Origin of the sequence: Pseudomonas sp. P7758 (assembly GCF_013386485.1) — a bacterium.
GTDB lineage: Bacteria > Pseudomonadota > Gammaproteobacteria > Pseudomonadales > Pseudomonadaceae > Aquipseudomonas.
Genome location: NZ_JACARS010000017.1, coordinates 1,279 through 58,949, shown reverse-complemented (window position 1 = coordinate 58,949; position 57,671 = coordinate 1,279). Strand labels below are relative to the sequence as shown.

50 protein-coding genes, 1 other RNA gene, 2 pseudogenes and 1 riboswitch (1 of these 54 running past the window's edge) are annotated in these 57,671 nt (G+C 61.7%); of the genes and pseudogenes, 34 read left to right on the top strand and 19 right to left on the bottom strand.

Annotated elements, in window-relative coordinates:
• The 3 genes from HX873_RS04940 to HX873_RS04930 form a co-directional block, all read right to left on the bottom strand.
• Positions 1-512, bottom strand: partial view of a TMEM165/GDT1 family protein gene (locus HX873_RS04940; protein ID WP_003216166.1) — the 5' portion only. It extends 73 nt beyond the left edge of the window; only the first 512 of its 585 coding nucleotides appear in the window; its start codon is at positions 510-512; its stop codon lies off the left edge, out of view.
• 88 nt (positions 513-600) lie between these two features.
• Positions 601-720: riboswitch (yybP-ykoY riboswitch) on the bottom strand.
• Positions 721-771: 51 nt separating this feature from the next.
• The gene (locus tag HX873_RS04935) at positions 772-1,770 is read right to left on the bottom strand and encodes a class I SAM-dependent methyltransferase (RefSeq protein ID WP_008434258.1); all 999 of its coding nucleotides are present in this window, start codon (positions 1,768-1,770) and stop codon (positions 772-774) included.
• Between the two features lie 30 nt (positions 1,771-1,800).
• Positions 1,801-2,766: a 2-hydroxyacid dehydrogenase gene (locus HX873_RS04930; RefSeq protein ID WP_177122439.1), complete on the bottom strand. Its 966-nt coding sequence runs from the start codon at positions 2,764-2,766 to the stop codon at positions 1,801-1,803.
• 84 nt (positions 2,767-2,850) lie between these two features.
• Between HX873_RS04930 and HX873_RS04925 the strand changes: the two genes are divergently transcribed.
• From HX873_RS04925 to HX873_RS04905, 5 genes are all read left to right on the top strand, one after another.
• On the top strand, positions 2,851-3,483 hold the full coding sequence (locus HX873_RS04925) for a LysE family translocator (protein ID WP_003216169.1): 633 nt from the start codon (positions 2,851-2,853) through the stop codon (positions 3,481-3,483).
• Between the two features lie 131 nt (positions 3,484-3,614).
• Complete coding sequence (locus tag HX873_RS04920; protein ID WP_177122438.1) at positions 3,615-5,297, top strand: fatty acid--CoA ligase; 1,683 nt, start codon at positions 3,615-3,617, stop codon at positions 5,295-5,297.
• 331 nt (positions 5,298-5,628) lie between these two features.
• On the top strand, positions 5,629-7,491 hold the full coding sequence (locus HX873_RS04915; RefSeq protein ID WP_003216171.1) for a DUF1302 domain-containing protein: 1,863 nt from the start codon (positions 5,629-5,631) through the stop codon (positions 7,489-7,491).
• A 43-nt stretch (positions 7,492-7,534) separates the two neighbouring features.
• Entirely contained in the window at positions 7,535-8,899 is a 1,365-nt protein-coding gene (locus HX873_RS04910; protein ID WP_008434250.1) for a DUF1329 domain-containing protein, read from the top strand.
• 309 nt (positions 8,900-9,208) lie between these two features.
• Positions 9,209-11,938 carry a LuxR C-terminal-related transcriptional regulator gene (locus HX873_RS04905; RefSeq protein WP_177040262.1) on the top strand — a complete coding sequence of 910 codons (2,730 nt, stop codon included), beginning with the start codon at positions 9,209-9,211 and terminating at the stop codon, positions 11,936-11,938.
• Between the two features lie 9 nt (positions 11,939-11,947).
• Here the strand turns inward: HX873_RS04905 and HX873_RS04900 are convergent, their stop codons facing one another.
• The 5 genes from HX873_RS04900 to HX873_RS04880 are packed head-to-tail and all read right to left on the bottom strand — an operon-like array spanning position 11,948 to position 15,761.
• Complete coding sequence (locus HX873_RS04900) at positions 11,948-12,292, bottom strand: hypothetical protein (protein ID WP_003216175.1); 345 nt, start codon at positions 12,290-12,292, stop codon at positions 11,948-11,950.
• Positions 12,293-12,315: 23 nt separating this feature from the next.
• Positions 12,316-12,870, bottom strand: a complete 555-nt coding sequence (locus tag HX873_RS04895) for a membrane integrity-associated transporter subunit PqiC (protein WP_008434246.1) — start codon at positions 12,868-12,870, stop codon at positions 12,316-12,318.
• Positions 12,871-12,887: 17 nt separating this feature from the next.
• Complete coding sequence (locus tag HX873_RS04890; RefSeq protein WP_003216179.1) at positions 12,888-14,543, bottom strand: intermembrane transport protein PqiB; 1,656 nt, start codon at positions 14,541-14,543, stop codon at positions 12,888-12,890.
• Positions 14,524-15,168, bottom strand: a complete 645-nt coding sequence (locus tag HX873_RS04885) for a paraquat-inducible protein A (protein WP_003216181.1) — start codon at positions 15,166-15,168, stop codon at positions 14,524-14,526. Before HX873_RS04885 ends, HX873_RS04890 begins: the two co-directional genes overlap by 20 nt.
• On the bottom strand, positions 15,165-15,761 hold the full coding sequence (locus HX873_RS04880) for a paraquat-inducible protein A (RefSeq protein ID WP_003216183.1): 597 nt from the start codon (positions 15,759-15,761) through the stop codon (positions 15,165-15,167). Before HX873_RS04880 ends, HX873_RS04885 begins: the two co-directional genes overlap by 4 nt.
• Positions 15,762-15,940: 179 nt before the next feature.
• Between HX873_RS04880 and HX873_RS04875 the strand changes: the two genes are divergently transcribed.
• Together HX873_RS04875 and HX873_RS04870 are read left to right on the top strand one after the other, a co-directional pair.
• Positions 15,941-16,585 (top strand): MBL fold metallo-hydrolase, encoded by a 645-nt coding sequence (locus HX873_RS04875; RefSeq protein WP_003216184.1) that lies wholly within the window; start codon positions 15,941-15,943, stop codon positions 16,583-16,585.
• A gap of 218 nt (positions 16,586-16,803) precedes the next feature.
• Entirely contained in the window at positions 16,804-17,574 is a 771-nt protein-coding gene (locus HX873_RS04870) for an OmpA family protein (RefSeq protein ID WP_032899265.1), read from the top strand.
• A gap of 67 nt (positions 17,575-17,641) precedes the next feature.
• Here the strand turns inward: HX873_RS04870 and HX873_RS04865 are convergent, their stop codons facing one another.
• From HX873_RS04865 to HX873_RS04850, 4 genes are all read right to left on the bottom strand, one after another.
• Positions 17,642-18,223 (bottom strand): BON domain-containing protein, encoded by a 582-nt coding sequence (locus HX873_RS04865; RefSeq protein WP_003216188.1) that lies wholly within the window; start codon positions 18,221-18,223, stop codon positions 17,642-17,644.
• A complete protein-coding gene (locus tag HX873_RS04860) occupies positions 18,220-18,813 on the bottom strand; it encodes a phosphoheptose isomerase (RefSeq protein ID WP_003216190.1) in 594 nt (197 codons plus the stop codon). The genes HX873_RS04865 and HX873_RS04860 overlap by 4 nt, the downstream gene beginning before the upstream one ends.
• Positions 18,814-18,905: 92 nt before the next feature.
• On the bottom strand, positions 18,906-19,277 hold the full coding sequence (locus tag HX873_RS04855; RefSeq protein WP_177122437.1) for a YraN family protein: 372 nt from the start codon (positions 19,275-19,277) through the stop codon (positions 18,906-18,908).
• Positions 19,277-21,088, bottom strand: coding sequence for a penicillin-binding protein activator (locus HX873_RS04850; RefSeq protein WP_177068796.1), 1,812 nt, complete (start codon positions 21,086-21,088; stop codon positions 19,277-19,279). Before HX873_RS04850 ends, HX873_RS04855 begins: the two co-directional genes overlap by 1 nt.
• Before the next feature lie 176 nt (positions 21,089-21,264).
• On the opposite strand from HX873_RS04850, the gene rsmI reads away from it, so the two are divergent.
• From rsmI to lpxC, 18 genes are all read left to right on the top strand, one after another.
• Positions 21,265-22,170 (top strand): 16S rRNA (cytidine(1402)-2'-O)-methyltransferase, encoded by a 906-nt coding sequence (gene rsmI / locus HX873_RS04845; protein ID WP_161635740.1) that lies wholly within the window; start codon positions 21,265-21,267, stop codon positions 22,168-22,170.
• 95 nt (positions 22,171-22,265) lie between these two features.
• An RNA gene (gene rnpB, locus HX873_RS04840) (RNase P RNA component class A) lies at positions 22,266-22,619 on the top strand.
• A gap of 355 nt (positions 22,620-22,974) precedes the next feature.
• A complete protein-coding gene (gene mraZ, locus HX873_RS04835) occupies positions 22,975-23,430 on the top strand; it encodes a division/cell wall cluster transcriptional repressor MraZ (RefSeq protein WP_003171868.1) in 456 nt (151 codons plus the stop codon).
• Positions 23,427-24,374, top strand: coding sequence for a 16S rRNA (cytosine(1402)-N(4))-methyltransferase RsmH (gene rsmH / locus HX873_RS04830; protein ID WP_003216201.1), 948 nt, complete (start codon positions 23,427-23,429; stop codon positions 24,372-24,374). Before mraZ ends, rsmH begins: the two co-directional genes overlap by 4 nt.
• Positions 24,371-24,664: a cell division protein FtsL gene (gene ftsL / locus HX873_RS04825; RefSeq protein WP_003216203.1), complete on the top strand. Its 294-nt coding sequence runs from the start codon at positions 24,371-24,373 to the stop codon at positions 24,662-24,664. The genes rsmH and ftsL overlap by 4 nt, the downstream gene beginning before the upstream one ends.
• A complete protein-coding gene (locus tag HX873_RS04820) occupies positions 24,664-26,406 on the top strand; it encodes a penicillin-binding protein 2 (protein ID WP_166742205.1) in 1,743 nt (580 codons plus the stop codon). The genes ftsL and HX873_RS04820 overlap by 1 nt, the downstream gene beginning before the upstream one ends.
• Positions 26,406-27,869 carry a UDP-N-acetylmuramoyl-L-alanyl-D-glutamate--2,6-diaminopimelate ligase gene (locus HX873_RS04815; protein WP_003216207.1) on the top strand — a complete coding sequence of 488 codons (1,464 nt, stop codon included), beginning with the start codon at positions 26,406-26,408 and terminating at the stop codon, positions 27,867-27,869. The genes HX873_RS04820 and HX873_RS04815 overlap by 1 nt, the downstream gene beginning before the upstream one ends.
• Entirely contained in the window at positions 27,862-29,232 is a 1,371-nt protein-coding gene (gene murF, locus HX873_RS04810; protein WP_177021828.1) for a UDP-N-acetylmuramoyl-tripeptide--D-alanyl-D-alanine ligase, read from the top strand. The genes HX873_RS04815 and murF overlap by 8 nt, the downstream gene beginning before the upstream one ends.
• Positions 29,232-30,314 (top strand): phospho-N-acetylmuramoyl-pentapeptide-transferase, encoded by a 1,083-nt coding sequence (mraY, locus tag HX873_RS04805; RefSeq protein WP_008434230.1) that lies wholly within the window; start codon positions 29,232-29,234, stop codon positions 30,312-30,314. Before murF ends, mraY begins: the two co-directional genes overlap by 1 nt.
• A 6-nt stretch (positions 30,315-30,320) precedes the next feature.
• Positions 30,321-31,667 carry a UDP-N-acetylmuramoyl-L-alanine--D-glutamate ligase gene (murD, locus tag HX873_RS04800; RefSeq protein ID WP_003216212.1) on the top strand — a complete coding sequence of 449 codons (1,347 nt, stop codon included), beginning with the start codon at positions 30,321-30,323 and terminating at the stop codon, positions 31,665-31,667.
• On the top strand, positions 31,664-32,887 hold the full coding sequence (gene ftsW, locus HX873_RS04795; RefSeq protein ID WP_003216215.1) for a putative lipid II flippase FtsW: 1,224 nt from the start codon (positions 31,664-31,666) through the stop codon (positions 32,885-32,887). The genes murD and ftsW overlap by 4 nt, the downstream gene beginning before the upstream one ends.
• Positions 32,877-33,947, top strand: coding sequence for an undecaprenyldiphospho-muramoylpentapeptide beta-N-acetylglucosaminyltransferase (murG, locus tag HX873_RS04790; protein WP_008434228.1), 1,071 nt, complete (start codon positions 32,877-32,879; stop codon positions 33,945-33,947). The genes ftsW and murG overlap by 11 nt, the downstream gene beginning before the upstream one ends.
• On the top strand, positions 33,940-35,385 hold the full coding sequence (gene murC / locus HX873_RS04785) for a UDP-N-acetylmuramate--L-alanine ligase (protein WP_003216219.1): 1,446 nt from the start codon (positions 33,940-33,942) through the stop codon (positions 35,383-35,385). The genes murG and murC overlap by 8 nt, the downstream gene beginning before the upstream one ends.
• The gene (locus HX873_RS04780) at positions 35,382-36,338 is read left to right on the top strand and encodes a D-alanine--D-alanine ligase (protein WP_003216220.1); all 957 of its coding nucleotides are present in this window, start codon (positions 35,382-35,384) and stop codon (positions 36,336-36,338) included. The genes murC and HX873_RS04780 overlap by 4 nt, the downstream gene beginning before the upstream one ends.
• Before the next feature lie 4 nt (positions 36,339-36,342).
• Entirely contained in the window at positions 36,343-37,209 is an 867-nt protein-coding gene (locus HX873_RS04775; RefSeq protein ID WP_023659197.1) for a cell division protein FtsQ/DivIB, read from the top strand.
• Positions 37,210-37,224: 15 nt separating this feature from the next.
• Positions 37,225-38,487, top strand: a complete 1,263-nt coding sequence (gene ftsA / locus HX873_RS04770; RefSeq protein ID WP_003216224.1) for a cell division protein FtsA — start codon at positions 37,225-37,227, stop codon at positions 38,485-38,487.
• Positions 38,488-38,552: 65 nt separating this feature from the next.
• The gene (gene ftsZ, locus HX873_RS04765) at positions 38,553-39,749 is read left to right on the top strand and encodes a cell division protein FtsZ (RefSeq protein WP_003216225.1); all 1,197 of its coding nucleotides are present in this window, start codon (positions 38,553-38,555) and stop codon (positions 39,747-39,749) included.
• Between the two features lie 112 nt (positions 39,750-39,861).
• A complete protein-coding gene (gene lpxC, locus HX873_RS04760) occupies positions 39,862-40,773 on the top strand; it encodes a UDP-3-O-acyl-N-acetylglucosamine deacetylase (protein WP_003216227.1) in 912 nt (303 codons plus the stop codon).
• 103 nt (positions 40,774-40,876) lie between these two features.
• On the opposite strand, the gene HX873_RS04755 is transcribed toward lpxC, so the two are convergent.
• On the bottom strand, positions 40,877-42,376 hold the full coding sequence (locus tag HX873_RS04755; RefSeq protein ID WP_177122436.1) for a sensor domain-containing diguanylate cyclase: 1,500 nt from the start codon (positions 42,374-42,376) through the stop codon (positions 40,877-40,879).
• Positions 42,377-42,462: 86 nt separating this feature from the next.
• Positions 42,463-43,785 (bottom strand): OprD family porin, encoded by a 1,323-nt coding sequence (locus HX873_RS04750; protein WP_177122435.1) that lies wholly within the window; start codon positions 43,783-43,785, stop codon positions 42,463-42,465.
• A gap of 351 nt (positions 43,786-44,136) precedes the next feature.
• Here HX873_RS04750 and HX873_RS04745 point away from each other — a divergent pair, with 351 nt between their 5' ends.
• The 5 genes and pseudogenes from HX873_RS04745 (at position 44,137) to HX873_RS04730 (ending at position 47,530) form a co-directional block, all read left to right on the top strand.
• Positions 44,137-45,111 (top strand): D-glycerate dehydrogenase, encoded by a 975-nt coding sequence (locus tag HX873_RS04745; protein ID WP_003216236.1) that lies wholly within the window; start codon positions 44,137-44,139, stop codon positions 45,109-45,111.
• A gap of 28 nt (positions 45,112-45,139) precedes the next feature.
• Positions 45,140-45,238, top strand: a pseudogene (locus tag HX873_RS31710) (outer membrane lipoprotein carrier protein LolA); the annotation flags it as partial.
• A gap of 51 nt (positions 45,239-45,289) precedes the next feature.
• A complete protein-coding gene (locus HX873_RS04740) occupies positions 45,290-46,192 on the top strand; it encodes a chemotaxis protein CheV (protein ID WP_102369883.1) in 903 nt (300 codons plus the stop codon).
• A 3-nt stretch (positions 46,193-46,195) separates the two neighbouring features.
• Positions 46,196-46,678: an N-acetyltransferase gene (locus HX873_RS04735; RefSeq protein WP_177122434.1), complete on the top strand. Its 483-nt coding sequence runs from the start codon at positions 46,196-46,198 to the stop codon at positions 46,676-46,678.
• A 108-nt stretch (positions 46,679-46,786) separates the two neighbouring features.
• Positions 46,787-47,530: a YkgJ family cysteine cluster protein gene (locus tag HX873_RS04730; RefSeq protein ID WP_177122433.1), complete on the top strand. Its 744-nt coding sequence runs from the start codon at positions 46,787-46,789 to the stop codon at positions 47,528-47,530.
• Between the two features lie 3 nt (positions 47,531-47,533).
• Here the strand turns inward: HX873_RS04730 and HX873_RS04725 are convergent, their stop codons facing one another.
• The 4 genes and pseudogenes from HX873_RS04725 to HX873_RS04715 all read right to left on the bottom strand — a co-directional run bounded on the left by HX873_RS04725 (position 47,534) and on the right by HX873_RS04715 (position 50,419).
• Positions 47,534-48,580 (bottom strand): methyl-accepting chemotaxis protein, encoded by a 1,047-nt coding sequence (locus HX873_RS04725; protein ID WP_371132889.1) that lies wholly within the window; start codon positions 48,578-48,580, stop codon positions 47,534-47,536.
• A gap of 246 nt (positions 48,581-48,826) precedes the next feature.
• Positions 48,827-49,108: pseudogene (locus HX873_RS32005) on the bottom strand (PAS domain-containing protein); the annotation flags it as partial.
• A 107-nt stretch (positions 49,109-49,215) separates the two neighbouring features.
• Positions 49,216-50,007 carry a transporter substrate-binding domain-containing protein gene (locus tag HX873_RS04720; protein ID WP_177122431.1) on the bottom strand — a complete coding sequence of 264 codons (792 nt, stop codon included), beginning with the start codon at positions 50,005-50,007 and terminating at the stop codon, positions 49,216-49,218.
• A 169-nt stretch (positions 50,008-50,176) separates the two neighbouring features.
• Positions 50,177-50,419 carry a hypothetical protein gene (locus HX873_RS04715; protein ID WP_003216247.1) on the bottom strand — a complete coding sequence of 81 codons (243 nt, stop codon included), beginning with the start codon at positions 50,417-50,419 and terminating at the stop codon, positions 50,177-50,179.
• 214 nt (positions 50,420-50,633) lie between these two features.
• Here HX873_RS04715 and HX873_RS04710 point away from each other — a divergent pair, with 214 nt between their 5' ends.
• The 4 genes from HX873_RS04710 to HX873_RS04695 are packed head-to-tail and all read left to right on the top strand — an operon-like array spanning position 50,634 to position 56,955.
• Positions 50,634-51,800, top strand: a complete 1,167-nt coding sequence (locus tag HX873_RS04710) for an efflux RND transporter periplasmic adaptor subunit (RefSeq protein WP_177122430.1) — start codon at positions 50,634-50,636, stop codon at positions 51,798-51,800.
• Positions 51,797-54,892: a multidrug efflux RND transporter permease subunit gene (locus HX873_RS04705; RefSeq protein ID WP_008434191.1), complete on the top strand. Its 3,096-nt coding sequence runs from the start codon at positions 51,797-51,799 to the stop codon at positions 54,890-54,892. Before HX873_RS04710 ends, HX873_RS04705 begins: the two co-directional genes overlap by 4 nt.
• Positions 54,893-54,923: 31 nt before the next feature.
• Complete coding sequence (locus HX873_RS04700) at positions 54,924-55,601, top strand: heavy metal response regulator transcription factor (RefSeq protein WP_003216255.1); 678 nt, start codon at positions 54,924-54,926, stop codon at positions 55,599-55,601.
• A complete protein-coding gene (locus tag HX873_RS04695; protein ID WP_003216256.1) occupies positions 55,591-56,955 on the top strand; it encodes a heavy metal sensor histidine kinase in 1,365 nt (454 codons plus the stop codon). The genes HX873_RS04700 and HX873_RS04695 overlap by 11 nt, the downstream gene beginning before the upstream one ends.
• A gap of 12 nt (positions 56,956-56,967) precedes the next feature.
• Here HX873_RS04695 and HX873_RS04690 read toward each other — a convergent pair.
• A partial coding sequence (locus HX873_RS04690) for a substrate binding domain-containing protein (RefSeq protein ID WP_256349578.1) occupies positions 56,968-57,671 on the bottom strand: 704 nt, incomplete at its 5' end.

The window sequence follows — 57,671 nt, the reverse complement described above, 5'->3', positions numbered from 1 at the left end:
AGTCGACGAATCAGCGTCAGCGGCAATTTGTCCGCGGCAAAATTACCCGCCAGCACCACCGGCACGTTGGCAATCAACATGCCCAGGGTCGTGCCGATAATTACCAGCCACAGTTCCGGGTATTGCGCCGCGAGCATCACGGTAGCGATCTGGGTCTTGTCGCCGATTTCCGCGAGGAAGAATGCGATCAGCGTGGTCAGGAAGGGCCCGAACTTGCGGGAAGTGCTGGCTTCGTCATCGTCGAGCTTGTCGGGCACCAGGGTCCACAGCGCCGTGGCGCAGAAGCTCGCCGCGAGTATCCAGTGCAGCACCGCATCCGAGAAGAAACTCCCGAACCAGGCCCCCACGGCACCGGCGGCCGCATGGTTGGCCAGGGTCGCGGCAACGATGCCGGCGATGATCGGCCAGGGTTTGCGAAAGCGTGCAGCGAGAATGAGTGCGAGCAGTTGCGTCTTGTCGCCAATTTCGGCCAAGGCAACGATTGCAGTAGGGACGAGCAGAGAATCCAGCATCAGGTAAGTTCCAGGGGCGGGTCGACACGGCTATGACACGTACAGCCTTCCCGCCCCGGGTAAGGTGTTCGTGTCATAGGTCTTGTCAAACCCCGGTCCGTCTGTGCGGACTCCTGGGTCGCATACGCCATGGCCTGTTGACCAAGTATGTTGACGTATGCCGGACGAGCGTGGCGCTCGTGGGAGACTACTCCCCTAGGACGGAGCGGATTCTGCCTAGGCAAAATCCATTCGGCAAGCCTTCTTTTGGAAAAAGATCTCAGCCGCGCTTGGCACGGTAAATGCGAAAACCCTGACCTTCTGCCTTGATTGCGCACACCCCAAGATGCTCTTCAATCAGCGGCTGATACTTCAGGAAGCTGTTGGCTACCAAGCGAAGTTCGCCGCCTTTTGCCAGATGTTTGGCCGCTTTTCGTAGCAGGTTCTCGGTGGCGAAATAATCGGTGTGCACCCCGACGTGGAACGGCGGGTTGCTCAGAATAGCGTTCAGATTCATCGGAGCAGCGTCGATGCCATCACCGGTCAACACCTCGGCTTCCAGGCCATTGGCCGCCAGTGTCAGGCGACTGCTGGCAGCGGCAAAGGCATCCACGTCGAGCATTGTCACCGTGTTATGCGGGTAGCGACGCTTGACCGCTGCCCCGAGCACACCCGCGCCACAACCGAAATCCAGCAAGTGACCGCTCGGCAACTTGTCCAGATGCTCCAGCAGCAATGCGGTACCGCGATCCAGCCGACCGTGGCTGAACACGCCCGGCAGGCTCACCACCTTGAGCGGGCCCTCAGCCAGCGGCACCTCGAACACCTGCGCCAGGCTCTCCAGTTCTACCGGCTCGGGGGCGTTGGCCACCGTCACCAGCCACAACTGGCAGTGCCGCGCATTGTCGAGCTTGCGCGGTTTGCCGAACGGGTTCAGTTGCTTGGCCGCGCTTTCGATGCCGCCTTTCTTCTCCCCCACCAGGTACAACTCCTTGCCGGGCAAACGCGCCGCCACGGCATTGAGCAGGTAATCGGTGAGGTCCTTGGACTTGGGCAGGAATACCACCGCGGTCTCGAACGAACGCTCGGGCACGTTCACACCAAACTGGCTGCGCTCGGCAAAACGTGCGTCCAGCGCGGCCTGGTCGCCGGCGTGCCAGCTCCAGCCATGGGCATTGGGCAGGCGGCCCAGCAGGTCATCGGCGGGCAAGCCCACCAGCAGCACGTCGCCTTGAAAAAGTTCGGCCTGGCGAAGCAGTACTTCACTGCGCGGATCCATGGTCTGCTCCTTGAAAAGGGGCGCAGTTTATCAACTGGCGACACGCAGCGGGGCGCCGCTGAAAAAGCCCTGAGTGTTTTCGATCAATTGGCCGACGATCCGCTGCCGGGCTTCGCGGCTGCCCCAGGCGTTGTGCGGGGTGACGATCAAGCGCGGGATGTCGCCGGCCAGCAGCGGGTTGCCGTTGACTGGGGGTTCGACACTCAACACATCGGTCGCCGCGCCGCCCAGATGACCGCTGCGCAGGGCATCGGCCAAGGCTTGTTCATTGATCAGACCACCGCGGGCGGTGTTGACGATGAAGGCGCCAGGCTTGAGCAAGGCGAGTTCACGGGCACCGATAAAGTCGCGGGTGTGTTCGTTGAGCGGGCAGTGCAGGGTCAGTGCGTCAACCTGCGCCAGCAACTCGTCCAGCGATACGCGATCGGCACGGGCCGGACGGCCTGGAATGGCGCCCAGGATCACGCGCATGCCAAAGGCTTCAGCCAGGCGCGCAACGGCACCGCCCAATTCACCATGGCCCAGCAGCCCGAGGGTTTTGCCTTCCAGTTCGACGATCGGGTAGTCCAGCAGGCAGAACTGCTTGGCTTGTTGCCAGTGCCCCGCCTGCACATCCCGTTGATAGTCGTTCAGGCGCGTCGCCAGGTTCAGCAGCAGCATGATCGTATGCTGCGCCACCGATGGCGTGCCGTAACCCTGGCAATTGCTCACGGTAACGCCGTGGGCGCGGGCGGCGGCGAGGTCGACGTTGTTGGTGCCGGTGGCGGTCACCAGGATCAGCTTCAGCTCGGGGCAGGCCGCCAGGGTCTCGGCATTCAGCGCGATTTTGTTGCTGATCGCCACCTGCGCGCCTTGCAGGCGTTCGATAATGTTTTCGGGTGTGGTCTGCTGGTGCAGGCTCAGTTCGCTGAAGAGTGCCTGCAACCCGCTGAGGTCCAGGTCCCCGAGGTCCAGGGAAGGGTGATCAAGGAAGACGGCGCGGCGATTGTTCGTCATCAACTGTACCTTTTGCGGCGGGATTCGAAGGCGTAATCTGCCGAGCCTATCAGATGAAATAATCAGTTACTTCCTGGAGTGTGCATGTACCTCACCGAGTTCTTGACCGTGGCACTGATTCACCTGTTGGCGGTGGCCAGCCCTGGCCCGGATTTCGCCGTGGTGGTACGTGAAAGCGTGACCCATGGCCGACGGGCCGGCACCTGGACGGCGTTGGGCGTCGGTTCGGCGATTTTCCTGCACGTGGGGTATTCGCTGCTGGGCATCGGCTTGATCGTGTCCCAGTCCATCGTGCTGTTCAATGCGCTGAAATGGGCGGCGGCGGCCTACCTGCTGTACATCGGCTTCAAGGCCCTGCGCGCCCAGCCGGCCAAGCCTGCCAGTGAAGAAGACCTGCACCTGGAAGCGGGCGAGCGCACTGCCCGTGGTGCGTTTACCTCAGGGTTTGTCACCAACGGCTTGAACCCCAAGGCCACGCTGTTCTTCCTGTCGCTGTTCACCGTGGTGATCAATCCCCACACGCCGTTGGCGGTCCAGGCCGGTTACGGCGTGTACCTGGCCGTGGCGACCGCGATCTGGTTTTGCCTGGTGGCCATGCTGTTCAGCCAGCAACGCGTACGCGCCGGTTTTGCACGCATGGGCCACTGGTTCGACCGCACCATGGGCGCGGTGCTGATTGCCATCGGTGTGAAGCTGGCCTTTACCAGCATGAAATAAGCCGGATGCTGGCTCAAAGCTAGCATTCATTGGGTTCTGCAAATCATTCCTTTGGCTGATTTGGCTGAAACATAAGCGCTCTAAAGTGCAGATGTTTCAGCCAAGACCGTGCAGTCAGATAAGGGATTCGTATGTTGCAGACTCGTGTTATCCCGCCCGCCGAAGGCGCCTACCAATACCCGCTGTTGATCAAACGCCTGTTGATGTCCGGGACACGCTACGAGAAGACCCGGGAAATCGTCTACCGCGACCAGTTGCGCTACACCTATCCGACCCTGATCGAGCGCGTCGCCCGCCTGGCCAGTGTGCTGACCGAGGCCGGGGTCAAGGCCGGTGATACCGTGGCCGTGATGGACTGGGACAGCCATCGCTACCTGGAATGCATGTTTGCCATTCCGATGATTGGTGCGGTAATCCACACCATCAACGTGCGCCTGTCCCCGGAACAGATTCTGTACACCATGAACCACGCCGAGGACCGCTTTGTGCTGGTCAACAGCGAGTTCGTGGGGCTCTACCAGGCCATCGCCAGCCACCTCACCACCGTCGACAAAACCCTGCTGCTCACCGACGGCGCGGACAAAACCGCCGAGCTGCCCAACCTCGTGGGTGAGTACGAAACGTTGCTGGCGGCGGCGAGCCCCCGCTACGACTTCGAGGATTTCGACGAAAACTCCGTCGCCACCACCTTCTACACCACCGGCACCACGGGCAATCCCAAGGGCGTGTACTTCACCCACCGCCAACTGGTGCTGCACACCATGGGCGTGGCGACCATCATGGGCAGCGTCGACAGCGTGCGTCTGTTGGGCACCAACGACGTCTACATGCCGATCACTCCGATGTTCCACGTCCACGCCTGGGGCCTGCCGTATGTGGCGACCATGCTCGGCCTGAAGCAGGTTTATCCAGGCCGCTACGACCCCGAATACCTGGTGGAGCTGTGGCGCAAGGAGAAGGTCACCTTCTCCCATTGTGTGCCGACCATCCTGCAAATGGTGCTCAACGCCAAGGCCGGGCAGGGCGTGGATTTCGGCGGCTGGAAAATCGTCATCGGTGGCAGCGCCCTCAATCGTTCGCTGTATGAAGCCTCCAAGGCCCGCGGGATTCAGCTGACGGCGGCGTACGGCATGTCCGAGACCGGGCCGCTGGTGTCCTGTGCCCACCTCAATGAAGAACTGATGGCCGGCACCGAAGACGAGCGCACCACCTACCGCATCAAGGCTGGCGTGCCCGGGCCATTGGTGGAAGCGGCGATCATCGACGGCGAGGGCAACTTCCTGCCCGCCGACGGTGAATCCCAGGGCGAGCTGGTGCTGCGCGCGCCATGGCTCAGCGAAGGCTATTTCAACGAGCCGCAGAAGGGCGCCGAGTTGTGGGCCGGCGGCTGGATGCACACCGGCGATGTGGCCACCCTCGATGCCTTCGGCGTGATCGATATTCGCGACCGCATCAAGGACGTGATCAAGACCGGCGGCGAGTGGATCTCCTCGCTGGCCCTTGAGGACCTGGTCAGCCGCCACCCGGCGGTACGCGAAGTAGCGGTGGTGGGGATTGCCGACCCGCAGTGGGGTGAGCGCCCGTTTGCGTTGCTGGTGGTGCGTGATGGCCATGTGATAGGGGCCAAGGAGCTCAAGGAACATCTCAAGCCATTCGTGGAATTGGGCCACCTGAGCAAGTGGGCGATTCCAAGCCAGATCGCCGTTGTTACGGAAATTCCCAAGACCAGTGTCGGCAAGCTCGACAAAAAACGTATCCGTATCGACATCATTGAATGGCAGGCCAACAACAGCACCTTCCTCTCCACCCTCTGACGCTGCTTGCCGTGCCCTCGCGGGCACGGCAGCGCTCTAGTCCAAGCCTTCACTTGTGATTTGCCAATTTTCAGCCATCCTTCCGTCGCTGACCTTCGTCAGCATGGCGAAAAGGACTGTGGCAGACGGGTTGGTGATGCAAATCACACTTTAGAGGGATCAAGCGGTACCCCCTGCTGGCTATAGTTCATCCCAGAGTTTTTCAAGGTGCGGTGCTGTGAACCTGGCGGGTTCATCTGTTCGCCCGGCATTGGAATCGTTGTATTCCGGCCGTTACAAGCCCTTAGAAACGACTCACTGCCATAACAATAATGCACATGGAGTAGCGTCGATGATCTCAGCACACCAGTTCTGGCGCCGGGCAAAACTGCCTTTGGCCGTCAGCCTCGCCTCTACGCTCGCCGGGCCTGCATTCGGCGTCAGTTTCAACATCGGTGAAATCGAAGGCAGCTTTGACTCGTCCCTGTCGGTCGGGGCCAGTTGGTCGACGGCGGGTCGCAATAAAGACCTGATCGGTGCCAACAACGGTGGCAGGGGGTTGTCGCAAACCTCGGATGACGGTCACCTGAACTTCGACAAAGGTGATTCCTTCTCGAAGATCTTCAAAGGCATTCATGACCTTGAGTTGAAATACGGCGACACCGGCGTGTTTGTCCGGGGCAAGTACTGGTATGACTTCAAGCTTAAAGACGACGACCTCGATTTCAAGAACATCAGCGACAACAACCGCCCAACAGGCGCCCGATCTTCCGGCGGGCAGATTCTCGACGCCTTCGTCTACCACAACTACTCGATTGGTGATGAACCGGGTTCCGTACGGTTGGGCAAGCAGGTAGTGAGCTGGGGTGAGAGCACGTTCATTGGTGGCGGTATCAACGCCATCAACCCGATCGACGTGGCTGCATTCCGTCGTCCGGGGGCCGAGATCAAGGAGGGCCTGATTCCGGTCAACATGTTCTACGTGTCGCAAACGCTGACCGACAACCTGTCGGCTGAAGGCTTCTATCAGATCGGTTGGGACAAGACCGTGACCGATAACTGCGGCACGTTTTTCTCGCAGCCCGACATCATTACCACCGGCTGTAACGATAATTTGCGGGTGTTGAACAAGCGTTCCACGATCAACCCGGCCGCTTTGCCGAGCTTGGCCGCCTTGGGCGTCGACGTTAATGACGAGGGCGTCCTGGTGCGCCGCGGTCCGAACCGTAACGCACGTGACGGCGGCCAATACGGCGTCGCAATGCACTACAACTTTGAGCCGCTGGACACCGAGTTCGGCGCCTACTACATGAACTACCACAGCCGTGCGCCGATTTTCAGTGCAACTGGCGCGCCTCAGTCGGTCTACGACAGAGCCAGGCCTTTGGGTCAGGCAGCTGCACTGGTGGTGGCGGGCAACTCGCAATACTTCGTTGAGTATCCGGAAGACATCCACCTCTTTGGCTTGAGTTTCTCCACCACGTTGCCTACCGGCACGGCATGGAGCGGCGAGTTGAGCTACCGGCCCAACGCGCCTGTGCAGTTGAACTCCACCGACATCCTGTTTGCCGGCGTTCGCCCTCTGGGCTTCCCGGTGCTCAAGGATGCTTCGTTGTTAAGCGGTGTACCAGGCCAGGATTTGCATGGTTATCGCCGTAAGGAAATCACTCAACTCCAAACCACGTTCACCCACTTCTTTGACCAGGTCATGGGCGCCAGCCGCCTGACGCTGGTGGGCGAAGTCGGTATGACCTATGTCGGCGGGTTGGAGAGCAAGTCCAAGGTTCGCTATGGCCGTGATCCGGTGTTTGGCCCGGGTACCCTGCCTAACGGCGCGTGTGCGGCGTTGAACAACTCTACCGCCCAAGGTGCTGGCCTTCCCAATGCCAACGGCCTGAACACCAGTTGCAACAACGACGGCTTCACTACTGCAACTTCGTGGGGCTACCGTGGCCGTGCGATCTGGGAATACCCGGATGTGTTTGCCGGCGTCAACCTCAAACCCAACGTGGCCTGGTCCCATGACGTTAAGGGTTACTCGCCTGGCCCTGGCGGTAACTTCGAGGAAGGCCGCAAGGCGATCAGCCTCGGGCTGGACGCCGAGTACCAGAACACTTACACCGCGAGCCTGGCCTACACCAACTTCTTTGGTGGCGACTACAGCACCGTGGACGACCGCGACTTTGTCGCCTTGAGCGTTGGCGTGAACTTCTAAGCACACTCTGTTTAAGCAGTATGTTTTAAGGAAGAACCAGAACATGAAAATAACTAAAAATCTGTTGCAGGTGGGTGTGCTGGGGCTGTCGATCATGGCGGGTAGCGTCATGGCGGCGGTCTCGGCGGATGAAGCCGCCAAGCTCGGCACGACCCTGACCCCGATGGGCGCCGAAATGGCCGGTAACGCGGCCGGCACCATCCCTAAATGGTCGCCGCTGCCCACCAACGCCGGCGCCGTGGATGCCCGTGGCTTCCTGGCCAACCCGTACGCCAGCGAACAGCCGCAATTCACCATCACCGCGCAGAACGTCGAGCAGTACAAGGACAAGCTGGCGCCGGGGCAGTACGCGATGTTCAAGCGCTACCCCGACACCTTCAAGATGCCGGTCTACCCGACCCATCGCGGCGCCACGGTGCCGGCTGATGTGTTCGCCGCCATCAAGAAAAACGCCACCAGCACCAACCTGGTGTCCGGCGGCAACGGCCTGGAAAACTTTGAAACCGCCGTACCGTTCCCGATTCCGAAAAGCGGCGTTGAAGTGATCTGGAACCACATCACCCGCTATCGCGGCGGCAGCGTGACCCGCCTGGTGACCCAGGCCACGCCGCAAACCAACGGCTCCTTCAGCCTGGTGTATTTCCGTGATCAGTTCGTGTTCCGCGACAAGATGAAGGACTACGACCCGAAAAACCCGGGCAACATCCTGTTCTACTTCAAGCAGCAAGTGACTGCGCCGGCACGTCTGGCCGGTGGTGTGCTGCTGGTGCACGAAACCCTCGACCAGGTGAAAGAGCCGCGTTCGGCGTGGGTCTACAACGCCGGCCAGCGTCGTGTGCGCCGGGCACCGCAAGTGTCGTATGACGGCCCGGGTACCGCCGCCGACGGCCTGCGTACCTCCGACAACCTCGACATGTTCAACGGTGCACCGGACCGCTACGACTGGAAACTGGAAGGCAAGAAGGAACTGTACATCGCCGAAAACAGCTACAAACTCGACGATCCGAAGCTCAAGTATGTCGACATCATCAAGGCCGGCCACATCAACCAGGACCTGGCGCGCTACGAGCTGCGCCGCGTGTGGCATGTGGTTGCAACCCTGAAGGAAGGCCAGCGCCATATCTACGCCAAGCGTGACTTCTTCATTGACGAAGACACTTGGCAAGCCGCGGTCATCGACCACTACGACGGTCGTGGCCAGCTGTGGCGCGTGGCGGAAGCCCATGCCGAGAACTACTACGACAAGCAAGTGCCGTGGTACGCCCTCGAAACCCTCTACGACCTGCAGTCCGGCCGCTACCTGGCACTGGGCATGAAGAACGAAGAGAAACAGGCCTATGACTTCGGTTTCACCGCCACCACCAGCGACTTCACCCCGGCGGCCCTGCGCCAGGATGGTGTTCGCTAACTTGCTGTAAACGAGGCCGCATCCTCGAAGAAGCCCCGACTGGTTCGGGGCTTTTTTTTGCGCGACCACTGTGGCGAGGGAGCTTGCTCCCGCAGGGATGCGTAGCAGCCCCAAAAACGGGAGCGCTGCGCACTCCAGCGGGAGCAAGCTCCCTCGCCACAGAGTGTCGGTCGTTACAGAAGAAGTCCGGATATTTTTTGTTGTAGTCTTTTTCAGACAAATGTTGCAAAGATCTACAAAGCTGCCGCTTTTACCGCTAGTCTGCGGACATCTGCAATGCCGACAACAGCCTTCTACAAGAGCCCGGCGATGACTGATCTGTCCCGAATTCAAGGGCCTGCCAGCGCGGTGATTCCGACCCTGGAAGGGCGCTTCTATCGACCCCCACTGCCTGACGGCTATGTGTTGCGACCGCGCCTGTGCGAACGGCTGAGCGAAGGGTTGGCCGGGCGTCTGTTGCTGGTCAGCGCCCCGGCCGGGTTCGGCAAGAGTTCGCTGGCGGTGGAGTTCTGCCAGAGCCTGCCGGCCCACTGGCAAAGCTTGTGGTTGGGGCTAAGTCCCCGGGACAACGACCCGGGACGTTTTCTTGAACGCCTGCTCGATGGCTTGCAGCAATACTTCCCGCAGTTGGGCGCCCAATCCCTGGGCCTGCTGAAAATGCGCCAGCGTCACCAACCCTTCGCCTTTGAAGAATGGCTCGACGGCCTGCTGGATGAACTGACGGTGCACCTGTCGACCCAGGCGCCGCTGTTGCTGGTGCTGGATGACTACCATCTGGCCCAGGGCCCGGTACTCGACCGCTGCCTGCAATTTTTCCTCAATCACCTGCCCGACGGCCTGCTGGTGCTGGTCACCAGCCGCCAGCGTCCCGACTGGCACCTGGCCCGACTGCGCCTGTCCCGGCATTTGCTGGAACTGCACGAGCAGGACCTGCGCCTGACTCACGGCGAATCCCTGGCGCTGCTGGATCGCCACAGCAGTTCATTGCGTGGTGAAGCCCTGGATAACCTGATCCGGCGCAGCGAAGGCTGGGTGGCCGGCCTGCGTTTCTGGCTGCTGGCGGCTTCCGAGGCCGGCAGCGAAGGTACGCTGCCCCAGGGTTTGCACGGCGGGGAAGGGCTGATCCGCGATTACCTGCTCGAAGAGGTCATCGACTGCCTGCCCTCGGAAGTCCAGGCGTTCCTCTACGACACCGCGTCCCAGGAGCGCTTTTGCAGCGAGCTGTGCGACGCCGTGCGCGAGGCCCACGACAGCACGGAAATCCTGCGCTACCTGCAAGCCCACCAGGTATTCCTGGTGCCGCTGGACGAGCAGGGCCATTGGTACCGTTATCACCATCTGTTTTCCGACCTGCTGCGCACCCGGCGCGCGAGCAATGCCGTGTTGCCGGCAGCCAGCCTGCACCTGCGGGCCTGCCGCTGGTTCAATGCCCAGGGCTTGATCGACGAGGCAGTGGAGCAGGCGCTGCGTGCGGGCCACCTGGATGTGGCGGCAAACCTGGTGCAGAACCTGTCCGAAGAGCAACTGCTGGCGGAGCAGAATGTCGGCATGCTGCTGCGCTGGAAAATGGACTTGCCCGACAGTTTGCTGATGAGTACGCCACGCCTGATCGTGCTCTACAGCTGGGCGTTGGGCCTGGCCTGCCAGCTGGATGCGGCGCAGGAACTGGCCAGCCACCTCAGCCGTTTTTTACCGGCCCCGTCGGCCACCGCGCAAAAGTCGATGCTGGCGCAATGGCTGGCCCTCAGCGGGATTATTGCCAGGGGCCGTGGTGATCGTGAGCTGACCCAGTCGTATTGCAGCGAGGCCTTGGAAAGCCTGCCGCACAAACGCTATGGCCAGCGGTTGATGTGCCTGTCGACCCTGTCCAACCTGGCCATTGTCGACGCCGACCTGTGGCGCGCCCGCGGCCTGAACCGCGAATCCCTGGAGTTGGCGCAGCGGGTCGGCAATCCATTGTTTGAAGCGCTGGCCCATTACGACCGAGCGCGTGTACTGCAGGCCCGTGGCGAGATCCTGCGGTCGCTGGATGAAGTGCGCCAGGGCCTGCAACGTTTGCAAGGCCTGGCGCCGCAACGCCTGTACGCAGTGCGCGCGCGCCTGGCGTTGTACGAAGGCTATTTGCTGCTGATGCGCTGCCAGCCTGAAGCCGGGCTCGCTCGGCTGCGTGCCGGATTGACGGAGGCGCGAGCCTGTCGGGATATCAGCGTGTTGATCGGCCACTGTGTGATCGCCAGCTTCGAAGGTCGCCGTGGCGACTTCTCCGTGGCCTTTGCCGAATTGGCCGAGGCCGAGCGCTTGATGCATATCTGGGACGTGCCGCCGATTTTCTATCTGGCGATGATCACCCTGGTCAAATGCGAGCTATGGCTGGCTCAGGGGCGCACCGACCTGGCCGATGCCTGGCTGACGCGGCTGGGGCAAACCTACAACGGTGAACAGGCCGCTGCCGCACCGGAGTTCCACCCGCACCTGCCGCAACATATCGAGTTGCAACAGGCGGCACTCGACGCCATCCGTCATCAGCCGGCGGCTTCACTGCAACGGCTCGACGAACTGGCACGCCAGGCCCATAACAGCGGCCGGCAGATGATCAGCCTGATGGCGCTGACCCAGCAGGCACTGTTACTGCTGGACGGTGGCCAGGAAGCCCAGGCCCGCCCGGTGTTTGCCCGCGCGCTTGAAGCGGCTGCCGGTGGCGCGATGCAACCTTTCCAGCGCCTGTTGGAACGCTATCCCGAGTGGACGCGGGAGCAGCTGTCTCGGGATCCCCATGGACTGTTGAACCAGGGCCTGCTGGCACTCTTGCCGGATGTTGCAGTAGTTGAAACCCCACACACACTGGAGACCCTGAGCACCCGTGAACTGGCGGTGCTGCACCTGATCGCACAGGGTTGTTCAAACCAGGAGATCAGCAATCAGCTGTTTATCTCCCTGCACACCGTGAAAACCCACGCCAGCCATATCAACAGCAAGCTCGGGGTGGAGCGGCGCACACAGGCGGTGGCGCGGGCGCAGGAGATGGGATTGCTGGGGTAGAAACCTGGATCAATGGGATCGAAAGCCCCAGACGATTTCCACCACGCGCGCTGCCACCAGTACATAGATCAGGATAAGCAGCAGCTGAAGGACCAGGTGATAACGCAGTTTGGCGAGCCGGCGGATGCCATCGCTCACATTCAGCACCATCAGCAAGCTTGAGACCACGATCAAGCCCCACCCGGCCACGCTTGACGCCAGGATGCCGAGGAACAGCTCATGTTTCCCGGCCAGTGCGTTGGTGCCCGCAGCAAACAACAGCGCGCATACCAGCAGGTTCTTCACATTGTCGAAGACCTGGGTGCTGAAGTCATTCTCCAGCAGTTGCTGATACCACTTCCAGAATGTGCGCATGGCTCGATCCCCCGGATCAATGTTTACCGCACGGCGGGGCACTCACTCGATGACTTGTCGGCGGCCTGGCTGAGCAGCGCGGCAAACCGCTTGACGTTGTTTTGCTGCGCGATCACCAGGTCATCAATGGTCGGGCCGGATGGCGACTGCACCACCGTGCGACACGTCAGCGGCGTGCGTTCGTCCGTGCCCGTCTGGCGAAGCCGCCATTTGACGTCGAGCAGGGCGTACTGCCCGGGGATCGAGTCAAAGCGCTGGACCTCAATGCGCACCGCCAGGTTTTTCCGGCTGCTGGCGAGTTGATCCACCAGCGCGCTGCGCAACTCATCCACCAGGCTGGCAGCCCACCATTGCGTCTCGAGAATGGCCACGCCGCTGTCACCCTGGCGGATGACAATCTGTGGCCGGTCGACCTGTGGCGGGACCGTGATGCTTTCAATCCGGATCTCGCCCCCCGCGGCCAATGACGCATTGCTGCGCTGCACCGGCGTCAGGGTATGAAATTGAATGGGCTCACTGCGGCACGCCGTCAGCAGCAGCAACCCGGTGAGCAGCGTGATCTTCAGCGGCAAAGCCATGGTGGTTGCTCCTGTGGTCATTTGCGCGGTGGCCCTTGCAGGTCGGAGGGCGCGGCGTTGTCGGGGCGACCGCGAATCAGCGATTCGGGATGGCGTGCCAGGTAGTCCGACAGCTCTCGCAGGGAGCGCGACATGCGGCTCAGTTCGTCCAGGGTCTGGGTCAACTGTTCCCGTTGCGGCGAATCCTCGGCCAGGGTCGAACTGGCGGATTGCAGGGTTTTACTCACGTCGGCCAGCGTGTTTTGCACCCCCGGCAGTGTCTTGGCGTTGAACTGGCCGAGACCCTTGCGCAGTTCCACCAGGCTGCCGTCGAGGTTGCCGGCAATTCGCTCGATTGGCAGTTGGTTGATCTTGTTGACGATGCCTTCGAGTTTTTCCTGCAGTTGTTCCAGGTTGCCGGGGATGGTCGGAATACTGACGGGGCGCAGGTTCGGGTCAAACACGACTTTGTCGGCCTTGGGGAAGAAGTCCAGGGCGATATAGAGCTGGCCAGTGAGCAGGTTGCCGCTGCGGGCCTGGGCGCGCAGGCCGTGTTCGATGAAGCTGCCTATCAGGCGCACACCGCCGGCTTCGTCGTTGGGGTCATGCTTCAAGACCGTGAGCATTTTGGTGTTGGCTTCGCCGAGGCGCTGCGGGTAGATCACGATGCCGACGTTGACCGGGAAGCTGCGTTTTTTCTCGTCGAAATCCAGGTTGATCGACACCACTTTGCCGAATTCGATACCCAGGAACTCCACTGGCGCACCCACCGTAAGCCCGCGCAAGGCCTGGTCGAACCGCAGGTTCAGGTATTGCGCCTTGCCATTGGGCGGGGCCAGCGCGGTTTGCTGGTCGGCGAACAGTTCATAGGAGTGTTCTTCGTCGGCCGGCTTGTCGTTGGGGCTGTAGGGCGGGGCGAGGAAGGCGATGCCGCCCACCAGCATGGACGACAAGGATTCGGTTTTCAGCGCAAACCCGTTGGCGCCGACACTCACATCAATCCCGCTGGCGTTCCAGAACCGGGTGTTCTCGGTGACGTAGGCGTCATTGGGTGCATGCACGAACACGTCGATGTTCACGCCCTTGCCGTCAGCGTCCAGGGCATAGGCCACCACCTGGCCAACGGGAATCTTGCGGTAGTACACGGGGGAGCCGATATCCAGCGAACCCAGATCCTGGGTGTGCAGCGTGAAGCGCTTGCCCGGTTCGCCATAGGTAATGGGCGGCGGGTTTTCCAGGCCGGTGAACCGGTTGGCGCGGGTATCGGACTGGCCGATATCGGCGCCGATATAATCCCCTGAGAGCAGCGTGTCGATACCGGAAACGCCGCCGGCGCCGATACGTGGGCGCACCACCCAGAACTGCGAGTCTTCACGGGTGAAGCTTTCAGCCTGCTTGGACAGTTTGATCGTGGCGTTGACGCTTTTCTGATCGTCGCTCAACTCCACATCAGTCACCTGGCCGATCACCACGTTGCGGTATTTCACGTCGGTCTTGTTGGCGGTCAGGCCGCTGCCGGTCTTGAAGGTAATGGTAATGCTCGGCCCTTGCTGAAGGATGCTGTGCACCACCAGCGAAATGCCCACCAGCACCGCGACAATCGGCACGATCCACACCAGCGAGACGCTGAAGCGCCGCGTCTTGATCGCAGGCGAGCCCGCAGGCTGCGGTTTGTCAGTGGTTTGCGACGCCATCCGGCATCTCCTCGTTGTGTGGGTTTTCCCAGATCAGGCGCGGGTCGAAACTCATTGCCGAGAGCATGGTGAAAACCACCACCAGGCCAAAGAACAGAATGCCCAGGCGCGGCTCGATGGTGCCCAGGGCCTGGAACCGCACCAGGGCGGCCACCAAGGCCACCACGATCACATCCAGCATCGACCAGTAGCCAATCACTTCGACGAAGCGAAACAGCTTCGAGCGCTCCTTGCGCGCCCACTGGTTATTGCGCTGCACGGTGACCAGCAGCAACGTCAATGCGACGAACTTGATACCCGGCACCGCGATGCTGGCGATGAAAATGATCAGGGCGATGTCCCAGGCGCCGTGCTGCCAGAACTCCAGCACGCCGCTCATGATGGTGCTGTCGGCGCCCGAGCCGAGCATCGAGGTGTTCATCACCGGCAGTAAGTTGGCGGGCACGTAAAACGCCAGCGCCGTCAGCATATAGGCCCAGGTACGGGTCAGCGAATGGACCTTGCGCCGGTGCAGCGGCGCGCCGCAACGCTCGCATTCGTCGGGCGCGGTGCTGACGTCGCAAGCCTGGCCGCAGCTGTGGCACAGGCACAGGTTCAGCTCGCTGGCGGTCGGTGGACGGCTCATAAAATGTCCCACAGGTCGCGAATATCACGCCCGGCAATGCGGATCAGCAACAGGCTGAGGGCGGCCAGGGCAAACAGGCCGGTGCCGGGCAATACATCCAGCATGCCGGCGAGTTTGAACACCGCCACCATGGCGCCCAGCAGGCAGACTTCGAGCATACTCCAGGGCCGAAGCGCTTCGAGCCAGCGCATGCACAGCTTGAACGCCGGCGAGCGTTGGCCCTTCATCGCAAAGCCCAGCACCCAGATCAACAGCAGCAACTGGAACACCGGCGCGATGATGATGGAAATCGCCGCCACCAGCGCGATGAAGGTGATCGGGCCCTGGGCCAGTGCGACCACCGAATCCCATAACGTGGCGCTGCTTTTCAGGCCTTGCAGGCTGATGCTCATCACCGGGTAGAAGTTGGCGAAAATCCACAGCACGGTGGCGGTCAGGGTCAGGGCCAGGCGTTGTTCCACCGACAGCCCGTTATAGCGCTGGAGTACGCCTGCGCAGCGGGTGCAAAGGGTCTTCTGATGTTTGGCGAGCGTGACTTTTTCGTACACGCAATCGCAGTGTTCGCAGATGATCAATGGGCTGAGGGTCGCCATAAGTCCCACTCCATGCGCTATACGTTGCGCGTTGTATGACTGGCGCCAGAGTAGCTTAGCAGTTGCCGGGTTTGACAGCCGTGCGCTCGCGAGCGCTTTCGGATCGGGTGCAGGGTCGAACATACTGTGCGCCGGAATGCAGTACAAAAGAGTGTGCCTTTGAATTTGCAGGAATACCCATGAATATTCAGTCTCCCGCGCTGATCCGCGAAACGTTCCCGGTAGGCCCGTTGCAGTGCAACTGCACGATCATCGGCGACCCCGTCACCAAAAAAGCCATCGTCGTCGACCCGGGCGGCAACCATGAGCTGATCCTGGCGCGCCTCGATGCGCTGGGCCTGAAAGTGGTCAGCATTATTCACACCCACGCCCATCTCGATCACTTCCTGGCCTCCGGGCAGTTGAAGGAAAAAACCGGCGCTACCCTGCACCTGCACAAGGAAGACCAGTTTCTGTGGGACAACCTGGAAATGCAGTGCCAGATGTTCCGCGTGCCTTACACGCCAGTGCCGTCGCCGGATCGTTGGCTGGAGGATGAAGAAGAGCTGGCCTGTGGTTGCGGGGTTGCCTTGCATACACCTGGACACACACCCGGCTCGATGAGTTTCTGGTTCGCCGATGCGAAGTTGCTGATTGCCGGCGATACCCTGTTTCGGCGCGGCGTGGGCCGTACGGATTTGTGGGGCGGTGACCAGGCGACCATCGTGCGCTCGATCAAGCAACGGCTCTACACCCTGGATGAGGCGGCGGTGGTGGTGACAGGGCACGGTCCGGATACGCGTCTGGGAGATGAAATGCGTGAGAATCCGTTTGTCCGCGCGTGAAGCAAAATGTGGGTAGTTTTTCGGATACCAAGTGGCAACTATCAGACGAAACATATAGAGAAAATGACAATCACCGTTCAGGAAGTCTCTGCTAGGGTTTGAGTGTGGCCGGGCTTGTGTGGAGATGGAATTTTTACCGTTTGTCGTGTTCCAAGCTCGGCACAGGTCCAATGCCAATGTCCTCTGCATCACCGAATGCAAAAGTAGGAGCTTCCTTCATGTTCACTTCTCGTCGTCTGCTTGTTGTTGCTACTGCCGTAGCCCTGTTGTCGGGCTGCGCTTCACCTAATCCTTATGACGGCAGCCAGGCACAGGGTGGTGGCTCTTCCGGTGTGAGCAATACCGCCAAGTATGGTGGCCTGGGCGCTCTGGCTGGTGCGTTGGCGGGTGCAGCCATCGACCACAACAACCGCGGCAAGGGTGCGCTGATCGGCGCTGCCGTCGCCGGTATCGGTGGTGCGGGCTACGGCTACTACGCCGACCAGCAGGAAAAGAAACTGCGCGCCAGCATGGCCAACACCGGTGTCGAAGTGCAGCGCCAGGGCGACCAGATCAAGCTGATCATGCCGGGTAACATCACCTTCGCCACCAACTCGGATGCGATCTCCAGCAGCTTCTACACGCCGCTGAACAACCTGGCGAACTCGCTGAAGCAGTTCAACCAGAACACCATCCAGATCGTTGGCTACACCGACAGCACCGGCAGCCGTCAGCTCAACATGGACCTGTCCCAGCGTCGTGCGCAGAGCGTGGCCAATTACCTGACCTCCCAAGGTGTCAGCCCGACCAACCTGAGTGCCCGCGGTGCCGGCCCGGATAACCCGATCGCCAGCAACGCCGATGTCAATGGCCGTGCCCAGAACCGTCGTGTGGAGGTCAACCTGGGCCCGATCCCTGGCCAGCAGTACGGTCAGCCGGCCGCCCAGCAGCAACAGGCGCCGCAGCAGAACAACCAGTTCCAGGGCAACCCGTACCAGCAGTACCAGTAATCTGTAGTCAATAAAAAGGGCGCCGTGCAATCCATGCACGGCGCCCTTTTTTGTGGCTGACGATAAATCAGTCGATGTATTCGAACAGCTTCACGATCTTCTGTACGCCGGACACACTTTGTACCAGGTTGGCGGCGCGGGTGGCTTCTGCCTGGGTCAGCAGGCCCATCATGTAGACGATGCCGTTGTCGGTGACGATCTTGATCCGAGAGCCGGGAATGGCGCTGTCGGTCAGCATCTGGGTCTTGATCTTGGTGGTCAGCAGGGCGTCGTTGCTGATTGCCAGCAGGGTGATCGGGTCCATCACCTGCAGTTCGTTGTGAACTTTCTTGACCCGCTGCACAGTGGCGGCAGCTTGTTCAGCCTGGGCCTTCAAGTCGGCGCGCGGGGTTTGGCCGGTGAGCAGCACCACGCCGTTGAAGCTGACGACCACGATGCGCGATGCGCCGTTGCCCAGGTCTGGAGCGGCCTTGGACACGTTGACGGAAACCTTGGTCTCGATCAGTGAGTCATCGATTTTGCTGCCGAAAGTGCGGGTGCCTTTATCGTCCTGGATGGGCGTGTCGCGGCTCGCTTCGATTACCGAGCTGCAGCCGCTGATGCCTAGGCACAGCGTGATTGCCAATAGGCTAAGGCGTTTAACGGTCATTCTTCACTCCCGAACAGTTGGCTGTCGATCAGATCGCACAGGCAGTGGATCGCCAGCAGGTGGACTTCCTGGATACGTGCGGTGACATTGGCCGGGACGCGGATTTCCACGTCTTCGGGCAACAGCAGCGAGGCCATGCCGCCGCCGTCGCGTCCGGTCAATGCTACGACAATCATTTCACGATCATGTGCGGCCTGGATCGCTTGAATAATATTCGCCGAGTTACCGCTGGTGGAGATCGCCAGCAGTACGTCCCCCGGCTGGCCAAGGGCGCGGATCTGTTTGGAGAAGATTTCGTTGTAGCTGTAGTCGTTGGCGATCGAGGTGATCGTCGAGGTGTCGGTGGTCAGGGCGATGGCCGGCAGGCTCGGGCGCTCACGCTCGAAGCGGTTGAGCAGCTCGGAGGAGAAATGCTGGGCATCGCCGGCCGAACCGCCGTTGCCGCACGAAAGCATTTTGCCTTCGTTGAGCAAGGCGTTGACCATGACCTGACTGGCTTGCTCGATGTGCGGTGCAAGTACGTCCATCGCCTGTTGCTTGGTATCGATACTGGCCTGGAAAAGCTGGCGAATTCGGGATTGCATGTCCATCTGTGTGACCTTAAGTAGCGCGGCTGTTTGGCACAGGAATGTGCAGCCCGCAAAGCAAAGAGCAAAAGTGTGCGGTGTAGATGTCCGGCGAATCAGCTGTCAAAGGCATCTTGCAGCCAGTTCAGATCGGCTGTTCCCCGGGGAGTGCTTTCTATGGCAACCACATCGAAACGGCAGGGATGATCGGCCCAGCGACGCTCCTTGAGCAGGAAAAACTGCGCGGCGAGTATCAACTTCTGGCGCTTGCGCCCGTCGATACTGGCGAGCGCGCCACCCCATTGTGCGTGTTTTCTGTAGCGGACTTCGACAAATACTACTGTATCGCCGTCAAGCATGACCAGATCAAGCTCGCCGCGTTTGCATAACCAGTTCTGCGCCAGGAGGCGCAGACCTTGTCGTTGCAGGTACTCGAGAGCTTGAAGTTCGGCGTCCTTGCCGCTTTGTGCGCGTGACCGCTCGGGCATCAGCGCGGGGTATCAGGCAGGCGCTGGATCTCGCCACCGACGAACTTCGCCCATGGCATCTGGCGGTCGACACGCTGGCTGGCGCTGACGCCCAGGTTGCCCGACAGGCCGTCGACACGAGTGTCCGGCAGTGCCTTGAGCTGCCCCAGGCGCGGCGCCAGGCGGTAGGCATCCACACCCATCGCGTACAGGCGGCCAAGGCTGCCGTTGGCTTGTGGCCATTGGGCGGCGACCTGGTTGCGCAGCGGGTCGGTGGTGTTCAGCAGCCAAGGGGTTTCGCAGAACATCACGTTGGTCATGTCCAGGTACTGGTTCTTGTCGCCACTGGCGCTGAACACGTGGGACGTCGCATACACCGGCACGTCGCCAGCGTATTGGAAGTTCAGGGTCGGCTTGATCTGCTGGGCCAGTTGCGGAGTCACGGCCAGGAAGATGAACTCGATGTCCTGGCGGCGCGATGGCTGGGCGGAAACATCCGAACCTACCGTGCTTTGCAGGCTCTTGGCGCGGCCTTCGCTCTTGCGCAACTGGAACAGGTCGGCAATCTGCTGGGCCAGGGCTACCGGCTGGTCAACGTACTCGACGCCCACCACGGTGCCGCCATTGGCTTCCCAATCCTGACGGAATGCCTTGTAGACGCGCTCGCCCCATTCGCCTTTCGGCACCATGGCGGCGGCGCGGTGCAGGCCATCGGCGCGAGCACGACGGGACACTTCACGTGCTTCGTCTTCAGCGGCCAGGCCAAACTGGAACAGTTGCGCCGGGTTCTGGTCGGCTTCGCTGTAGTTCAGGGCCAGGGTGGTGATCGGCAATTGCGGGCGTGCGCTGAGTTGCTTGACCAGCGGTTTCTCCAGCGGGCCGACCACCAGTTGCACGCCGGAGGCCTGGGCCTTGGCGTAGAAGTCGTCGATGGAGGTCAGGCGCGAGCTGTCGTAGAACTCGATCACCGGCGGCTTCTGCCCGGCTTGTTCAGCCTGGTAGTGCGCGGCCATGAAGCCTTCGCGCAGCGCCTTGGCAACGCCGGCCAGCGGACCTTCCTGCGGCAGCAGCAGGGCGATCTTGTTCAGCGGCTGGCTGGCCAGCTCCTTGAGCTTGGTCAGCGGCTGCGGCAATTGCGAGGCTGCCGGGTGGCCAGGGTTCTGGGCGCGCCAGGTGTCGATGGCCGCCTGCTGTTGCTCCAGAGTGCCGGCGCCCTTGACTGCCTGGGCCAGGCTGATCCAGCCGTCCAGCGTCGGGTTGCCGCTGGCTTGCAGCTGATCGGCAGGCAAGGCGGCAATCAGTGCCCAGATGGCCTCGTGGTTGCTGTTGTAGGCATCGCCCGTCAGCAGCGGGGCCATGGCGACGCGCTCGCGGGCGGCGGCCAGTGTCTGGCCGTCGGCCTCATAGGCGCGGGCATGTACGGTGCCCGTGCGGATCTGCTGTTCAGGCGGCAGTTCCTTGAGGCTTTGCAGGCTCGGGTGATTCAAGGCCGTCAACGCTGCCTTGGGCTGGTTGCGCGCCATCGCCAGTTCAGCCGACAGGGTGCTGGCAAATACCTGCGCCGCCGGTTTCAGGACGTCCAGTGGCACCTGGGCAAGAATCTGCGCCGAGCGTCCCGGATTGTTTTGGTGGAACGCCAGGTCAGCCGCACTCAAGCGCAACAGCGCGGCTTTTTCCGGAGTCTTGGCCGAAGTCGCCTGTTCGAGCAGTTGCTCGATGCTGGCATCCGGAGTCCGGGGGAGGTCGCCAAGGCTGGACGAGGGCGAGCTGGCGCAAGCCGCCAACAGGGCAGCGAGGCAGAGGGCAGAGAACAGCCGCAGGCAAGCGATCATGTAAGTGTTCCTGATACCGATCAAATTAGCGTGGAATTGTACCCAAGCACTGGCCGGGGCGCGATGTTACTGGCGTGAAACCGTCTATTTAGGTCGTGTAAATGTTGCAGGACCCAATAGGCGGCTGAAATCGAACCCGCCCCGAGGGCATATATTCAAGGCGTCTACGCGCTACAATGTGGCTTTTGCCAACCATCGAGGTGTGCGTTTTGACTGCTCCAGGTCCTTTGAATTCCACTGCAGGCTCGCTTTTTGTCGTGGCGACGCCCATTGGCAACCTGGACGACATCAGTGCCCGTGCGCTGAAAGTGTTGCGCGACGTAAAACTGATCGCGGCTGAAGACACTCGGCACTCCCAGCGGTTGATGCAGCATTTCGGTATTCCGACCCCCTTGGCCGCCTGTCACGAACACAACGAACGTGAAGAAGGCAGTCGCTTTATCACTCGTTTGCTGGCGGGTGATGACGTGGCGTTGATCTCGGATGCGGGTACGCCGCTGATTTCCGACCCTGGCTATCATCTGGTTCGCCAGGCGCGGGCGGCTGGTATCAATGTAGTGCCTGTTCCGGGAGCGTGCGCGCTGATTGCTGCATTGTCTGCTGCCGGCTTGCCGTCGGACCGGTTTATCTTCGAAGGCTTCCTGCCTGCCAAGGCCGTCGGGCGCCGGGCGCGCCTGGAGCTGGTAAAGGAAGAGCCACGCACGCTGATCTTCTACGAAGCCCCGCACCGCATCCTTGAGTGCCTGCAGGATATGGAGCTGGTGTTCGGCGGCGATCGCCTGGCACTGCTGGCGCGGGAAATCACCAAGACCTTCGAAACCCTCAAGGGCTTGCCGCTGCAGGAACTGCGCGAATTTGTCGAGGGCGACAGCAATCAGCAGCGCGGCGAGTGCGTAGTGCTGGTAGCCGGCTGGTCGGCGCCGGAAAGCGAAGATGCCGTGGGCAGCGAGGCAATGCGCATTCTTGACCTGCTGCTCAAGGAGATGCCATTGAAGCGCGCCGCTGCATTGGCCGCGGAAATAACCGGCGTACGCAAGAACGTCCTGTATCAAGTGGCGCTGGATAAACAAAAGGGCGAATAGTTCCGGGTTCTAACCTGCACTCCGTCTGAACATGATGGCATTAGTGTCTTTTAATACTTGTTCTAACGCCGCCGTGCCGTTAACCTGCGCGGCGGAGAGTCGATTGGACAGTCGCTGCCTTCTATGAAAATTAGAGGGGGGAGGAAAGTCCGGGCTCCATAGGGCGAAGTGCCAGGTAATGCCTGGGAGGCGTGAGCCTACGGAAAGTGCCACAGAAAATAACCGCCTAAGTACTTCGGTACCGGTAAGGGTGAAAAGGTGCGGTAAGAGCGCACCGCACGACTGGCAACAGTTCGTGGCTAGGTAAACCCCACTTGGAGCAAGACCAAATAGGGTCCCAAGGCGTGGCCCGCGCTGGGACCGGGTAGGTTGCTAAAGATGTCCAGTGATGGCCATCGTAGACGAATGACTGTTCAAGACAGAACCCGGCTTACAGATCGACTCTCCACCTTTTTTCCTTCTGTCCGAATCTCGGGCAGGAACCTGGTAGTAACGCGAGAATCCCTCCCTGCTGAATCGTCAGCAGATGCGTCTTCGTAATACCGAAAAAATCTTACTCTTAATAAATTACTTTAACTTTAAGCCTTAGCTCTTTGAGCTATTTGGTGTTGTTGAGTCAAAATCGCCGTCAAACTCTCGTTTCTCCTCCCTTTACCTTCCTAAATCTCCGTTCTGTAAGGCTTTTCCTTGAATCCGCGCCTTGACGGTGTGGTGGGCGCATTCCTATAGTGTGCGCAAGTGGCGGAAAGTGGCACAAAGTGGGTTTTTTGAACGTAAAACGCTAAAATTTGGAGAAACGCATCTGTGTTTCGCGGAGCTAACGCTATCAGTCTCGATGCAAAAGGCCGTCTCGCCATGCCGAGCCGGTATCGTGACGAGCTCATTTCGCGAAGTTCCGGGCAATTAATCATCACCATCGATGCCGTTGATCCCTGTTTATGTGTGTACCCGCTCGATGAGTGGGAGCTGATTGAAACCAAGTTGCGTGCACTGCCTTCACTGCGTGAAGAGAACCGCCGCCTGCAACGCTTGCTGATTGGTAATGCCGTCGACCTCGAACTCGATGGCAGTGGTCGTTTCCTGGTTCCACCGCGTCTGCGCGAATACGCCAAATTGGACAAGCGCGCGATGCTGGTAGGCCAACTGAACAAGTTCCAATTGTGGGACGAAGATGCCTGGGATGCTGTTTCTGCAGCTGACCTGGCTGCTATTCAACAACCGGGCGCCATGCCTGATGAACTGCGTGATTTGATCCTGTGACTATTGATAGCGGCTTTAACCACATCACCGTACTGCTTGACGAAGCCGTTGAGGCTCTCGCCGTACGCGCGGATGGCTGCTATTTGGATGGCACCTTCGGCAGGGGCGGGCACAGTCGGCTGATCCTCAGCCAGTTGGGTCCGGACGGTAAGCTCCTCGGGTTCGACAAAGACCCTCAAGCGATTGCCACCGGGCAAGCGCTAGCGGCCGAAGACGGCCGCTTTGTCGTTGTGCAGCGCAGCTTTGCCGAACTCGGTGCAGAAGTCGCCGAACGTGGCATGGCGGGCAAGGTGGCCGGGGTTCTGCTGGACCTGGGCGTGTCTTCCCCGCAGCTGGACGACCCTGAGCGCGGCTTCAGTTTCATGAACGACGGCCCGCTGGACATGCGCATGGACCCAAGCCGTGGCATCAGCGCCGCGCAGTTCATCGCTACCGCTCCCCACGAAGAAATCACCCGCGTGTTCAAGGAATACGGCGAAGAGCGCTTCGCCGGCCGCATGGCGCGTGCCGTGGTCGAACGCCGGGAAATCCAGCCGTTCGAGCGCACGGCCGACCTGGCTGAAGTGCTGAAAGTCGCCAACCCTGCATGGGAAAAGGGCAAGAACCCGGCAACCCGTGCGTTTCAGGGCCTGCGTATTCACGTCAACAACGAATTGGGCGACCTGGAAGCCGGCCTCGAAGCCGCCCTGGAAGCCCTGGAAGTGGGCGGTCGCCTGGTGGTGATCAGCTTCCACTCCCTGGAAGACCGCATCGTCAAATTGTTCATGCGTCGCCTGGTCAAGGGCGAGTCCGACAACCTGCCGCGCAACCTGCCGGTGCGTTACGAAGCTTTTGTGCCGAAAATCAAAATCCATGGCAAAGCGCAGTTCGCTTCCGAAGCCGAACTCAAGGCCAACCCACGTGCCCGTAGCGCTGTCATGCGCGTTGCGGAGAAGTTGCGGTGAGCAAGCTTTTCGCCAAGCCCCTCCCGGGCGGCAGCTTCTTTATGTTGCTGCTATTTGTTGGCGTGCTGGTGTCCGCGATTGCGGTGTCCTACAGCGCCCACTACAACCGCCAACTACTCAATACCCTGTACGGGGAATTGAGCGTGCGCGACAAGGCGCAGGCGGAGTGGGGCCGGTTGATCCTCGAGCAAAGTACCTGGACGGCCCACAGCCGCATCGAAGTGCTGGCCACTGAACAACTGAAGATGCACATCCCGGGCGCTGCAGAAGTTCGCATGGTGGCGCCATGATGAAACTCGAGGGCGCACTCTACCCGTGGCGTTTCCGCGTAGTGCTGGGGTTGCTGGCACTGATGGTGGGCGCGATTGCCTGGCGGATTATCGACCTGCAAGTGGTGGACCGTGACTTCCTGATCGGCCAGGGCGATGCCCGTAGCCTGCGGCATATCCCGATTCCTGCACACCGCGGCCTGATCACCGACCGTAACGGCGAGCCCCTGGCCGTCAGTACCCCGGTGACCACCCTGTGGGCCAACGCCAAGGAAATGCAGACCGCCAAGGACAAATGGCCGGAACTGGCTGCCGCCCTGGGCCAGGACCCGAAAGCCCTGAGCGAACGCCTCGAAGCCCAGGCCAATAAAGAATTCATCTACCTGGTTCGCGGGCTCACCCCCGAACAAGGCCAGCAAGTACTCGACCTTAAAGTCCCCGGTGTCTACGGCATCGAGGAATTTCGGCGTTTCTACCCGGCCGGCGAAACCACCGCCCATATGGTGGGTTTCACCGACATTGATGATCACGGTCGCGAAGGCGTGGAACTCGCCTACGACGAATGGCTGGCCGGGGTTCCCGGCAAACGACAGGTCATCAAGGATCGGCGCGGCAGACTGATCAAGGATGTCCAGGTCACCAAAAACGCCAAGGCCGGTAAGCCCTTGGCGTTGTCGATTGACCTGCGCCTGCAATACCTGGCCAACCGTGAGCTGCGTAACGCGATCATCGAGAACGGTGCGAAAGCCGGCAGCCTGGTGATCATGGACGTGAAGACCGGCGAGATTCTCGCCATGGTCAACCAGCCGACCTACAACCCCAACAACCGTCGCAACCTGCAACCGGCGATGATGCGCAACCGCGCCATGATCGACGTGTTCGAGCCGGGTTCGACCATGAAAGCCATTTCCATGAGTGCCGCCCTGGAAACCGGGCGCTGGAAACCGGCCGACAAGGTCGAGGTTTACCCGGGCACATTGCAGCTGGGCAAATACACCATTCGTGACGTGTCGCGCACCGAAGGTCCGGTGCTGGATTTGACAGGTATCCTGATCAACTCCAGTAACGTGGGCATGAGTAAAGTCGCCTTCGATATCGGCGGCGAAGCCATCTACCACCTCGCGCAGAAAGTCGGCCTGGGGCAACCCACCGGCCTGGACTTCCCGGGCGAACGTGTGGGCAACCTGCCGAACTACCGTGACTGGAAAAAGGCCGAAACCGCCACGCTTTCCTATGGTTATGGCCTGTCGGTGACAGCCATCCAGCTGGCCCACGCCTTCTCGGTGCTGGCCAACAACGGCCGCATGGTGCCGCTGAGCCTGATCCACCTGGACGAGGCGCCGCCTGCGACCCAGGTGATCCCGGAAAACGTCGCGAAGACCATGCAAGGCATGCTGCAACAAGTGATCGAAGCACCGCGTGGCGTGTTCCGTGCCCAGGTGCCGGCGTATCACGTGGCAGGCAAGTCCGGTACCGCGCGTAAAACCGCCGTGGGTACCAAGGGCTACGCCGAAAACTCCTACCGCTCGCTGTTCGCAGGCTTCGGCCCGATGAGCGATCCGCGCTACGCCATCGTCGTGGTGATCGATGAGCCGAGCAAAGCCGGTTACTTCGGTGGCCTGGTATCGGCGCCGGTGTTCAGCAAGGTGATGTCCGGGACGTTGCGCCTGATGAACATCACGCCGGACAACCTGCCGGCTACCCAACAAGCGAACGCCGGCCCGCCGGCCGCTGCTGTAAAAGCCAATGGAGGGCGCGGCTGATGTCTCTGAGCCTGAACAAGATTTTTGCCCACGCCGGCCGCGATCTGCTGATTCGCGAGTTGACCCTGGACAGCCGTAATGTGCGTGCCGGCGACCTGTTCCTGGCAGTGCCGGGTGGCAAGTTCGACGGCCGTGACCATATCGCCGACGCGCTGCAACGCGGCGCTGCGGCAGTAGCCTATGAAGTGGAAGGCGCCACCGTGCTGCCGATCACCGACGTGCCTTTGATTCCGGTCAAGGGCCTGGCTGCGCAATTGTCGGACATCGCCGGGCGCTTTTATGGCGACCCGAGCCGCACCCTGAACCTGGTGGGCGTGACCGGTACCAACGGCAAGACCAGCGTGACCCAACTGGTCGCCCAGGCGCTTGACCTGCTGGGTCAGCATTGCGGCATCGTGGGCACCCTGGGCACCGGTTTCTACGGAGCGCTGCAAAGCGGGCTGCACACCACGCCTAACCCGATTGCCGTGCAAGCGACCCTGGCCGACCTGAAAAAGGCCGGTGCCAAGGCGGTTGCCATGGAAGTCTCGTCCCACGGTCTGGACCAGGGGCGCGTGACTGCCCTGGCGTTCGACGTGGCGGTGATGACCAACCTGTCCCGCGATCACCTGGATTACCACGGGACCATGGAGGCCTACGCCGCCACCAAGGCCCGGCTGTTTGCCTGGAATGACCTGAAGTGCCGGGTGGTCAACCTGGACGACGAATTCGGTCGCCAACTGGCCGCCGCCCAAGGCGACGGTCGCCTGATCAGCTACAGCCTGGAAGACTCCAGCGCCTACCTGTATTGCCGTGAAGCCACCTTTGATGACGAAGGCGTGCGCGCCACGCTGGTTACGCCACAGGGCGAGCACCATTTGCGCAGCACCTTGCTCGGGCGTTTCAACCTGAGCAACGTATTGGCCGCCGTCGGTGCCTTGCTTGGCCTGGATTACGCCCTCGACGAAATCCTGCGGGTGTTGCCGAAGCTGGAAGGCCCGGCCGGTCGCATGCAACGCCTCGGCGGCGGCACCCAGCCGCTGGTGGTGGTCGATTACGCCCACACGCCGGACGCCCTGGAAAAAATCCTGCAGGCCCTGCGCCCCCACGCCAAGGGTAAATTGCTGTGCCTGTTCGGCTGTGGCGGTGACCGCGATCGCGGCAAGCGCCCGCTGATGGCGGAAATCGTCGAGCGCCTGGCCGACGGTGTGCTAGTCACTGACGACAACCCGCGCAGCGAAGACCCAAGCCAGATTTTCGATGACATTCGTGTCGGCTTTAAAGATGCGTCCAAGGCGACGTTCGTCGCCGGTCGCGGTGCAGCCATCGCCCAATTGATCGCCGGCGCAAGTGCTGACGACGTGGTGGTGCTGGCCGGTAAAGGTCACGAGGACTATCAGGAAATCAACGGCGAACGCCACGCCTTCTCCGATCTGGTCGAGGCTGATCATGCCCTGACCGCGTGGGAGGTGGCTCATGCTTAAGCCGCTTAAATTCAGCGAACTGACCCAGGCCTTGTCGGCCCGTGTGCTGTCGGCTGATTGCAGCTTTGATGGCGTCAGCATCGACAGCCGGACGATCAAGCCCGGGCAACTGTTTGTCGCCTTGGCCGGCCCGAGTTTCGATGGCCATGACTACCTGAATGACGTCGCTGCCAAAGGCGCTGTCGGCGCTCTGGTGCAGCGCGAAGTCGCTGACTCGACGCTGCCACAATTGCTGGTCGCCGACACCCGCCTGGCCCTCGGCCAACTGGGGGCGCTGAACCGTGCCGCCTTCACCAAGCCTGTTGCGGCGATCACCGGTTCCAGCGGCAAGACCACGGTCAAGGAACTGCTGGCCGGCATCCTGCGCACGCGCGGCCCGGTCCTGGCGACCCGTGGCAACCTGAACAATGACTTCGGCGCTCCGCTGACCCTGCTCGAACTGGCCCCGGAACACACGGCGGCCGTTATCGAGCTGGGTGCTTCGCGCATCGGCGAAATCGCCTACACCGTGGCCATGACCAAGCCTCATGTCGCGGTGATCAGCAACGCCGGTACTGCCCACGTCGGCGAGTTTGGCGGCCCTGAAAAGATCGTCGAAGCCAAGGGCGAAATCATCGAAGGCCTCGACGCATCCGGCACTGCCGTGCTGAACCTCGATGACAAAGCCTTCGAAACCTGGCGTGTACGTGCCGCCGGTCGCAAGGTGTTGAGCTTCGCGGTGCACAACGCCGCTGCCGATTTCCATGCCTCGAATATCAAGGCCGACGCCCGTGGCTGCCCGTCCTTCACCCTGCATACCCCGCAAGGTGACGAGCACGTACAACTGAACCTGCTGGGCAACCACAACGTCGCCAATGCTCTGGCTGCCGCCGCCGCCGCCCACGTGCTGGGCGTGTCGTTGTTTGGCATTGCCACCGGCCTTGGCGCCGTGCAACCGGTCAAGGGGCGCACCGTCGCGCAACTGGCCAGCAACGGCATGCGCGTGATTGATGACACCTACAACGCCAACCAGTCCTCGATCTGTGCCGCCATCGACCTGCTGACCGGTTTCGCCGGTCGCAAGGTGCTGGTGCTGGGGGATATCGCCGAGCTGGGCGAGTGGGCCGAACAGTCTCACCGTGAAGTCGGCGCGTACGCAACTGGCAAGGTCGATGCCCTGTACGCCGTTGGCCCGAACATGCTGCACGCCGTGGACACCTTCGGGCCGGGCGCCAGGCATTTCGCCAGCCAGGCCGAACTGATCCAGGCACTGAGTGCGGCTGAACAAGACAAACACACCACTATTTTGATCAAGGGATCGCGCAGCGCGGTGATGGAAAACGTCGTCGCGGCCTTGTGTGGCTCAAGTACGGAGAAACATTAATGCTGCTGCTGCTGGCTGAGTATCTGCAACAGTTCCACAAAGGCTTCGCGGTCTTTCAGTACCTGACCCTGCGCGGGATCCTGGGTGTGCTGACCGCGCTGTCGTTGTCGCTGTTCCTCGGGCCATGGATGATCCGTACCCTGCAAAACCTGCAGATTGGCCAGTCGGTACGCAACGACGGCCCGCAGTCGCACCTGTCCAAATCCGGCACCCCGACCATGGGTGGCGCGTTGATCCTGTCGTCCATCGGCATCAGTACGCTGCTGTGGGCTGACCTGCATAACCGTTATGTCTGGACCGTGCTGCTGGTGACCCTGTTGTTCGGCGCCATCGGTTGGGTAGATGACTACCGCAAGGTGATCGAGAAGAACTCCAAGGGGCTGCCAAGCCGCTGGAAGTATTTCTGGCAGTCGGTGTTCGGCCTCGGCGCGGCGATCTTCCTGTTCATGACTGCGCCAAGCGCGGTGGAAACCACCCTGATCATCCCGATGCTCAAGGACGCCAGCATTCCACTGGGCGTCGGCTTCGTGGTGCTGACCTACTTCGTGATCGTCGGCTCCAGCAACGCGGTCAACCTGACGGACGGCCTCGACGGCCTGGCGATCATGCCGACGGTGATGGTGGGCGGTGCCCTCGGCATCTTCTGCTACCTGTCGGGTAACGTGAAATTCGCTGAATACCTGCTGATCCCTTATGTACCGGGCGCGGGCGAACTGATTGTGTTCTGCGGTGCGTTGATCGGTGCGGGCCTGGGCTTCCTGTGGTTCAACACCTACCCCGCACAAGTCTTCATGGGCGACGTCGGCGCACTGGCGCTGGGCGCGGCCCTGGGCACCATCGCGGTGATCGTCCGTCAGGAAATCGTCCTGTTCATCATGGGCGGTGTGTTCGTGATGGAAACCCTGTCGGTGGTGATCCAGGTTGCCTCCTTCAAATTGACCGGGCGCCGCGTATTCCGCATGGCGCCGATTCACCACCACTTTGAACTCAAGGGCTGGCCTGAGCCGCGGGTGATTGTCCGTTTCTGGATTATCACCGTGATTCTGGTTCTGTTCGGCCTTGCCACCCTGAAACTGAGGTAGAAACGAGTGTCCCTGATCGCTTCAGACCACTTCCGCATCGTTGTCGGCCTCGGCAAGAGCGGCATGTCCCTGGTTCGCTTCCTGGCGAACCGGGGCACGTCGTTTGCCGTGGCCGATACGCGGGAAAATCCACCGGAGCTGGTCACGCTGCGCCGTGACTACCCGCACGTGGAAGTGCGTTGTGGCGAGCTGGATGTCGAGTTTCTGTGCCGTGCCGATGAGCTCTACGTGAGCCCCGGCCTGGCCCTGGCGACCCCGGCCCTGCAAGCGGCGGCGGCCCGTGGCGTGAAGTTGTCCGGCGACATCGAGCTGTTCGCGCGTAACGCGAAGGCGCCGATCGTGGCCATCAGCGGTTCCAATGCCAAAAGCACCGTGACCACCCTGGTGGGCGAGATGGCGGCTGCGGCCGGCAAGCGCGTGGCCGTGGGCGGCAACCTCGGCACGCCGGCGCTGGACCTGCTCAACGACGACGTCGAGCTGTACGTGATGGAGCTGTCGAGCTTCCAGCTGGAAACCACTGACCAGCTCAACGCCGAAGTGGCCACCGTGCTCAACGTCAGCGAAGACCACATGGACCGCTACAGCGGCCTGCCGGCGTATCACCTGGCCAAGCACCGGATCTTCCGTGGCGCGCGGCAAGTGGTGGTGAACCGTCAGGATGCCCTGAGCCGTCCGCTGATCGGCGAAGGTCTGCCGTGCTGGACCTTCGGCCTGAACAAGCCTGACTTCAAGGCCTTCGGCCTTCGGGAAGAGAACGGCGAGAAATACCTGGCCTTCGAATTCCAGAACCTGATGCCGGTGCGCGAACTGAAAATCCGTGGTGCCCACAACCAGGCCAACGCCCTGGCGGCGCTGGCGCTCGGTCACGCAGTTGGCTTGCCGTTCGACGCCATGCTCTCGGCCCTGCGCAGCTTTGCCGGCCTTGAGCATCGCTGCCAGTGGGTTCGCGAGCTGGCTGGTGTTGGCTATTACAACGATTCCAAGGCCACCAACGTCGGTGCGGCACTCGCTGCCATCGAAGGCTTGGGTGCCGACATTCAGGGCAAGGTCGTGCTGATCGCCGGTGGCGACGGCAAGGGTGCCGACTTCAAGGACCTTAAAGGCCCGGTCGCCGCCAACTGCCGCGCCGTGGTGTTGATGGGCCGTGATTCCGGCCTGATCGCCGATGCCCTGGGCGACGCCGTACCGCAGGTGCGCGCGCAGTCCCTGGACGATGCCATCGCCCAATCCAAAGCCTTGGCTCAGCCGGGCGACGTGGTGCTGCTGTCGCCTGCCTGCGCCAGTTTCGACATGTTCAAGAACTACGAAGAGCGCGGCCAGCTGTTCGCCCGCGCCGTGGAGGCCTTGGCATGAGTATCAATTTCCGTAACATCATCAAGCCGTACCCGTCGCCGATCATTACCGGGCGCGGTATCGACCTGGACTTCCCGATGCTCGCCGGTTGCCTCGCGCTGCTGGGCCTGGGCCTGGTGATGATCACCTCGGCCTCCTCGGAAGTGGCTGCGGTGCAATCGGGCAACACCCTGTACATGATGATCCGTCACCTGGTGTACCTGGTGATTGGCCTTGGCGCATGCATCGTCACCATGATGATCCCGATCGCCACCTGGCAGCGCCTGGGTTGGCTGATGCTGGTGGGCGCCTTCGGCCTGTTGGTGATGGTGATCCTGCCCGGCATCGGGCGTGAGGTGAACGGCTCGATGCGCTGGATCGGCTTCGGTGCGTTCAACGTGCAGCCCTCGGAAATCGCCAAGGTGTTCGTGGTGATCTACCTCGCCGGCTACCTGGTGCGGCGCCAGAAAGAAGTACGCGAAAGCTGGATGGGCTTCTTCAAGCCGTTCATCGTGCTGCTGCCCATGGCCGGCCTGTTGCTGATGGAGCCGGACTTCGGTGCCACCGTTGTAATGATGGGCGCGGCGGCGGCGATGCTGTTCCTCGGCGGCGTCGGCCTGTTCCGCTTCACCTTGATGGTGGTGCTGGCGGTGGCCGCCGTGACCATTCTGGTGCAGGCGCAACCCTACCGGATGGCCCGTCTGATTACCTTTACCGACCCGTGGTCCGATCAGTTCGGTTCCGGCTACCAGTTGACCCAGGCGTTGATCGCCTTCGGTCGCGGCGAGTGGCTGGGCGTGGGCCTGGGCAACAGCGTGCAGAAGCAGTTCTACCTGCCGGAAGCCCACACCGACTTCGTGTTCTCGGTACTCGCCGAAGAGCTGGGTGTGGTCGGTTCGCTGTGCACCGTCGCGCTGTTCGTGTTCGTGTGTGTTCGCGGCATGTACATCGGCTTGTGGGCCGAAAAGGCCAAGCAATATTTCGCCGCCTACGTGGCGTACGGCTTGTCGTTCCTGTGGATCGGCCAGTTCCTGATCAACATCGGGGTGAACGTCGGCCTGCTGCCGACCAAGGGCCTGACCTTGCCGTTCCTCAGTTACGGCGGCAGCTCGTTGGTGATTTGCTGCGCCTGTCTCGGGTTGTTGCTGCGTATCGAGTGGGAGAGTCGGACCCACCTGGGCAGCGAAGAGATGGAGTTCAGCGAAAGCGACTTCGCCGAGGAGCCGAACCATGGGCGCTAACGTGCTGATCATGGCAGGCGGCACCGGTGGCCACGTGTTCCCGGCGCTGGCCTGTGCCCGCGAATTCCAGAACCGCGGCTACACCGTGCATTGGCTCGGTACGCCGCGGGGCATCGAAAATGATCTGGTACCGAATGCCGGCTTGCCGCTGCATTTGATCAACGTCACCGGCTTGCGTGGCAAGGGCAAATTGTCCCTGCTGAAGGCGCCGTTCGTGTTGCTCAAGGCCGTGTGGCAAGCGCGCAAGGTGATCCGCGAAGTGAAGCCGGTATGCGTGCTGGGCTTTGGTGGCTACGTGACCGGCCCGGGCGGTGTTGCGGCAAGACTCGCCGGCGTGCCAGTGATCGTCCACGAGCAGAATGCCGTGGCCGGCACTGCCAACCGCCTGCTGGTGCCCTTGGCTGCACGGGTATGCGAGGCGTTTCCGAAGACCTTTGGTGCCGCGGACAAGCTGCGTACCACCGGCAACCCGGTGCGTACCGAACTGTTCATGGACATCGCCCGCCAGCCATTGGCCGGTCGCAAGGCGCACCTGTTGATCCTGGGCGGAAGCCTGGGCGCCGAACCGTTGAACAAATTGCTGCCTGAAGCGGTGTCGCAACTCCCCGTGGAGCTGCGCCCCGAGATCTTCCATCAGGCCGGCAAGAACCACGATGAAGTGACCGCCACGCGCTACCGCGAAGCGGGTGTGGAGGCGAATGTGCAGCCCTTCATCAAAGACATGGCCCAAGCCTATGGCTGGGCCGACCTGGTGGTCTGTCGCGCAGGTGCGTTGACCGTCAGTGAACTGGCTGCCGCCGGTCTGCCGTCCTTGCTGGTGCCTTTGCCCCACGCGATCGACGATCACCAGACCCGCAACGCCGAATATTTGGCCGGGGAGGGCGCTGCCTTCCTGCTGCCGCAAAGAACGACTGGCGCCGCCGATTTGGCCGCACGCCTGACCGAGGTTTTGATGCAACCGGAACGACTGAACAGCATGGCGAGCACCGCAAGCCGCCTGGCCAAACCTGACGCAACCCGCACCGTGGTCGATATCTGCCTGGAGGTGGCCCATGGTTGAGAATCAGAAAGCCATGCCGCAACCGGAAATGCGCCGCATCCGTCGCATCCACTTCGTCGGTATCGGCGGCGTGGGCATGTGCGGGATCGCCGAAGTGTTGCTGAACCTGGGTTACCAGGTTTCCGGGTCCGACCTGAAAATGTCGCCGGTCACCGAGCGCCTGGAATCGTTTGGCGCAAAAATCTTTATCGGCCACCGCGCCGAGAACGCTGCCGAAGCCGACGTGCTGGTGGTCTCCAGCGCTGTGAACACCTCCAACCCGGAAGTGGCCACCGCCCTTGAACGCCGCATTCCCGTAGTGCCGCGTGCCGAAATGCTGGCTGAGCTGATGCGCTACCGCCACGGCATCGCCGTCGCCGGTACCCACGGCAAGACCACCACCACCAGCCTGATCGCCTCGGTGTTCGCCGCCGGTGGCCTGGACCCGACTTTCGTCATCGGTGGCCGCCTGAATGCAGCCGGCACCAATGCACAACTGGGGACCAGCCGTTACCTGATCGCCGAAGCCGATGAAAGCGACGCCAGCTTCCTGCACCTGCAACCGCTGGTGGCCGTGGTGACCAACATCGACGCCGACCACATGGCGACCTACGACGGTGACTTCAACAAACTGAAGAAAACCTTCGTCGAGTTCCTGCACAACCTGCCGTTCTACGGTCTGGCCGTGGTGTGCCTGGACGATCCGGTGGTGCGCGAAATCCTGCCGCTGGTGAAGCGTCCGACCGTGACCTACGGCTTCAGCGAAGACTGTGACGTGCGCGCGATCAATGTGCGCCAGCAAGGCATGCAGACTTTCTTCACCGTGCTGCGTCCTGACCGCGAGCCGCTGGATGTCTCGGTAAACATGCCGGGCAACCACAACGTACTCAACTCCCTGGCGACCATCTGCATCGCCTCCGACGAAGGGGTCAGCGATGAAGCCATTGTCGAAGGCCTGTCGGGTTTTGCCGGTGTGGGTCGTCGCTTCCAGGTCTACGGCGAACTGCCGGTGGACGGCGGCAACGTGATGCTGGTGGACGACTACGGTCACCACCCGACCGAAGTGGCAGCGGTGATCAAGGCCGTACGCGGTGGTTGGCCGGAACGCCGCCTGGTGATGGTGTACCAGCCGCACCGCTACAGCCGTACCCGCGACCTGTACGACGATTTCGTCAATGTGCTGGCGGATGCCAACGTGTTGCTGCTGATGGAAGTCTACCCGGCCGGTGAAGAACCGATCCCGGGTGCCGACAGCCGCAAGCTGTGCAACAGCATCCGTCAACGCGGCCAGTTGGACCCGATCTACATCGAGCGTGGTGTGGACCTGGCGCCGATCGTCAAGCCGCTGCTGCGTGCCGGCGACATCCTGCTGTGCCAGGGTGCCGGTGACATCGGTGGCCTCGCCCCTAAATTGCTGGCAAGCCCGCTGTTTGCCGCCGCACAGGGGAAGTCGAAATGACCACTGACTACGGCTCCCTGTTCTCGACCATTCAACCTGCCGACTTCGGCCGGGTTGCGGTGCTGTTCGGTGGCAAGAGCGCTGAGCGTGAAGTGTCGCTGAAGTCCGGCAATGCCGTGCTGGAAGCGCTGCAAAGTGCCGGTGTGAATGCGTTCGGCATCGACGTGGGTGATGACTTCCTGTCGCGCCTGCAGGCCGAGAAGATCGACCGCGCCTTCATCATTCTTCACGGCCGTGGCGGTGAAGACGGCAGCATGCAGGGCCTGCTGGAGTGCCTGGGCATTCCGTATACCGGCAGCGGCATCCTCGCTTCGGCCCTGGCCATGGACAAGTTGCGGACCAAGCAGGTGTGGCACAGCCTGGGTATTCCGACCCCGCGTCACAGCGTGCTGTGCAGCGAAGACGATTGTATTTCTGCAGCCAAGGAACTGGGCCTGCCTTTGATCGTCAAACCAGCCCATGAAGGCTCCAGTATCGGCATGGCTAAAGTGAACTCAGCCGCCGAATTGATTGACGCATGGAAAGCGGCCAGTACCTACGATTCGCAAGTGTTGGTGGAACAGTGGATTCAAGGTCCCGAGTTCACCATCGCTACTCTGCGTGGCCAGGTATTGCCGCCCATCGCATTGGGCACGCCCCACACCTTTTACGACTACGACGCCAAGTATGTGGCCTCCGATACCCAGTACCGGATCCCGTGCGGCCTCGACGCAGCCAAGGAACAGGAATTGATGGACCTCACGGCGAAAGCCTGTGAGGCGCTGGGTATCGCCGGTTGGGCGCGGGCAGACGTGATGCAGGATGACCAGGGGAACTTCTGGTTCCTGGAAGTCAACACTGCACCCGGGATGACCGACCACAGCCTGGTACCCATGGCCGCTCGTGCCGCCGGCCTGGATTTCCAGCAGTTGGTGCTGGCGATCCTGGCAGCAAGCATAGAGCCACGAGGCTAAGACCATGAACGGCGCATCGCTTCGTCATCAGCAACCCGCTCCCGGCCGCAAGCCGGTGCCGCGTGGTGCCAGCCGAATGGTGGCTAAAGAGCCGATGTCGGCGCGCATGCCGAAAGCCAACTTTGGTTTTCTCAAGGCGCTGTTCTGGCCGGTGATCCTGGTGGCCCTGGGGTTCGGTACGTATGAAGGCGCCCAGCGCCTGCTGCCGTATGCCGACCGGCCGATCACCAAGATCAGCGTGCAGGGTGACTTGAGCTACATCAGCCAGCAAGCCGTGCAGCAGCGAATCGCCCCGTTTGTGGCGTCGAGCTTCTTCACCATCGACCTGGCAGGCATGCGCTCCGAGCTGGAACAGATGCCATGGATTGCCCACGCCGAAGTACGTCGCGTGTGGCCGGATCAAGTGACGATCCGCCTGGAAGAACAACTGCCCGTGGCCCGTTGGGGTGATGGTGCGCTGTTGAACAACCAGGGCCAGGCGTTTGCACCTCGCGAAGTGGCGAATTACGAGCACCTGCCGCAGTTGTTCGGGCCGCAGCGGGCGCAGCAGCAAGTGATGCAGCAGTACCAGGCGTTGAGCCAGATGCTGCGGCCGTTGGGCTTCTCGATTGCGCGACTGGAATTGCGCGAGCGGGGCAGCTGGTTTTTGACCACGGGTGCAGGCAGTTCCGGCCCGGGCATCGAGTTGTTGCTGGGACGCGGCAACCTGGTGGAAAAGATGCGCCGTTTTATTGCCATCTATGAAAAGACCTTGAAAGAACAGATTACGAACATTGCGAGCATCGACCTGCGTTACGCCAACGGCCTCGCCGTCGGCTGGCGGGCCCCTGCGGCGCCCACGGCAGCGCAACCTGCTGTCGCGAAGAATTAAGAAGAGGCAGGACCCATGGCAAACGTGCAAAGCGGCAAAATGATCGTCGGTCTGGATATCGGCACCTCCAAGGTGGTGGCGCTGGTAGGCGAGGTCGCGGACGACGGCACGCTGGAAATCGTCGGAATCGGCACGCATCCGTCCCGGGGCCTGAAGAAGGGCGTGGTGGTGAATATTGAATCCACCGTGCAATCGATCCAGCGCGCCATCGAAGAAGCGCAGCTGATGGCCGGTTGCCGGATTCACTCGGCATTTGTCGGCGTTGCCGGCAACCACATCCGCAGCCTGAATTCCCACGGCATCGTCGCGATTCGCGACCGCGAAGTCAGCTCGGCCGACCTGGAGCGGGTACTCGACGCAGCGCAAGCCGTGGCGATCCCGGCTGACCAGCGCGTGCTGCACACCCTGCCGCAGGACTACGTGATCGATAACCAGGAAGGCGTTCGCGAGCCCCTGGGCATGTCGGGCGTACGTCTGGAAGCCAAGGTTCACGTAGTGACCTGCGCCGTCAACGCTGCACAGAACATTGAAAAATGCGTGCGCCGCTGCGGCCTGGAAATCGACGACATCATTCTCGAGCAGTTGGCTTCGGCTTACTCGGTACTGACCGACGACGAAAAAGAACTGGGCGTGTGCCTGGTGGACATCGGCGGCGGCACCACGGACATCGCGATCTTCACCGAGGGTGCGATTCGTCACACCGCGGTGATCCCGATTGCCGGTGACCAGGTGACCAACGACATCGCCATGGCGTTGCGCACACCGACCCAGTACGCCGAAGAAATCAAGATCCGTTACGCCTGCGCCCTGGCCAAGCTGGCCGGTGCTGGTGAAACCATCAAGGTGCCAAGCGTGGGCGACCGTCCACCGCGCGAACTGTCGCGCCAGGCATTGGCCGAAGTGGTCGAGCCGCGCTACGACGAACTGTTCACCCTGATCCAGGCTGAACTGCGTCGCAGCGGCTACGAAGATTTGATTCCGGCCGGCATCGTGCTGACCGGTGGCACCTCGAAGATGGAAGGCGCGGTCGAACTGGCCGAGGAAATCTTCCACATGCCGGTCCGCCTGGGCGTGCCCCATGGCGTGAAAGGCCTGGGCGACGTAGTGCGCAACCCGATTTATTCCACCGGTGTGGGCTTGCTGTTGTACGGGCTGCAAAAGCAGACCGACGGCATTTCCCTGTCGGGCCCGAGCAACCGCGACAGCTACAGAAGCGACGACGAAGCGAAAGCGCCGTTGTTCGAGCGGTTGCAGGCTTGGGTGAAAGGCAATTTCTAAAGATTTACCGCAACACCGTTTCAAGTAGTAGGCGAAAAAACTAGAGAAATGAAAGGAGAGGGAAAATGTTCGAACTCGTAGACAACATCCCCGCAAGCCCGGTCATCAAAGTGATCGGCGTCGGCGGTGGCGGCGGCAACGCTGTCAACCACATGGTCAAGAGCAACATTGAAGGCGTTGAATTCATCTGCGCCAACACTGACGCCCAGGCCCTCAAAAGCATCGGTGCACGCACCATCCTGCAATTGGGCACAGCCGTGACCAAGGGCCTGGGTGCCGGCGCGAATCCGGAAGTCGGCCGTCAAGCCGCCCTGGAAGACCGCGAGCGCATCGCTGAAGTGCTGCAAGGCACCAACATGGTGTTCATCACCACGGGCATGGGCGGTGGTACCGGTACCGGTGCTGCGCCGATCATTGCCGAAGTGGCCAAGGAAATGGGGATCCTGACGGTTGCCGTCGTGACCCGTCCATTCCCGTTCGAAGGTCGCAAGCGCATGCAGATCGCCGATGAAGGCATCCGTCTGCTGTCCGAAAGCGTCGACTCGTTGATCACCATTCCCAACGAGAAGCTGCTGACCATCCTCGGCAAGGACGCAAGCCTGCTGTCCGCGTTTGCCAAGGCTGACGATGTACTGGCCGGTGCCGTTCGCGGTATCTCCGACATCATCAAGCGTCCGGGCATGATCAACGTCGACTTTGCCGACGTACGTACCGTGATGAGCGAAATGGGCATGGCGATGATGGGCACTGGCTGCGCCAGCGGTCCGAACCGTGCACGTGAAGCTACCGAAGCGGCCATCCGCAACCCGTTGCTGGAAGACGTGAACCTGCAAGGCGCACGCGGCATCCTGGTGAACATCACCGCCGGTCCTGACCTGTCCCTGGGTGAGTACTCCGACGTGGGTAGCATCATCGAAGCCTTCGCTTCCGAGCACGCCATGGTCAAGGTCGGTACCGTTATCGATCCGGACATGCGCGACGAACTGCACGTGACCGTTGTTGCGACCGGCCTGGGTGCGAAAATCGAGAAGCCTGTAAAGGTCATCGACAACACCGTCCATACCAGCCACGCCAGCCAGCAAGCTGCCGCTCCAGCGCCTTCGCGCCAGGAACTGCCGTCTGTGAACTATCGTGACCTGGATCGTCCGACCGTGATGCGCAACCAGGCTCAGGCCGGTGCTGCTGCATCCCGCAGCCCGAATCCGCAAGATGACCTGGACTACCTGGACATCCCGGCTTTCCTGCGTCGTCAGGCCGATTAATGGAATGTATCAGGGCTATGAAGGTGATTGGTGTTCAGCAAAGGTCTGGTCTGCTATTATCGCCAGCCTTTGTTGATACCAGTTCGCAATTTGCGCTGAAGCGGTCCAAGCCATGATTAAACAACGCACCCTGAAGAATATTATCCGTGCCACAGGTGTAGGTCTGCACTCCGGGGAGAAGGTATACCTGACCCTCAAGCCCGCACCTGTCGACACCGGCATCGTGTTTGTTCGTGCCGACCTGGACCCTGTGGTGCAGATACCTGCTCGCGCGGAAAATGTTGGCGAAACCACGATGTCGACCACGTTGGTCAACGGTGACGTCAAAGTGGACACGGTGGAGCACTTGCTCTCGGCCATGGCCGGTCTGGGCATCGATAACGCCTACGTCGAGCTCTCCGCGTCCGAAGTCCCGATCATGGATGGCAGCGCCGGACCCTTCGTATTCTTGATTCAATCTGCCGGCCTGGAAGAACAGGACGCAGCCAAGAAGTTCATTCGCATTCTGCGGGAAGTGACAGTAGAAGACGGCGACAAGCGCGCCACCTTCGTCCCGTTCGAAGGCTTTAAAGTGAGCTTTGAGATCGATTTCGATCACCCGGTATTCCGTGACCGCACCCAAAGTGCAAGCGTGGATTTTTCCAGCACTTCGTTCGTAAAAGAAGTCAGCCGCGCCCGTACCTTTGGTTTCATGAGTGACATCGAGTACCTGCGCAAGCACAACCTCGCACTCGGCGGCAGCGTTGAAAACGCCATTGTGGTCGACGCGGATGGTGTACTGAACGAAGACGGCCTTCGCTATGAAGACGAATTCGTGAAGCACAAGATCCTCGATGCAATCGGTGACCTCTACCTGCTGGGCAATAGCCTGATAGGCGAGTTCAAAGGCTTCAAGTCTGGCCACGCCCTGAACAACCAACTGCTGCGCAAGCTGATTGCACAGACAGATGCCTGGGAAGTCGTGACCTTCGAAGATGCCAGCACCGCACCGATCTCTTACATGCGTCCCGTCGCGGCGGTGTAAGTAACAACTCTCTTTCCTTTTGTTTTTAAAGGCTGCCTTCGGGTGGCCTTTTTTTTGATCGTTCCCACGCTCTGCGTGGTAACGCCTCCTGTGACGCTTCGCGTCACGGCTTTAAAGCGCCGGCATCAACAACGCGATTACGCCCGGTATGCTTGGCCTCATACAGCGCCTGGTCGGCGTTGAGCAGTAATTCCTCCAGCGTGGTGCGGCTGTTTTTGGTCCAGGTACTGAGGCCGATGCTGACGGTAATCGGCACCGTATCCCCGCCCACTCGCGGCAGGTGTTCGACACTGCTGCGGATATGTTCAGCAATCACGCGCGCACCCTGGCTGTCGGTATGCGGCAGCACCACTGCAAATTCTTCCCCACCATAGCGAGCCGCGAGGTCGGCCGGGCGGCGGATATTGCCCTCGATCACCTGCGCCACCGTGCGCAGTGCCTCGTCGCCACCTTGATGGCCATGTCGGTCGTTGAACGCCTTGAAGTGGTCCACGTCAATCATCAGCACCGTCAACGGCTCGGCCGAACGCTGGGCGCGGTCCCATTCCAGGCGCAGGCGCTGGTCCAGGGTGCGGCGGTTGGCCAGGCCGGTGAGGCCGTCGGTGGCCGCCAGTTCCGACAACACCTTCTCGGCGCGATAGCGGCGGCGCAGTTCCAGGCGCAGCATCCAGGTCAGCCACAACAGCCCCACACACAGCACGCCGGTGGCGCCACTGATCAGCAGGGCGGCGCGCTTCCAGGCGGCAAACACGTCATCGCTCGACAACGCTACCACCACAATCAGCGGCAGCGCGCCGACGCTGGTGAAGGTGTACAGCCGTTGCGCGCCACTGATGGCGGAGATGGCGCTGAAACTGCCGCTGCCTTCGCGCAGCATTCGCTTGAAGTTGGGCCGCGCGCTCAGGTCCTTGTTGATCATGTCTCTTTCGAGCAGCGGCTGCTGGGCCAGCAGGATGCCGTCGTTGTTCAGCAGGTTGATGCTGCTGCCGCTGCCGATGGTCAGGCTATTGAACAGCTGGTCGAAATACGCCAGGCGCATGGTTGCCACCGCCACACCGGCAAACTCGCCATTGGGTCCGGGCACCCGGCGGCTGAAGGCGATGCGCCAGACTTGATCGCAGTCGCAACGAATCCTGAAGGGCCGACTGATGAACAGCCCGGCATCGGGGTTCTGCTGGTGGATCTGGAAATAGTCGCGATTGGCGAAGTTGCGGGGCGTGGGCGCCAGCGTGGAAGAGTCGGCGGTGACCGCGCCGGTTTTGTCCAGCAGCAGGACTTCGCCTTTGAAAGGGGCGGCCGTGGACTGGTCGAACTGCACCATATGCAGGACTTCGGCGGAAACCTGGGGCAGGTCATCGCGAGTGGTTGCGGTGATCAGGCCGTTCAGCGCCAGGTCGTAGAGCTCGACGTTGCGCAGCACATCGGCATTGATCAGTTGGGTGATATTGCTGGTGGAGCGCTTGGCTGCCTGCAAGGCGCTGGCGTGTTCGCGGATCAGCAATACGGCAACGATGACCACAATCAGCACGACAGTAAGGCCACTGCCCAGAATCAGCAAAAGCTCCGGGCGTGCAGGCAGGGTGAAGGCGCGGCGTTGACTCATGGGACTGGCTTCGGCACTCAAGATGCTGGCAGTTTAGTTCCATGCTGTGAAAAATAAGTCGTCGCCGCTAAAAGAAAGCCTGAAGGTTAAAAAACGTCAATCGGATAGTCGACGATTACGCGGTACTCATCCACGTCCCGGTCCACTGCCGCGTAGCCATTGCCGCCGCGATTGGTCGCCCATTGCAGGCGCACGGCCAGGTCCTTGGCCTTGCCGCCTTGCACCACGTACTTGAGGTCGATGTCCCGTTCCCAGTGCTTGGCGTTCTTGCCGTCGGCACTGTACCAGGATGAGTAACCACGGCTGTCCGGATCGACCGTGGTCAGGTCGGTCTTGCCGCTGATGTAAGACACTGCCGAGGTCAGGCCCGGCAGGCCCAGCCCGACGAAGTCATAGGCGTACTTGAGCTTCCACGAGCGCTCGTTGGGGCCGTTGAAGTCGGAGTATTGCTGGGAGTTGTCCAGGTAGATGCTGTCGCCCTGGCTGATGTAGTCGAACGGCGTGTTGCCGTTGACCCGCTGGTAGGCGGCGGTAACGCTGTGATTGCCCACGCCCACGGTGAAATGCAGGCTGTAGGTGTTGTTGTCGATGTTGCCCAGCAAGGCTTTGCCGGTCTCCTGGGTGTGGTAGTAGTGCAGGCCCGGGTTGAGGCTGACCAGTTCGTTCAACTGCCAGGTGTAGTCCAGGTCGTAGTAGTACTGGTTCCAGATGTCCTTGAGTTCGGACGCGTACAGGTTGCTGGTCAGCCCCGGCACGCCGCTGAAGGACACGCCGGCCCAGTCCAGGTGGCGGCTGTCTTCGCTATTGGGCAATGCGCCGTAGCTGGTGCCGATGCGGCGACGGCCGCTCTGGTTGTAGAGCTTGGTGAAGCTGGCCTGGCCGCCCTCGAACATCCAGCCGTCCAGGCTGTGGTTAGTCAGGCTCACGCCGCGGAAGGTCTGCGGCAGCATGCGGGTCATGCCGCCGGCAATTACCGGGTTGTTGAGGAACAGGTCGCCGGCTTTCAGTTCGGTGTCGAAGGCGCGCATTTTCAGGGTGGCGCCGGCGGTGGAGAACGAGCCGGGCGCTTTGCCGTTGCCGGAGCTTACCGGCAGGATGCTCGAGCCGTCGGTGCCGCCACCGCCGTCGAGCTTGAGGCCGAGCATGGCGTTGGCGTCCAGGCCGAAGCCGACGATGCCGGGGGTGTAGCCGGATTCGAAGATGCCGATGAAGCCCTGGCCCCATTCCTTGCTGTCATCGGTGTGAATGTCGCGACGGTCGCGGTTCATGTAGTAGTTGCGGGTGCTGATCTTGAAGCTGGAACCTTCGACGAAGCCGTCGGTGGCCGGGGTGTCTGCCGCGTGGGCAAGGGGAACGATCGTTGCAGCAATCGCGAGGAATAACGGGGTGAACGTCAGCGAGGTTTTCACCGGTGGAGCTCCTTTGGGTCAATCGAAACCGGCCAGTGTTGTTGGGGTTCCTGGCCTTTTTTCAGCGCAAAAAAAAGCCGCTGAACTCAGCGGCTTTAAGACAGATTCCCAGTGTAGAGCCCTGGAAATAAGTCGAGGGAAATCGGGGGAGAGCGGGTCGGTCTTAACCGCTGCGCTCATCGATGCGACAAATTAGCGCAGGTGAGCGGTGCGATACAGAGTGTAACAAGATAATGACTGTTGCCCAAATCGCAACAGTCTGGCAGTGGGGTGTGAGGGGCGGCCTGACAAGCCCTACCCAAGAATGTTAGCGTGCTTGCCATTCCCACGTAGTCGATGAGCCCGCCTTCCATGAAAAAGACCGTCCTCGCCTTCAGCCGCGTCACCCCGGAAATGATCGAACGCCTGCAACAGGATTTCGATGTCATCGCCCCCAACCCCAAGCAGGGCGACATCAACGCCCAGTTCAACGAAGCCTTGCCCCATGCCCACGGCCTGATCGGCGTAGGCCGCAAACTGGGCCGCGCGCAACTGGAAGGTGCGAGCAAACTGGAAGTGGTTTCCAGCGTGTCGGTGGGCTACGACAACTACGACCTGGCGTACTTCAATGAGCGCGGGATCATGCTCACCAACACCCCGGATGTGCTCACCGAAAGCACCGCCGACCTGGCCTTCGCCCTGCTGATGAGCAGCGCCCGCCGCGTCGCCGAGCTGGACGCCTGGACCAAGGCCGGCCAGTGGAAAGCCAGCGTCGGCGCGCCGTTGTTTGGCTGTGATGTACACGGCAAGACCCTGGGTATCGTCGGCATGGGCAACATCGGCGCGGCCGTCGCCCGTCGGGGTCGCCTGGGTTTCAATATGCCGATTCTGTACAGCGGCAACAGCCGCAAGACCGAACTGGAACAGGAACTCGGCGCGCAGTTTCGCAGCCTCGACCAGTTGCTGGCCGAAGCCGATTTCGTCTGCCTGGTGGTGCCACTGAGCGAGAAAACCCGCCACCTGATCAGCCATCGCGAGCTGGGGCTGATGAAATCCAGTGCGATCCTGGTGAACATCTCCCGTGGCCCGGTGGTGGATGAGCCGGCGCTGATCCAGGCCCTGCAAAACCAGACCATCCGTGGTGCCGGCCTGGATGTGTACGAGCAGGAGCCGCTGTCCGAGTCGCCGCTGTTCCAGCTGAGCAATGCGGTGACCCTGCCGCACATCGGCTCGGCCACCAACGAGACCCGCGAAGCCATGGCCAACCGCGCCCTGGAAAACCTGCGCAGCGCCTTGCTGGGCGAGCGTCCGCAGGATCTGGTAAACCCGCAGGTGTGGAAGGGCTGACGACTGCTTGTTGTAGGTAGGAGCGAGTTTGCTCGCGAAACGCGTCAACGATTACGCGGGCAGCCTGGATAAACACAGCGCCCTCAGGTTTTTCGCGAGCAAGCTCGCTCCTACAGTTTTTCGCGTGCAAGTCGATAACGGTCTATAGATCGTCATCCCTGATCCACAGAAGGTTTTTATGTCCACCACCAAAGCCCGCGCAGATTCACTCTCGCTTCTGCTCTTTACCTTGCGCAGCGGCAAGCTGATGGCGATCAACCTGCTGAAAGTCAGTGAAATCATTCCCTGCCCGCCGCTGACCAAGCTGCCGGAGTCGCACCCCCACGTCAAAGGCATCGCCACCTTGCGCGGCACAGCGTTGTCGGTGATCGACCTGAGCCGCGCCCTGGGGGAGATGCCCCTGCAAGACCCGGACGGCGGCTGCCTGATCGTCACCGACGTGAGCCGTTCCAAGCAGGGCCTGCATGTGCAGGCGGTGAGCAAGATCGTGCACTGCCTGACCACCGACATTCGCCCGCCGCCGTTTGGTTCCGGCGGTACGCGTTCGTTTATCACCGGGGTGACCCAGGTCGAAGGCGCCCTGGTGCAAGTGCTGGACATCGAGAAAGTCATCCACGGCATCGCCCCGGCACAGATCGAAGCGGCGCCCACCGACCTCACCATGGAAGAAGCCGAAGTGCTGGGCAACGCCCGAATCCTGGTGGTGGACGACAGCCAGGTGGCCCTGCAGCAGTCGGTGCACACCCTGCGCAACCTCGGCCTCACCTGCCACACCGCCCGCAGTGCCAAGGAAGCCATTGACCGTTTGCTGGAGCTGCAAGGCACCGTCGAGCAAATCAACGTGGTGGTCTCGGACATCGAAATGTCCGAAATGGACGGCTACGCCTTCACCCGTACCCTGCGGGAAACCCCGGACTTCCAGGACCTCTACGTGCTGCTGCACACCTCTCTGGACAGTGCGATGAACAGCGAAAAAGCCCGCCTGGCCGGTGCCAATGCGGTACTCACCAAGTTTTCTTCGCCGGAACTGACCAAGTGCCTGGTGGTAGCCGCCCAGACCGTGGCGCAACAGGGCCTGTGACCGGTGGGTGAATATTTCCAGCTGCTGCGCCGCGACCTCACCGGCAGCCTGCCCGCCCCGCAATGGCCGGCGGATATCCAGCTGGATCATTACCGCGAAGCCATGGCCCCGGCGATCCACGCGGTATTGAGCCTGGCCCAGGAACAAGGCGGCGGACGGGTCGGCTCCCTTGAGCACTGGCGCCAGCAGTTCGTTACCGATGCCGAGTTCGACCCAAAACTGTGCCTGGTGGCGAGTAACGCCAGCGGCATCCTGGGTGTGTCCCAATGCTGGACCAGCGCCTACATCAAGAACCTGGCCATTCACCCCTGTGCCCAGGGCATGGGGTTGGGCCGTGCGTTATTGCTGCACACCTTCCAGGTGTTCAAGCAACGCGGCGAAGCGTTTGTCGACCTCAAGGTGCTGGAGTCCAACTTGCGGGCACGGCGGCTGTATGAACGTGCGGGCATGGTGTTTGTGCTTCGCGACCTTGTCCCCGAGGAATGACGGCGCTGGCGCATAACTTGCTTTGCACAGAGGCAGAACGGTGAACAGAGGCAAAAACCCGCCACCGTTCATGAGTGCCTTCTGACCTTGCCTGGTGACAGATCCTCCATGAATACCCATTTTTCCTGCGTCGGTTGCGGTAAATGCTGCACCGACCACCATGTGCCCTTGACCCTCGAAGAAGCCCGCAGCTGGGCGGCTGACGGCGGTAATGTCATCGTGCTGGTGGAAGGTTTCCTGGGCAGTGGCCTGGGGCTGCCCGAGTTGCAACGTGACCACGCACAACGCCGTTCCGCCATCGTGCCCAGCGGCAATACCGAGGCGTATGTGGCAATCACCTTTGCCGCCTATAACGCCGGGCGCTGCCGGAATCTTGACGAAGACGACCGTTGCCGCATTTACGAGCGGCGGCCGTTGGTGTGCCGCATCTACCCCATGGAGATCAACCCGCACATCCCGTTGAACCCCGGCGCCAAGGACTGCCCGCCGGAATCCTGGGAGCAGGGGCCGGCGCTGATCGTGGGGGGCGAGTTGATGGACAAGGAGCTGGCCGAGTTGATCCGCCGCTCACGCCAGGCTGACCGCGATGATATCCAGGCCAAGGAAGCCGTGTGCGGGTTGCTGGGCATCCGTACCACGGCGCTCAAGGGCGATGGGTTTACCGCGTACTTGCCCGACATGGGCCTGTTTGCCCAGGCGATCGAGTTGGCGACGCAAGAAGTCGTGCAGGCCAATGAGTGGGTGTTTCATGTGTCCGGGATGGACATTGCCGAGCAACTGCTGGATGCCGGCGCCCGGATTGCCACCGGGGTGCCGGCCAACTATGCCTTCATTTCATTGCGGGCGGCTTAAGCGCTAGCGGCGCTTGCCCCAGAATTCCTCCGCCAACCGCCGCAAGTCATCCGCCAGCCCCGCCACGTCCCCTGAGCTGAGCTGGCTCTGCTGGCCAGCGCTGACCGTCACTTCCCCGGCATTGCGAATGCCGATGATGTTGCGGTTGATGTCTTCGCTCACCGCACTCTGTTCTTCCACCGCCGCCGCGATCTGCTGGCTCATGGCGGTAATCCGGGTCACTCGCTGGCTGATCCCATCCAGTGCGGCAGCGGCGCGCTGGGCCTGATCGACGCTGGCCTCCACATGCTGGCTGCTTTGCGCCATCGCCTGCACCGCATCCCGGGCGCCGCCTTGCAGGGTGCTGATCATGCGCTGGATCTCATTGGTCGAATCCTGCGTACGCTGGGCCAGGCCTCGTACCTCATCGGCCACCACGGCAAACCCGCGTCCTTGCTCCCCGGCCCGCGCCGCTTCGATGGCGGCATTCAGCGCCAGCAGGTTGGTCTGTTCGGCAATCGCCCGGATCACTTCCAGCACCCCGGAAATATCGCCGCTGTGGCTTTCCAGTTGATGGATCACTGCGGTGGCCCGCGCCAGTTCCTCGGACAAACGCAGTACCGCGTCGCGGCTTTCATCCACACGTTGATGGCCCTCGCGGGTTTCGCTGCCGGCCTGGTCTGCGGCCCTGGACGCCTGCAGCGCGTGCTCGGCGACTTGCGCCACGCTGGCGGCCATTTGATTGATCGCGGCGGCGACCTGATCCGTCTGGGTCTGTTGGCCGAGGCTGCTGGTGTGGCTGCTGTCCAGTTGTTGCACCAGCGCCGCGGCATGGCCGGACAGACGTTGCGATGCATCGCCAATTCGGCCGACCACCGCGCCCACCTGGGCCTCCAGCATCTGCATGGCAAACTCGATACGCCCGAACTCGTCCTTGCGCCCGGTGTAGATCGCCTGGCTCAGCGGGTTATCGGCAATCAGCCGTGCCCGCTGGTTCAACTGTGCCAGGGGCCGTAACAAGCCATGCACACCCGCTACCCCCACGGCGCAGGCCGCCGTTCCCGCCAGCAGTTGCCAGGTCAGCGAATAAGTCGCCAGCCCAAGGCCCAATGCCCAGGTTGTGGCGCAAGCCCCCAGGACCCATGCCGACAGCTTGAAGGTCATGCCCACCACGGGCCGTGCTCGCCGAGTGCCGGCACGCAGGCAGGCATAGGCCCGTTCGGCCCGATGCACCCGCCGTGCATCGGGCTTGGTGCGCACCGATTGATACTCCACCGTCACGCCGTCCCGGGTGACCGGCGTGGCATAGGCACTGACCCAATAGTGATCGCCGTTCTTGCAGCGATTTTTCACCATGCCCATCCACGAGCGACCGCTTTTCAATACCTGCCACATGTGCGCAAACGCCGCGGCCGGCATGTCCGGGTGACGCAGCAGGTTGTGCGGCGTGCCCAGCAGTTCCTCGCGGGTGTAGCCGCTGATATCGATGAAGTCCTGGTTGGCGTAGGTAATTGCGCTGGTCAGGTCGGTGGTCGAGAGGATATTGGCGTCGGGGGCAAAATCCACATTTCGACCGGTGACCGGCAGATTGATCTTCATGGAAAAGCGCGCTCGTGATTGTTGGAGGAGTCGGCAGGGCGTCGACTCTAAGCGCACCGGTTGGGCAAATACTGATCCAGCTCATGTTCCGCGCAATTAATTGGCCATTACGGTCTGGAGAGCGGCGCGTCCAGGCGGTAGGGCTCGATGATGCGTTGGTATTCGCCGCTCTGCTTCAGTTGCTCGAGGGCGTGATTGAGGGCGCTGCGCAAAGCGGTGTCGGGCTTGCGCAGTGCGATCGCCACGCCGTTACCCAGCAGTTCGGTGGAGACGGGAGGGCCGAGGAAGTCGAAAACCTGACCATCAGCGGTGTCGAGCAGCGCCTCACGGATTTCCACGGTGCCTTGCAATGTTGCATCGATGTCGCCTGTCAGCAGGCTGCGGATCAACTCGTCATTGCGCCAGAATGCCTTGACGATGACCCCCTTGGGCGCCCACTTCGACAGGGCGAAGGCTTCGCGGTTGCTGCCCACCAGAACGCCCACGCGCTTGCCCTTCAGTGACCGTGGGGTCGGCTTCAAACCCGATGTCTTGCGGGCCACCAGGCGCGTGGTGATCGGATAAAGGTTATCGGTGAAATTCACCCGCTGGCGCCGTTTCAGTGTAGGGGCCATGCCCATGATCGCGTCGAATTGCCTGGCTTCAAGGGCGGGGAAGTTTTCCACAAGGACCTGGTCGACCCAGGTACACCGCACATTGAGCTGTATGCACAGGGCATTGCCCAGCTCGATGTTCAGCCCTGCAAGCTGGCCATGTTGATTGCGGCTTTGGAAGGGTGGGAATTGCGCAGCAACGGCGAAACGAATTTCATGCCGTGGTTGACCGCTGGCCGCAGTGGTGGAGAAAACGCTGGCCATCAGCGACAACAACAGCACGACACAGGTGCGTATCAGAACCACAGGGGACGTCCTTTTCCAGAAAACCAGCTTTACCACGTCCAGCCCCGAGCGAAAGAGTCGGGGCAAGCGGGTGTCATGCAAGCTTTCAAGAATTGGCCGCAGGCCTACAAGGCGAAACGTCAGTAACTGTTGTAGGCATAAATCTCCATTGCGGAGGATTTATTACCGGTCAGCGCTTGCCCATCGAGCGACGGGTGCCGGGAGGCGCCATGCCCGGGCTCTTGGTGTGGCCGTTCTTGGCGCCGTTTTTGTACCACGGCTGGCTGGCGTTTTTCGCCCCGGCCAGTTCGCCCGGCTTGAACGGAAACTTGAACGCCGGGATCTCGGCCTTGGTTTCGCCTTCGACGCTGTCAGGGTTGGCCTGTTGGTCGATGTCGACCGCTTCAACAGCGGGTTGTGTCGGGGAATTCATGGTGGCTCCGGGGAGTACTGAAAATGACGCGGGCCCGACTTGCAGGCCACACCGCCGCGCAGTATACCTGCGCGCCTCGGATCTTTAACCACTGCTCGTACGAATGGTCGGACTTTACTGACGGCGCTGTCAGTTAGCAGTCACTTTGCTGACCCGGTTGGCGGGCTATAAAGAGCCTTCATTCTTCCGATCCTTTGCCCTGGCGCCTCACCCCATGCACATTCAACGAAAACCTGCCTTGATCGTGGGCGTCCTTGTGGTACTGGCCGTGGTTGCCTGGGTGGTGACCCGCCCGGCCAAGACCAAACTGACCGCATCGTCGGCGATCCCGGTGCGGGTGATCAGCGTCAAACAGCAGGACATCCCGCGGTTTGTCAGCGGCATCGGCTCGGTGCTGTCGTTGCACAGTGTGGTGATTCGCCCGCAGATCGACGGCATCCTCACCAAATTGCTGGTCAAGGAAGGTCAACTGGTGAAGGCCGGCGACCTGCTGGCGACCATTGATGACCGCTCGATCCGCGCCAGCCTGGACCAGGCCAAGGCGCAGCTCGGGGAAAGCCAGGCGCAACTGCAAGTCGCGCTGGTCAACCTCAAGCGCTACAAGGAACTGAGCATCGACGACGGCGTGTCCAAGCAGACCTATGACCAGCAACAAGCCCTGGTCAACCAGCTCAAGGCCACGGCCCAAGGCAACCAGGCCGCGATTGATTCGGCCCAGGTGCAGCTTTCGTACACCCAGATTCGCTCGCCGGTTACCGGTCGCGTCGGGATTCGCACAGTGGATGAAGGCAACTTCCTGCGCATGAGCGACACCCAGGGCCTGTTCTCCGTGACCCAGATCGACCCGATTGCCGTCGAGTTCTCCCTGCCGCAACAGATGCTGCCGACCCTGCAAGGCCTGATCGCCGCGCAACTGCCCGCCGACGTCAACGCCTACATGGGCGCCGACACCGACGGCCAGACCGGCGACCTGCTGGGGGAGGGCCGCCTGAGCCTGATCGACAACCAGATCAGCGGCACCACCGGCACCATTCGCGCCAAGGCCGAGTTCAGCAACGGCGCTCAGAAACTCTGGCCGGGGCAGTTGGTGACGATCCGCATCCAGACCGCCCTGCACAAGAATGCCCTGGTGGTGCCGCCTACCGTGGTGCAACGCGGCCTGGATTCGCACTTCGTGTACCGGCTCAAGGGTGACAAGGTTGAGGTGGTGCCGGTGCAGGTGCTGTACCAGAACAGCGACATGAACATCCTCCAGGGTGTGCAGGCCGGCGATGTGCTGGTCAGCGACGGCCAGTCCCGGCTCAAGGCGGGCGCCCAGGTCGATGTGCTCAAGGAGCCGCCGCAGGTGATCCAGACCGTTGATGCCAAGGTGCAGCTATGAGTGGCAGTCGTTCGCCGTCGGCCTGGTGCGTCGACCACCCGGTCGCCACCTTGCTGCTGACCTTCGCTTTGGTATTGCTCGGGATGATTGCCTTTCCACGCCTGGCCATCGCCCCACTGCCGGAAGCGGAATTTCCGACGATCCAGGTCAGCGCCACGCTGCCCGGCGCCAGCCCGGACACCATGGCCTCATCCGTGGCAACGCCGCTGGAGGTGCAATTCAGCGCCATCCCCGGCATGACCCAGATGACTTCCAGCAGCGCCTTGGGCTCCAGCCTGCTGACCCTGCAATTCACCCTCACCAAGAGCATCGACACCGCCGCCCAGGAAGTGCAGGCGGCGATCAACACCGCGTCCGGCAAACTGCCCAGCGACATGCCGAGCCTGCCGACCTGGAAGAAGGTCAACCCGGCGGACAGCCCGGTGCTGATCCTCAGCGTCAGCTCCGACAGCATGCCCAGCACCGAGCTGAGCGACTACGTGGAAACCCTGCTGGCCCGGCAGATCAGCCAGATCGATGGGGTCGGCCAGATCAACATTACCGGCCAGCAACGCCCGGCCATCCGGGTGCAGGCGTCGGCCGATAAACTCGCGGCCATCGGCCTGACCCTGGCGGACGTGCGCCTGGCGATCCAGCAATCGAGCCTGAACCTGGCCAAGGGCGCGATCTACGGCGAGAACAGCGTGTCGACCCTCTCGACCAACGACCAGTTGTTCCACCCCGAGGATTACGCCCAACTGATCGTGTCCTACAAGGACGGGGCACCTGTACAGCTGCGGGATATCGCCAAAGTCATCAACGGCTCGGAAAACGCCTACGTGCAGGCCTGGTCCGGCGACACCCCAGGCGTCAACCTGGTGATCTCCCGCCAGCCCGGCGCGAATATCGTCGAGACTGTGGACCGCATTCAAGCCGAACTGCCGCGCCTGCAAGCCATGCTGCCGGCCTCGGTGCAGGTCAGCGTGTTGACCGACCGCACCAAGACCATCCGCGCGTCCCTGCATGAAGTGGAAGTGACCCTGCTGATCGCCATCCTGCTGGTGGTGGCGGTGATGGCGCTGTTCCTGCGCCAGCTGTCGGCCACGTTGATCGTGTCCAGCGTGCTCGGCGTGTCGCTGGTGGCCAGTTTTGCCCTGATGTACCTGATGGGCTTCAGCCTGAACAACCTGACCCTGGTGGCGATCGTGATCGCCGTGGGGTTTGTGGTGGACGATGCGATCGTGGTGGTGGAGAACATTCACCGCCACCTGGAAGCGGGCCTCGACAAGCGCGAAGCCGCGATCAAGGGCGCGGGTGAAATCGGTTTTACCGTGGTCTCCATCAGCTTCTCGCTGGTGGCGGCGTTTATCCCGCTGCTGTTCATGGGCGGTGTCGTGGGGCGGTTGTTCAAGGAGTTTGCCTTGACAGCCACCTCGACCATCCTGATTTCGGTGGTGGTCTCGCTGACCCTGGCGCCGACCCTGGCCGCATTGTTCATGCGCGCACCAACCCATCATGCCCACGACAAACCCGGTTTCAGCGAACGCCTGCTGGCCGGCTATGCGCGCAATCTGCGCCGCGCCCTGGCCCATCAACGCACCATGGCCGCGATCTTCATGGTGACCCTGGCCCTGGCCGTGGTCGGCTACGTGTTTATCCCCAAGGGTTTCTTTCCGGTACAAGACACCGGCTTCGTCCTCGGCACCAGCGAAGCCGCGGCCGACGTGTCGTTCCCGGACATGGTCGCCAAGCACAAGGCAATCGCCGAGATCGTCAAGGATGACCCGGCGGTGGAAGCGTTCTCCCATTCGGTGGGTGTGACCGGCAGCAACCAGACCATCGCCAACGGCCGGTTCTGGATTGCCTTGAAAGATCGCGGGGACCGCGACGTGTCGGCCAGCCAGTTTATCGACCGGATCCGCCCGAAACTGGCGAAAGTGCCGGGCATCGTCCTGTACCTGCGGGCCGGCCAGGACATCAACTTGAGCTCCGGCCCCAGCCGCGCCCAGTACCAGTACGTGCTCAAGAGCAATGACGGCCCGACCCTGAATACCTGGACCCAGCGCCTCACCGAAAAACTGCGGGCCAACCCGGCGTTCCGCGACCTGTCCAACGACTTGCAGCTGGGCGGCAGCATCACCCACATCAGCATCGACCGTCAGGCCGCCGCGCGGTTTGGCCTCACCGCCACCGATGTGGACCAGGCACTGTACGACGCCTTCGGCCAGCGCCAGATCAACGAATTCCAGACCGAGATCAACCAGTACCAGGTGGTGCTGGAACTGGACACCCAGCAACGCGGCAAGGCCGAAAGCCTGAACTACTTCTACCTGCGCTCGCCGCTGACCAACGAGATGGTGCCGCTGTCGGCGGTGGCCAAGGTCGACCCGCCCACCGTCGGGCCCTTGTCCATCAGCCATGACGGCATGTTCCCGGCGGCCAACCTGTCGTTCAACCTGGCACCCGGCGTCGCGTTGGGCGATGCGGTGATCCTGCTCAACCAGGCGAAGAATGAAATCGGCATGCCGACCACTATCATCGGCAACTTCCAGGGCGCGGCCCAGGCGTTCCAGAGTTCATTGGCCAGCCAGCCCTGGCTGATCCTCGCGGCACTGGTGGCGGTCTACATTATCCTGGGCGTGCTGTACGAGAGCTTCGTGCACCCGCTGACGATCATCTCCACCTTGCCGTCGGCGGGGTTGGGGGCGCTGATCATGCTGTCACTGATGGGTCAGGACTTTTCGATCATGGCGTTGATCGGCCTGGTGCTGCTGATCGGGATCGTGAAGAAGAACGGTATCCTGATGATCGACTTCGCCCTGGACGCCCAGCGCGTACGCGGCCTGCCGCCCGAGGAAGCGATTTACGAGGCGTGTGTCACGCGGTTCCGGCCGATCATCATGACCACCCTGGCCGCCCTGCTGGGTGCGGTGCCGCTGATGCTGGGCTCCGGCCCCGGCGCGGAAATGCGCCAGCCGCTGGGTATCGCGGTGGTGGGCGGGTTGCTGGTGAGCCAGGCGCTGACGCTGTTCACCACACCGGTCATATACTTGTACCTCGAGAAGTTTTTCCACAGACCCAAACCAGCTCCCCAGCTGGCAATCACACACTGAGGCTGAGGCCCCGTCCTGGAACAAAAGGCTCATGCGTGTACTGATTATTGAAGACGAAGAAAAAACCGCCGACTACCTGCACCGCGGCCTGACGGAGCAAGGCTATACCGTCGACGTCGCCCGTGAAGGCGTCGAAGGGTTGCACCTGGCCCTGGAGAACGATTACGCGGTCATCGTGCTCGACGTGATGCTGCCCGGCCTGGATGGCTTTGGTGTATTGCGCGCGCTGCGGGCGCGCAAGCAGACGCCGGTGATCATGCTCACCGCCCGCGAGCGCGTGGAAGACCGTATTCGCGGCCTGCGCGAAGGCGCGGATGATTACCTCGGCAAGCCGTTCTCGTTCCTCGAACTGGTGGCGCGCCTGCAAGCCCTGACCCGTCGCAGTGGCGGGCATGAGCCGGTGCAGGTGACCATCGCCGACCTGTGGATCGACCTGATCAGCCGCAAGGCCAGTCGCAACGGCGTTCGCCTGGACCTGACCGCCAAGGAGTTCTCGCTGCTCAGCGTATTGGCCCGGCGCCAGGGTGAAATCCTGTCCAAGACCTCGATTGCGGAAATGGTCTGGGACATCAATTTCGACAGTGACGCCAATGTGGTGGAAGTAGCGATCAAACGCCTGCGGGCCAAGCTCGACGGGCCGTTCGAACAGAAACTGCTGCACACCATCCGTGGCATGGGTTACGTGCTGGAGAACCGCAGTGTCGGCTAACTCCATCGCCCTGCGCCTGAGCGGCATGTTCACCCTGGTGGCGCTGCTGATCTTCCTGTTGATCGGCGGCGCGCTGTACCAGCAGGTGGACAAAGGCCTGGGCCTGCTGCCCGGGGCCGAGCTGGATGCGCGCTACAGCGTGCTGGAGTCTTCGGTCAATCGCTTCGGTACGCCGGACCATTGGGCGAAGATCACCGCCAAGCTCAAGTTGTTGGGAGAGGAAGACAAGCGCATTCGCTTCTGGGTGGTGAGCAGCGACCCGACCTACGAATACGGCAACCCGGACGCGCAGATTCGCGCCTTTGCCGCCGGCCCGACCGGCAAGCGCGACTTGCGCCTGCCGGGCCATGCCTACCCGTTCAAAGTATTGGTCAGCCAGTTTCCAGCCAAGGAGCAGCGCCCGCCGCTGCGTTTCCTGATCGCGGTCGACACCGAGAACTTCCGCGCCACCCAGCATCAACTGCTGGTGGCGCTGATCGGCCTGGCGTTTGTCGGCGTGCTGCTGGCCTCGCTGCTGGGGTTCTGGGTGGCGCGCATCGGTCTCAAGCCGCTGATCAAGCTCTCGGACGAGGCGCAGAAACTCGCACCGCCGAAACTCTCCGGGCGCCTGCAATTGTCGCCATTGCCGCCGGAGCTGAAGCAGTTCGTCAACTCCTTCAACTCGACCCTCGACCGGGTGGAACAGGCCTATTCGCGCCTGGAGTCATTCAACGCCGATGTGGCCCATGAGCTGCGCTCGCCGCTGACCAACCTGATCGGCCAGACCCAGGTGGCGCTGACCCGTGGGCGTTCGGCCGAGCATTATTTCGAGGTGCTGCAATCGAACCTCGAAGAGCTGGAACGGCTGCGCTCGATCATCAATGACATGCTGTTCCTGGCCAGTGCAGACCAGGGCAGCAAGGCCACCAAGCTGATCACCAGTTCGCTGGCGGATGAAGTGGCGACCACCCTGGACTACCTGGACTTTATCCTCGAGGACGCCCAGGTGCAGGTGCGTGTGACCGGCGATGCCCAGGTGCAGATCGAGAAGGCGCACTTGCGCCGGGCGTTGATCAACCTGTTGAGCAATGCGGTGCAGCATACGGCGCCTGGCCAGGTGATCGAGGTGAAGATCGAAGTGCTGGAGGACCACGTGGCGATCGGGGTGACCAACCCGGGCGATGAGATTGCCAGCGAGCATCTGCCCCGGTTGTTCGAGCGGTTCTATCGGGTGGACGCGTCCCGCAGCAATAGTGGGGCGAATCACGGGTTGGGACTGGCGATCGTCAAGGCGATCGCGTTGATGCACGGCGGAGATGTGTTTGTGCGCAGCGAGGGCGGCGGCAACACCTTTGGCATTACGCTGCCGGTGTAGCGGCTGCCCCCCTCAGTTACTCAGTCGTACCCCGCCCAAACTGCCACTTAGCTCATAGGCCGCCAGTTCCGCCTGATGCGCGGCCATGATTTCCGGCAGGGAGCTGCGCAGGTATTCCACCCACGTCTTGATCTTCGCATCCAGGTATTGGCGCGACGGGTAGATGGCGTACAGGTTGAGCTCCTGGGAGCGGTAGTTGGGCATCACCCGCACCAGGGTGCCGTTGCGCAGCCCTTCAATCGCCGCATACACCGGCAACAGGCCAACGCCCATGCCGCTGGTGATCGCGGTCTTCATCGCATCCGCCGAGTTCACCAGGAACGGTGAGCTGTTGATCGCCACACTTTCCTGGCCTTCAGGGCCATTGAACGACCATTTATCCAGCTGAATCACCGGGCTGACCAGGCGCAGGCACGCGTGGTTGAGCAGGTCGCTGGGCCGTTGCGCGCAGCCGTTGGCCTTGACGTAGGCCGGCGAGGCACAGGCGATGCTGTAAGTTATCCCCAGGCGCTGCGAGACAAACCCCGAATCCGGCAACTCGCTGGCGAGCACGATGGACACGTCGTAACCCTCATCCAGCAGGTCCGGCACGCGGTTGGCCATGGTCAGGTCAAAGGTCACGTCCGGGTGGGTGCGGCGGTAGCGGGCAATCGCATCGATCACGAAGTGCTGGCCGATGCCGGTCATGGTGTGCACTTTCAACTGCCCGGCCGGGC

Bases quoted from the DNA above. Each gene is read 5' to 3' on its own strand.
- lpxC (WP_003216227.1), top strand. From the start codon at position 39,862: ATGATTAAACAACGCACCCTGAAGAATATTATCCGTGCCACAGGTGTA.
- HX873_RS04910 (WP_008434250.1), top strand. From the start codon at position 7,535: ATGAAAATAACTAAAAATCTGTTGCAGGTGGGTGTGCTGGGGCTGTCG.
- mraY (WP_008434230.1), top strand. From the start codon at position 29,232: ATGCTGCTGCTGCTGGCTGAGTATCTGCAACAGTTCCACAAAGGCTTC.
- HX873_RS04880 (WP_003216183.1), bottom strand. From the start codon at position 15,761: ATGGCGACCCTCAGCCCATTGATCATCTGCGAACACTGCGATTGCGTG.
- ftsW (WP_003216215.1), top strand. From the start codon at position 31,664: ATGAGTATCAATTTCCGTAACATCATCAAGCCGTACCCGTCGCCGATC.
- HX873_RS04755 (WP_177122436.1), bottom strand. From the start codon at position 42,376: ATGAGTCAACGCCGCGCCTTCACCCTGCCTGCACGCCCGGAGCTTTTG.
- HX873_RS04745 (WP_003216236.1), top strand. From the start codon at position 44,137: ATGAAAAAGACCGTCCTCGCCTTCAGCCGCGTCACCCCGGAAATGATC.
- HX873_RS04710 (WP_177122430.1), top strand. From the start codon at position 50,634: ATGCACATTCAACGAAAACCTGCCTTGATCGTGGGCGTCCTTGTGGTA.
- HX873_RS04925 (WP_003216169.1), top strand. From the start codon at position 2,851: ATGTACCTCACCGAGTTCTTGACCGTGGCACTGATTCACCTGTTGGCG.
- HX873_RS04860 (WP_003216190.1), bottom strand. From the start codon at position 18,813: ATGGACATGCAATCCCGAATTCGCCAGCTTTTCCAGGCCAGTATCGAT.
- HX873_RS04855 (WP_177122437.1), bottom strand. From the start codon at position 19,277: ATGCCCGAGCGGTCACGCGCACAAAGCGGCAAGGACGCCGAACTTCAA.
- HX873_RS04780 (WP_003216220.1), top strand. From the start codon at position 35,382: ATGACCACTGACTACGGCTCCCTGTTCTCGACCATTCAACCTGCCGAC.
- HX873_RS04740 (WP_102369883.1), top strand. From the start codon at position 45,290: ATGTCCACCACCAAAGCCCGCGCAGATTCACTCTCGCTTCTGCTCTTT.
- HX873_RS04820 (WP_166742205.1), top strand. From the start codon at position 24,664: ATGAAACTCGAGGGCGCACTCTACCCGTGGCGTTTCCGCGTAGTGCTG.
- murC (WP_003216219.1), top strand. From the start codon at position 33,940: ATGGTTGAGAATCAGAAAGCCATGCCGCAACCGGAAATGCGCCGCATC.
- HX873_RS04935 (WP_008434258.1), bottom strand. From the start codon at position 1,770: ATGGATCCGCGCAGTGAAGTACTGCTTCGCCAGGCCGAACTTTTTCAA.
- HX873_RS04705 (WP_008434191.1), top strand. From the start codon at position 51,797: ATGAGTGGCAGTCGTTCGCCGTCGGCCTGGTGCGTCGACCACCCGGTC.
- HX873_RS04875 (WP_003216184.1), top strand. From the start codon at position 15,941: ATGAATATTCAGTCTCCCGCGCTGATCCGCGAAACGTTCCCGGTAGGC.
- HX873_RS04850 (WP_177068796.1), bottom strand. From the start codon at position 21,088: ATGATCGCTTGCCTGCGGCTGTTCTCTGCCCTCTGCCTCGCTGCCCTG.
- HX873_RS04775 (WP_023659197.1), top strand. From the start codon at position 36,343: ATGAACGGCGCATCGCTTCGTCATCAGCAACCCGCTCCCGGCCGCAAG.
- HX873_RS04915 (WP_003216171.1), top strand. From the start codon at position 5,629: ATGATCTCAGCACACCAGTTCTGGCGCCGGGCAAAACTGCCTTTGGCC.
- HX873_RS04885 (WP_003216181.1), bottom strand. From the start codon at position 15,168: ATGAGCCGTCCACCGACCGCCAGCGAGCTGAACCTGTGCCTGTGCCAC.
- HX873_RS04815 (WP_003216207.1), top strand. From the start codon at position 26,406: ATGTCTCTGAGCCTGAACAAGATTTTTGCCCACGCCGGCCGCGATCTG.
- HX873_RS04905 (WP_177040262.1), top strand. From the start codon at position 9,209: ATGACTGATCTGTCCCGAATTCAAGGGCCTGCCAGCGCGGTGATTCCG.
- HX873_RS04890 (WP_003216179.1), bottom strand. From the start codon at position 14,543: ATGGCGTCGCAAACCACTGACAAACCGCAGCCTGCGGGCTCGCCTGCG.
- ftsZ (WP_003216225.1), top strand. From the start codon at position 38,553: ATGTTCGAACTCGTAGACAACATCCCCGCAAGCCCGGTCATCAAAGTG.
- HX873_RS04870 (WP_032899265.1), top strand. From the start codon at position 16,804: ATGTTCACTTCTCGTCGTCTGCTTGTTGTTGCTACTGCCGTAGCCCTG.
- HX873_RS04900 (WP_003216175.1), bottom strand. From the start codon at position 12,292: ATGCGCACATTCTGGAAGTGGTATCAGCAACTGCTGGAGAATGACTTC.
- HX873_RS04700 (WP_003216255.1), top strand. From the start codon at position 54,924: ATGCGTGTACTGATTATTGAAGACGAAGAAAAAACCGCCGACTACCTG.
- HX873_RS04715 (WP_003216247.1), bottom strand. From the start codon at position 50,419: ATGAATTCCCCGACACAACCCGCTGTTGAAGCGGTCGACATCGACCAA.
- HX873_RS04930 (WP_177122439.1), bottom strand. From the start codon at position 2,766: ATGACGAACAATCGCCGCGCCGTCTTCCTTGATCACCCTTCCCTGGAC.
- HX873_RS04920 (WP_177122438.1), top strand. From the start codon at position 3,615: ATGTTGCAGACTCGTGTTATCCCGCCCGCCGAAGGCGCCTACCAATAC.
- HX873_RS04895 (WP_008434246.1), bottom strand. From the start codon at position 12,870: ATGGCTTTGCCGCTGAAGATCACGCTGCTCACCGGGTTGCTGCTGCTG.
- murG (WP_008434228.1), top strand. From the start codon at position 32,877: ATGGGCGCTAACGTGCTGATCATGGCAGGCGGCACCGGTGGCCACGTG.
- HX873_RS04730 (WP_177122433.1), top strand. From the start codon at position 46,787: ATGAATACCCATTTTTCCTGCGTCGGTTGCGGTAAATGCTGCACCGAC.
- ftsA (WP_003216224.1), top strand. From the start codon at position 37,225: ATGGCAAACGTGCAAAGCGGCAAAATGATCGTCGGTCTGGATATCGGC.
- murF (WP_177021828.1), top strand. From the start codon at position 27,862: ATGCTTAAGCCGCTTAAATTCAGCGAACTGACCCAGGCCTTGTCGGCC.
- rsmI (WP_161635740.1), top strand. From the start codon at position 21,265: ATGTGGCTTTTGCCAACCATCGAGGTGTGCGTTTTGACTGCTCCAGGT.
- HX873_RS04865 (WP_003216188.1), bottom strand. From the start codon at position 18,223: ATGACCGTTAAACGCCTTAGCCTATTGGCAATCACGCTGTGCCTAGGC.